The 55,604-nt window shown below is 63.8% G+C and carries 55 protein-coding genes (1 of these 55 running past the window's edge); 25 read left to right on the forward strand and 30 right to left on the reverse strand.

Annotated elements, in window-relative coordinates:
* Nucleotides 1–324 precede the first annotated feature (324 nt).
* Nucleotides 325–747, forward strand: coding sequence for a DOPA 4,5-dioxygenase family protein (locus tag LB538_RS22185; protein WP_224529757.1), 423 nt, complete (start codon nt 325–327; stop codon nt 745–747).
* A gap of 30 nt (nt 748–777) precedes the next feature.
* Here the strand turns inward: LB538_RS22185 and LB538_RS22190 are convergent, their stop codons facing one another.
* Complete coding sequence (locus LB538_RS22190; RefSeq protein ID WP_224529754.1) at nt 778–1,473, reverse strand: hypothetical protein; 696 nt, start codon at nt 1,471–1,473, stop codon at nt 778–780.
* Nucleotides 1,470–4,601, reverse strand: a complete 3,132-nt coding sequence (locus tag LB538_RS22195) for an N-6 DNA methylase (protein ID WP_224529751.1) — start codon at nt 4,599–4,601, stop codon at nt 1,470–1,472. The genes LB538_RS22190 and LB538_RS22195 overlap by 4 nt, the downstream gene beginning before the upstream one ends.
* A gap of 190 nt (nt 4,602–4,791) precedes the next feature.
* Here LB538_RS22195 and LB538_RS22200 point away from each other — a divergent pair, with 190 nt between their 5' ends.
* Nucleotides 4,792–5,631 (forward strand): WYL domain-containing protein, encoded by an 840-nt coding sequence (locus LB538_RS22200; RefSeq protein ID WP_224529749.1) that lies wholly within the window; start codon nt 4,792–4,794, stop codon nt 5,629–5,631.
* A 240-nt stretch (nt 5,632–5,871) separates the two neighbouring features.
* Here the strand turns inward: LB538_RS22200 and LB538_RS22205 are convergent, their stop codons facing one another.
* From LB538_RS22205 to LB538_RS22230, 6 genes are all read right to left on the reverse strand, one after another.
* Nucleotides 5,872–6,060: a hypothetical protein gene (locus tag LB538_RS22205; RefSeq protein ID WP_224529746.1), complete on the reverse strand. Its 189-nt coding sequence runs from the start codon at nt 6,058–6,060 to the stop codon at nt 5,872–5,874.
* A 283-nt stretch (nt 6,061–6,343) separates the two neighbouring features.
* Nucleotides 6,344–6,520 carry a hypothetical protein gene (locus LB538_RS22210; RefSeq protein ID WP_224529744.1) on the reverse strand — a complete coding sequence of 59 codons (177 nt, stop codon included), beginning with the start codon at nt 6,518–6,520 and terminating at the stop codon, nt 6,344–6,346.
* A 972-nt stretch (nt 6,521–7,492) separates the two neighbouring features.
* Entirely contained in the window at nt 7,493–7,738 is a 246-nt protein-coding gene (locus LB538_RS22215; protein ID WP_140726707.1) for a MoaD/ThiS family protein, read from the reverse strand.
* 173 nt (nt 7,739–7,911) lie between these two features.
* On the reverse strand, nt 7,912–10,176 hold the full coding sequence (locus LB538_RS22220; protein WP_224529743.1) for a xanthine dehydrogenase family protein molybdopterin-binding subunit: 2,265 nt from the start codon (nt 10,174–10,176) through the stop codon (nt 7,912–7,914).
* Nucleotides 10,177–10,178: 2 nt separating this feature from the next.
* A complete protein-coding gene (locus tag LB538_RS22225; RefSeq protein ID WP_095768250.1) occupies nt 10,179–10,655 on the reverse strand; it encodes a (2Fe-2S)-binding protein in 477 nt (158 codons plus the stop codon).
* Entirely contained in the window at nt 10,655–11,515 is an 861-nt protein-coding gene (locus tag LB538_RS22230) for an FAD binding domain-containing protein (RefSeq protein ID WP_224529734.1), read from the reverse strand. The genes LB538_RS22225 and LB538_RS22230 overlap by 1 nt, the downstream gene beginning before the upstream one ends.
* Before the next feature lie 301 nt (nt 11,516–11,816).
* Here LB538_RS22230 and LB538_RS22235 point away from each other — a divergent pair, with 301 nt between their 5' ends.
* Nucleotides 11,817–12,797 carry a GlxA family transcriptional regulator gene (locus tag LB538_RS22235; protein ID WP_224529732.1) on the forward strand — a complete coding sequence of 327 codons (981 nt, stop codon included), beginning with the start codon at nt 11,817–11,819 and terminating at the stop codon, nt 12,795–12,797.
* Nucleotides 12,798–12,830: 33 nt separating this feature from the next.
* Here the strand turns inward: LB538_RS22235 and LB538_RS22240 are convergent, their stop codons facing one another.
* Together LB538_RS22240 and LB538_RS22245 are read right to left on the reverse strand one after the other, a co-directional pair.
* Nucleotides 12,831–13,601 (reverse strand): hypothetical protein, encoded by a 771-nt coding sequence (locus LB538_RS22240; protein WP_224529730.1) that lies wholly within the window; start codon nt 13,599–13,601, stop codon nt 12,831–12,833.
* 57 nt (nt 13,602–13,658) lie between these two features.
* Nucleotides 13,659–14,540 carry a hypothetical protein gene (locus LB538_RS22245; protein ID WP_224529728.1) on the reverse strand — a complete coding sequence of 294 codons (882 nt, stop codon included), beginning with the start codon at nt 14,538–14,540 and terminating at the stop codon, nt 13,659–13,661.
* 552 nt (nt 14,541–15,092) lie between these two features.
* On the opposite strand from LB538_RS22245, the gene LB538_RS22250 reads away from it, so the two are divergent.
* The 5 genes from LB538_RS22250 (at nt 15,093) to LB538_RS22270 (ending at nt 20,897) form a co-directional block, all read left to right on the forward strand.
* Nucleotides 15,093–16,412, forward strand: a complete 1,320-nt coding sequence (locus LB538_RS22250; RefSeq protein ID WP_224529726.1) for an aspartate aminotransferase family protein — start codon at nt 15,093–15,095, stop codon at nt 16,410–16,412.
* A gap of 17 nt (nt 16,413–16,429) precedes the next feature.
* Entirely contained in the window at nt 16,430–17,602 is a 1,173-nt protein-coding gene (locus tag LB538_RS22255) for an NAD(P)/FAD-dependent oxidoreductase (RefSeq protein WP_224529723.1), read from the forward strand.
* A 213-nt stretch (nt 17,603–17,815) separates the two neighbouring features.
* Nucleotides 17,816–18,097 (forward strand): hypothetical protein, encoded by a 282-nt coding sequence (locus LB538_RS22260; RefSeq protein WP_224529721.1) that lies wholly within the window; start codon nt 17,816–17,818, stop codon nt 18,095–18,097.
* A gap of 104 nt (nt 18,098–18,201) precedes the next feature.
* Complete coding sequence (locus LB538_RS22265; RefSeq protein WP_224529720.1) at nt 18,202–19,158, forward strand: DMT family transporter; 957 nt, start codon at nt 18,202–18,204, stop codon at nt 19,156–19,158.
* A gap of 203 nt (nt 19,159–19,361) precedes the next feature.
* Complete coding sequence (locus LB538_RS22270) at nt 19,362–20,897, forward strand: alpha/beta hydrolase (RefSeq protein ID WP_224529719.1); 1,536 nt, start codon at nt 19,362–19,364, stop codon at nt 20,895–20,897.
* A gap of 19 nt (nt 20,898–20,916) precedes the next feature.
* Here the strand turns inward: LB538_RS22270 and LB538_RS22275 are convergent, their stop codons facing one another.
* The 5 genes from LB538_RS22275 to LB538_RS22295 all read right to left on the reverse strand — a co-directional run bounded on the left by LB538_RS22275 (nt 20,917) and on the right by LB538_RS22295 (nt 25,003).
* The gene (locus LB538_RS22275) at nt 20,917–21,372 is read right to left on the reverse strand and encodes a MaoC family dehydratase (RefSeq protein ID WP_224529718.1); all 456 of its coding nucleotides are present in this window, start codon (nt 21,370–21,372) and stop codon (nt 20,917–20,919) included.
* Complete coding sequence (locus LB538_RS22280; RefSeq protein WP_224529717.1) at nt 21,369–22,646, reverse strand: NAD(P)/FAD-dependent oxidoreductase; 1,278 nt, start codon at nt 22,644–22,646, stop codon at nt 21,369–21,371. The genes LB538_RS22275 and LB538_RS22280 overlap by 4 nt, the downstream gene beginning before the upstream one ends.
* A gap of 11 nt (nt 22,647–22,657) precedes the next feature.
* Nucleotides 22,658–23,884, reverse strand: coding sequence for a flavin-containing monooxygenase (locus LB538_RS22285; protein WP_224529715.1), 1,227 nt, complete (start codon nt 23,882–23,884; stop codon nt 22,658–22,660).
* A 58-nt stretch (nt 23,885–23,942) separates the two neighbouring features.
* A complete protein-coding gene (locus LB538_RS22290) occupies nt 23,943–24,521 on the reverse strand; it encodes an OsmC family protein (RefSeq protein WP_224529713.1) in 579 nt (192 codons plus the stop codon).
* Between the two features lie 236 nt (nt 24,522–24,757).
* Complete coding sequence (locus tag LB538_RS22295; protein WP_224529712.1) at nt 24,758–25,003, reverse strand: DUF1127 domain-containing protein; 246 nt, start codon at nt 25,001–25,003, stop codon at nt 24,758–24,760.
* Nucleotides 25,004–25,191: 188 nt separating this feature from the next.
* Between LB538_RS22295 and LB538_RS22300 the strand changes: the two genes are divergently transcribed.
* A complete protein-coding gene (locus tag LB538_RS22300; RefSeq protein WP_224529709.1) occupies nt 25,192–25,533 on the forward strand; it encodes a hypothetical protein in 342 nt (113 codons plus the stop codon).
* Between the two features lie 32 nt (nt 25,534–25,565).
* On the opposite strand, the gene LB538_RS22305 is transcribed toward LB538_RS22300, so the two are convergent.
* The 4 genes from LB538_RS22305 to LB538_RS22320 are packed head-to-tail and all read right to left on the reverse strand — an operon-like array spanning nt 25,566 to nt 29,572.
* Entirely contained in the window at nt 25,566–26,723 is a 1,158-nt protein-coding gene (locus LB538_RS22305; RefSeq protein WP_224529706.1) for an ABC transporter ATP-binding protein, read from the reverse strand.
* Nucleotides 26,716–27,858 carry an ABC transporter substrate-binding protein gene (locus tag LB538_RS22310; protein WP_224529705.1) on the reverse strand — a complete coding sequence of 381 codons (1,143 nt, stop codon included), beginning with the start codon at nt 27,856–27,858 and terminating at the stop codon, nt 26,716–26,718. Before LB538_RS22310 ends, LB538_RS22305 begins: the two co-directional genes overlap by 8 nt.
* Nucleotides 27,855–28,697 (reverse strand): ABC transporter permease, encoded by an 843-nt coding sequence (locus tag LB538_RS22315; RefSeq protein WP_224529703.1) that lies wholly within the window; start codon nt 28,695–28,697, stop codon nt 27,855–27,857. The genes LB538_RS22310 and LB538_RS22315 overlap by 4 nt, the downstream gene beginning before the upstream one ends.
* The gene (locus tag LB538_RS22320; RefSeq protein WP_224529692.1) at nt 28,694–29,572 is read right to left on the reverse strand and encodes an ABC transporter permease; all 879 of its coding nucleotides are present in this window, start codon (nt 29,570–29,572) and stop codon (nt 28,694–28,696) included. Before LB538_RS22320 ends, LB538_RS22315 begins: the two co-directional genes overlap by 4 nt.
* 457 nt (nt 29,573–30,029) lie before the next feature.
* Here LB538_RS22320 and LB538_RS22325 point away from each other — a divergent pair, with 457 nt between their 5' ends.
* Genes LB538_RS22325 through LB538_RS22340 form a run of 4 tightly spaced genes read left to right on the forward strand, consistent with a single transcriptional unit; the run spans nt 30,030 to nt 35,087 of the window.
* Nucleotides 30,030–31,184, forward strand: a complete 1,155-nt coding sequence (locus LB538_RS22325) for an acyltransferase family protein (protein ID WP_224529776.1) — start codon at nt 30,030–30,032, stop codon at nt 31,182–31,184.
* A 2-nt stretch (nt 31,185–31,186) separates the two neighbouring features.
* The gene (locus LB538_RS22330) at nt 31,187–32,296 is read left to right on the forward strand and encodes a glycosyltransferase family 2 protein (RefSeq protein ID WP_224529690.1); all 1,110 of its coding nucleotides are present in this window, start codon (nt 31,187–31,189) and stop codon (nt 32,294–32,296) included.
* Nucleotides 32,293–33,312, forward strand: coding sequence for a glycosyltransferase family 2 protein (locus tag LB538_RS22335; RefSeq protein WP_224529682.1), 1,020 nt, complete (start codon nt 32,293–32,295; stop codon nt 33,310–33,312). The genes LB538_RS22330 and LB538_RS22335 overlap by 4 nt, the downstream gene beginning before the upstream one ends.
* Nucleotides 33,309–35,087 carry an ABC transporter ATP-binding protein gene (locus tag LB538_RS22340; protein ID WP_224529679.1) on the forward strand — a complete coding sequence of 593 codons (1,779 nt, stop codon included), beginning with the start codon at nt 33,309–33,311 and terminating at the stop codon, nt 35,085–35,087. The genes LB538_RS22335 and LB538_RS22340 overlap by 4 nt, the downstream gene beginning before the upstream one ends.
* A gap of 116 nt (nt 35,088–35,203) precedes the next feature.
* Here the strand turns inward: LB538_RS22340 and LB538_RS22345 are convergent, their stop codons facing one another.
* Genes LB538_RS22345 through LB538_RS22355 form a run of 3 tightly spaced genes read right to left on the reverse strand, consistent with a single transcriptional unit; the run spans nt 35,204 to nt 39,699 of the window.
* The gene (locus LB538_RS22345; protein ID WP_224529676.1) at nt 35,204–36,520 is read right to left on the reverse strand and encodes an HlyD family type I secretion periplasmic adaptor subunit; all 1,317 of its coding nucleotides are present in this window, start codon (nt 36,518–36,520) and stop codon (nt 35,204–35,206) included.
* On the reverse strand, nt 36,517–38,262 hold the full coding sequence (locus LB538_RS22350) for a type I secretion system permease/ATPase (protein WP_224529673.1): 1,746 nt from the start codon (nt 38,260–38,262) through the stop codon (nt 36,517–36,519). The genes LB538_RS22345 and LB538_RS22350 overlap by 4 nt, the downstream gene beginning before the upstream one ends.
* Nucleotides 38,263–38,274: 12 nt before the next feature.
* Nucleotides 38,275–39,699 (reverse strand): family 16 glycosylhydrolase, encoded by a 1,425-nt coding sequence (locus tag LB538_RS22355; protein ID WP_095768272.1) that lies wholly within the window; start codon nt 39,697–39,699, stop codon nt 38,275–38,277.
* Nucleotides 39,700–40,273: 574 nt separating this feature from the next.
* Here LB538_RS22355 and LB538_RS22360 point away from each other — a divergent pair.
* Nucleotides 40,274–40,717: an SRPBCC family protein gene (locus LB538_RS22360; RefSeq protein WP_224529671.1), complete on the forward strand. Its 444-nt coding sequence runs from the start codon at nt 40,274–40,276 to the stop codon at nt 40,715–40,717.
* 152 nt (nt 40,718–40,869) lie between these two features.
* Nucleotides 40,870–41,100 carry a hypothetical protein gene (locus tag LB538_RS22365; RefSeq protein ID WP_095768274.1) on the forward strand — a complete coding sequence of 77 codons (231 nt, stop codon included), beginning with the start codon at nt 40,870–40,872 and terminating at the stop codon, nt 41,098–41,100.
* A 38-nt stretch (nt 41,101–41,138) separates the two neighbouring features.
* On the opposite strand, the gene LB538_RS22370 is transcribed toward LB538_RS22365, so the two are convergent.
* From LB538_RS22370 to LB538_RS22385, 4 genes are all read right to left on the reverse strand, one after another.
* A complete protein-coding gene (locus tag LB538_RS22370; RefSeq protein ID WP_224529669.1) occupies nt 41,139–41,843 on the reverse strand; it encodes an SDR family oxidoreductase in 705 nt (234 codons plus the stop codon).
* A gap of 161 nt (nt 41,844–42,004) precedes the next feature.
* Entirely contained in the window at nt 42,005–43,243 is a 1,239-nt protein-coding gene (locus LB538_RS22375; RefSeq protein WP_224529665.1) for a patatin-like phospholipase family protein, read from the reverse strand.
* Between the two features lie 224 nt (nt 43,244–43,467).
* Complete coding sequence (dinB, locus tag LB538_RS22380; protein WP_095768472.1) at nt 43,468–44,730, reverse strand: DNA polymerase IV; 1,263 nt, start codon at nt 44,728–44,730, stop codon at nt 43,468–43,470.
* A gap of 270 nt (nt 44,731–45,000) precedes the next feature.
* Nucleotides 45,001–45,381: a cupin domain-containing protein gene (locus LB538_RS22385; RefSeq protein WP_140845412.1), complete on the reverse strand. Its 381-nt coding sequence runs from the start codon at nt 45,379–45,381 to the stop codon at nt 45,001–45,003.
* A 379-nt stretch (nt 45,382–45,760) separates the two neighbouring features.
* On the opposite strand from LB538_RS22385, the gene LB538_RS22390 reads away from it, so the two are divergent.
* Both LB538_RS22390 and LB538_RS22395 read left to right on the forward strand, forming a co-directional pair.
* Nucleotides 45,761–45,994: a polymerase gene (locus tag LB538_RS22390; protein WP_140845413.1), complete on the forward strand. Its 234-nt coding sequence runs from the start codon at nt 45,761–45,763 to the stop codon at nt 45,992–45,994.
* Nucleotides 45,995–46,064: 70 nt separating this feature from the next.
* The gene (locus LB538_RS22395; protein WP_140845461.1) at nt 46,065–46,295 is read left to right on the forward strand and encodes a hypothetical protein; all 231 of its coding nucleotides are present in this window, start codon (nt 46,065–46,067) and stop codon (nt 46,293–46,295) included.
* Nucleotides 46,296–46,334: 39 nt separating this feature from the next.
* On the opposite strand, the gene LB538_RS22400 is transcribed toward LB538_RS22395, so the two are convergent.
* Nucleotides 46,335–47,552 carry a TadE/TadG family type IV pilus assembly protein gene (locus LB538_RS22400; protein WP_224529663.1) on the reverse strand — a complete coding sequence of 406 codons (1,218 nt, stop codon included), beginning with the start codon at nt 47,550–47,552 and terminating at the stop codon, nt 46,335–46,337.
* 280 nt (nt 47,553–47,832) lie between these two features.
* Here LB538_RS22400 and LB538_RS22405 point away from each other — a divergent pair, with 280 nt between their 5' ends.
* The 6 genes from LB538_RS22405 (at nt 47,833) to LB538_RS22430 (ending at nt 51,868) form a co-directional block, all read left to right on the forward strand.
* The gene (locus LB538_RS22405) at nt 47,833–49,083 is read left to right on the forward strand and encodes a pilus assembly protein TadG-related protein (protein ID WP_224529662.1); all 1,251 of its coding nucleotides are present in this window, start codon (nt 47,833–47,835) and stop codon (nt 49,081–49,083) included.
* A complete protein-coding gene (locus LB538_RS22410) occupies nt 49,080–49,529 on the forward strand; it encodes a TadE/TadG family type IV pilus assembly protein (RefSeq protein WP_224529656.1) in 450 nt (149 codons plus the stop codon). Before LB538_RS22405 ends, LB538_RS22410 begins: the two co-directional genes overlap by 4 nt.
* Nucleotides 49,519–49,935, forward strand: a complete 417-nt coding sequence (locus tag LB538_RS22415; protein ID WP_224529651.1) for a TadE/TadG family type IV pilus assembly protein — start codon at nt 49,519–49,521, stop codon at nt 49,933–49,935. The genes LB538_RS22410 and LB538_RS22415 overlap by 11 nt, the downstream gene beginning before the upstream one ends.
* 72 nt (nt 49,936–50,007) lie before the next feature.
* A complete protein-coding gene (locus tag LB538_RS22420) occupies nt 50,008–50,337 on the forward strand; it encodes a hypothetical protein (RefSeq protein WP_224529650.1) in 330 nt (109 codons plus the stop codon).
* Nucleotides 50,338–50,456: 119 nt separating this feature from the next.
* On the forward strand, nt 50,457–50,708 hold the full coding sequence (locus LB538_RS22425; protein ID WP_224529649.1) for a hypothetical protein: 252 nt from the start codon (nt 50,457–50,459) through the stop codon (nt 50,706–50,708).
* 323 nt (nt 50,709–51,031) lie between these two features.
* On the forward strand, nt 51,032–51,868 hold the full coding sequence (locus LB538_RS22430) for a hypothetical protein (RefSeq protein WP_224529648.1): 837 nt from the start codon (nt 51,032–51,034) through the stop codon (nt 51,866–51,868).
* A 635-nt stretch (nt 51,869–52,503) separates the two neighbouring features.
* On the opposite strand, the gene LB538_RS22435 is transcribed toward LB538_RS22430, so the two are convergent.
* A complete protein-coding gene (locus tag LB538_RS22435; RefSeq protein ID WP_224529647.1) occupies nt 52,504–53,046 on the reverse strand; it encodes a J domain-containing protein in 543 nt (180 codons plus the stop codon).
* Between the two features lie 243 nt (nt 53,047–53,289).
* Here LB538_RS22435 and LB538_RS22440 point away from each other — a divergent pair, with 243 nt between their 5' ends.
* Both LB538_RS22440 and LB538_RS22445 read left to right on the forward strand, forming a co-directional pair.
* Nucleotides 53,290–53,784, forward strand: coding sequence for a cytochrome b (locus LB538_RS22440; protein WP_224529639.1), 495 nt, complete (start codon nt 53,290–53,292; stop codon nt 53,782–53,784).
* A gap of 345 nt (nt 53,785–54,129) precedes the next feature.
* Nucleotides 54,130–54,537, forward strand: coding sequence for a hypothetical protein (locus LB538_RS22445; RefSeq protein ID WP_224529623.1), 408 nt, complete (start codon nt 54,130–54,132; stop codon nt 54,535–54,537).
* 297 nt (nt 54,538–54,834) lie between these two features.
* Here LB538_RS22445 and LB538_RS22450 read toward each other — a convergent pair whose 3' ends face one another.
* Together LB538_RS22450 and LB538_RS22455 are read right to left on the reverse strand one after the other, a co-directional pair.
* Complete coding sequence (locus LB538_RS22450; RefSeq protein WP_224529620.1) at nt 54,835–55,182, reverse strand: exopolysaccharide production repressor protein; 348 nt, start codon at nt 55,180–55,182, stop codon at nt 54,835–54,837.
* 285 nt (nt 55,183–55,467) lie between these two features.
* A protein-coding gene (locus LB538_RS22455) for a DUF1236 domain-containing protein (RefSeq protein ID WP_318011895.1) crosses the window boundary here: on the reverse strand, nt 55,468–55,604 show its 3' portion. The gene runs 733 nt beyond the window's last position; 137 of the gene's 870 nt are visible here — the last part of the coding sequence; its start codon lies beyond the right edge, outside the window; the stop codon is at nt 55,468–55,470.

The following is a 55,604-nucleotide window of genomic DNA, read 5'->3' on the forward strand; positions in this document are numbered from 1 at the left end:
GCCTTTCCTCTCCCCCGTCGATCGGGGGAGAGGTGGCTCGGCGAAGCCGAGACGGAGTGGGGGTCGACCAGCGCTGCATAAGACAATACATGCGCCAAGCTTCCATGCACGCCATCGCCAAAGGCCAACCGCTTGGAAATGTGCATGCCGTACACGAAGTGGGGAGGAGAGGCTCGGCGCGCAGCGCCGAGACGGGGCGAGGCCGTCTGCGATTACGGCCAAACACACTGAACAGTCTGTAGAGCGGCTTGCCGTTTCCATGAACCGAAGAACCGCCTAGAGTTCCTCGAGACAGACTGGAACCACCGGGAGGGGACCATCGCAATGAACGAAACCAGACTGCACGATCCGAGACCGCTTTCGGAAATCGCCAGCTATCACGCCCATATCTATTACGGCGATGAGGCGCAGCGCCGGCAGGCCGAATGGCTGCGCCAGCGCATCGGCGAGCGTTTCCGCGTGCGCCTCGGCAACTGGCGCGACGAGCCGGTCGGCCCGCATGAGCAGGCCATGTACCAGGTCTCCTTCGCCACCGAAATCTTCGCCACGCTGGTCCCCTGGCTGATGCTGAACCACGGCGGCCTCAGCATCCTCATCCACCCCAACACCACCAACCCCAAGCGCGACCACCTGGTCGACCCGATCTGGATCGGCCATGCGCTGCCGGTGAAGGGCGAGGTGCTGGGCGACGAGGACGAGGCGGAGGAGGCGCTGGAGGTGAATACTGAGCCGACGCTGGGGGTTTAGCGACTCCAGGTGACCGGAGCCTGGTGAAGGTCAGATCGTCTCGGATGGCGAAATTGGATGTGGTGAGATCGACACGAAGATGTGCGCCAACCGGATTGCGGGTGAGGACGGAGCGCGCAGATGCAGTGAATCGAAGCTGGCGGTTGCCGGCGCGAGGGTCGACGGTGCGATCCGATGCATCCCGTCCTCGATCTGGCACCTGAGAGGCTCCACGTGACTGTCGATTATCGCTTCGACGTGCATGACGGTTTCGGCGGAGCCCGGACGCAAGAAAGCCCACATCGCGCCCTCGGCAGACCGCGGCGCGTATCTGCCATCCACGAATCGGATCATGCCGTCGGTCACATAGGCTTTTGCTGGCCGTCCATTGCCAATCACTTTGCACTCGATGATGAAATTCGGCGATCCCGACAGCCGCCATTCGATATCGGAGCGGCCGATGATCGCGCGCTTGCCGTCGGGACGCAGGTCATATCGCTTGAGCTCGGCGAAAAACTCGCCGTGAAAGGGCTGCTTGCCCTCCTGATGTTGCGCATCGAGATAGGCGACGAGGCCTTCGGTGAGCGCCGGTTCGTCGCGGCTCGCGAAAGGTTCGCCAATGCCGGAATATAATGCTTCATATTCCTGCCATTTCGCGACGAGATAAGTTAAAATCTCAGATGCAGGCGGGCGCCGAACCAGATAGGTCCAATCCGAGTTGGCCTTCAGCCCCGACAATTGCATCACGCGCGCGCGCGCTCTTTTGACACGCCCTGCAGCTGCAACGCCAAGCGGTTGGCGTCCTCGATGGCACAGCGACGCATCCAGAATCGCGACACCAGTGGTTTGACCAGGAAAATGCGATTGCCGTCTACGACTGCCATATCCGGTATCGTCAGCAAATTCTCGACTGGACGATCGGTCACCCGCTTAAGCGCGCTTGCAAGTATCTCAATTATGCTGTCATCCCCGAACCGATCAGCAGTGGCGCTCTCGCCAAGCGTCAGAACCGCCGCACCCAGGGGAACGCTGCGGCCAGTCCAGGTCGCGACGCGGATTTCGCCCGTGCCCCCGGTGGCATTGCGCCATTCACAAAGTGTCTGGCACAGTGCCTCCGCATAACCCTGCATCAGCTGGATCGACGGCGCTTGGCGCAACGGTTTCATCAGCGACTGATGTCGGAGGCTGGTCGGCTGCAGTGCGGCGCCGGCAAGCGTGGACAGCTCTTCGATCATAGCGATCTCGTCGGTCGTCAGCCGGAAGTAGGCATAGACCAGCTTATTGACCCGATATTGAATATCGCTCCAGCGATGCGGCTGAAGAAGCTCTTCCTCCGCTTCCACCGTCGCAAGTAGCTCATCGACTTCGGCCAAGATCGAATTGGCTTCGTCGGGTGCGGGATGTCGGTCGATCGGCCAGAACGGCCAATCCAGTGCTTCGCGCACATGAAGCTTCGGCCGTTCGGACGCGACACTGCTGCTCAGGAGAAGGAGGAGCCACAAGCCCATAGGGGAGCGCAGATATGCGGTCAGGAATCGCGTTGTGAGTCGGCCTTGTTCGGTATCCGGTGCGGACAGAACCGCGAGCGAATGCTGAAACGAAAACGGTGCTTCTGTATAGACTGCCTTCACGCCGTCCGCAGGGTGGGCGCCGTCGGTCCACAGCACTCGCGGCCCCCTAAACAGCCGCTCCTCGGGAGCGCGTGCGATCTGATCGAGCGGGAAGGGGCGCAGACTCTTCTGCGGCACAAACGGAAGGTCCTTGGGCAGCGCGGTTGCAGGCAGAAACCTTTCTCGCGCCATCCAATCCGGCACTTCTTGATACCAGGATTCCTGCGGCCTGCGGACGTCCTCGTCCTTCGCATGAAAGCCCTTGGCGTCAAGCCAGCCCGCTGCGGTCAGATCGCGGATGCTGCCCCGGCGTCTGAGCCGCTGCAATAGCGCGATATCGGCATCGGAGCCCCAATAACGAACGGCAAGCTGCGCATCGTCGCTAAGAAGTGCATTTGCCGACAAATCGGCGCGGTCTCCGCCATGAACGGCGAGCCGCCCGAAGGCGAGCGATATGTCGGTTTTGGGGGTCCAATATTCAAAGCTCTCCTGTTCTACGCTCGTGAACCGTTCGTCGCGGGCACGGGCCGAGGCGATCAATACCACGAACGGATGCACGGCGTCGGCGAAGATCAGACGTCGCATGTCCGAAAAATTAACAATTTTCTCGATCCGGTAGCGGCCCAGCAGGTGCGCGCGAAAATCGCGCTGTGTTGGGTCCCCCGATACGAACGGTGTGACCGGAAGGACCAACGCAACGCGCCCTCCAGGCTTCAACGTGTCGGCGGCGCCCAGCGCAAAGGCAGCCGCGATCTGCCGCTTGGGCACATGCGGAGTCGGCGCAACTTGGCGCTGCTGCCATGCCTTCACCGACTTGGTGGCGGCCTCGCTTGTGCGGAGCTCGCGCCATGGCGGATTGGATAGGAAGATCCCGTAGCGCGCGCGGTTTGCTGCCTCGCTCGCCCTGCTGAAAAAGTCGCCCTGGTCTCCGCGGCGGATATTGCCAGCAAGCGTCGGCAGCTTGTGGCCGCCCCTACGGAGCTCGGCTAGATCGCGAGGGTTGAGGTCGGAGAGCAGTGCTAGGTAGAGGCTGAACGCCGTAAGTTGGCAGGCATCTTCATCGATATCGCCGCCGAAGATATGGTCGAGGAGAAGCTTTCGCCGCGTCGCGAAGTCAGCCTCGGCTGGCTGGCCCTCTCGGGCCTTGCGGGCCTCCAGGGCTCGGATGAGCCTGCGGAAGGCCGCCGTCAGCAACATTCCTGAGCCGCACGCGCCGTCGAAAATTCTTTCTTTGAGAATGTCGCGGTCCGCGATCGCCAGATCAACGACCCAGTCAGCGAGCAGCCGGGGAGTATAATAAGCGCCCTGCTTCCGCTTCGCTTTGTCAGCTCCGGCTTCCTCCGTGCCGGAGTCCTTGGAAGCAAGGAAAGTTTCGTAGATGCTAGCAATTAGCTCGATCGGAATCTGGCTGAAGTCATAGCGCCAGAAGCTTGCTTGGCCCGTCCGCAACGTCGTACGGTCCAAGAACTGCAAGATCCAGCTAAAGGCCTCATCCGACAGATTCTCCCATCCCGTTTCGCTGTCCGCGCTGGTCAGGAAGTCGCCGTTGAAGTCGGTTCGCAGTTTCTGGATCAGCTTGCGCAAGCCTGTACGATCGCCCTCGCTTATTAGGTCGTAAAGGGGACGCACCTCGCGCAATGTACGATAGGTTTCGCCGACGATCTCTCGGTCTTCGAGATAGGTGATGAAGATCAGCCGTGCGACCAAGCGCCGTGCCGCCGGTGCATTCAGGCCGCATCCAATGAGTTTTTCGACCAGCACTAGGATGTTGTCGAGTAGCACCTTGTCGACCCGCTTGTGCGGATCGAACCAGTTGTCGCGATTGCGTAGCGCCTCGCCGCCTAAAAGTCCGCTCACCGACCAAGCGCGCCGGACTTCCTCGCGCTCCGCAATCGAATAGCGCTGCGGCGGTGCATCGGGATTGTCGACCGACCAAGCCTCGATCCATACCGCGTCGGCGACGAGCACAACTCGTGCGAGGTTCTGATTCCAGAGCCGTTCGCAAAAGGCACGCATTTCATCGCGGCGCTCTCCCGCATGCGAACTCAGTCGGCGCTGGTCGAGCAGGCAGACTGTCGGGACCCGATCTATACAGAATACTGCAGCGCCAGCGGGGCCACGCTCCGAGTTGAAGATCGCACGCAACTCGGGCGCGAAGGGATGGCCGTCGATTGCAGCGCTGTCGCCGACGACGAACGCGCCCGCCACCCGGTCATAGCCGAGATCGTCGACCCACGGGCCAGCCAGATCGGTGCGTTCACTCATCTTGTCCACTCTGACGGATATGCATCCATCCAGCTAGTCCTGAATAAAAAAATGATAGACTTTTATATTTAGATTGTCATTTTAAATTATGACACGTGCATCCCTCTCGGAATTCGATCGGACGACCGGCAAACGCGGACGGCCTAGGAAGGCGCCCGGGGCGGAGCCGTCGGCCGATCAGATGCGTAGATTGAGATTCATTGATCGGGCGGCTCTGTGGACGGGGCAGGTCGGGAGGCGTGCGGTCGCGGCGACGTTCGACGTCAGCGTCAGCCACGTCACCTCCGATTTTCACCGCTATCGGGAAATGGCACCGAGCAATCTGCGCTATGACGTGGCGGAAAAGTGCTTCCGGCCAACAGATTCCTTCAAGCCCCTGTTCGGGGCTGAAGACACGTCGAGCATTCTGAGCACCATCGCCGCCTCGGTGACCCTGCCGAGTCAGGACCGCGGCCGATTGCTCGGCTTCACACCACCGGTGGATGTGGTCCAGGCACTTCCAGTGGCGATCGATCAGCCGCTGCTCGTGACAGTCTGCCGAGCCATCACTGCCGGCGCAGCACTCGACATCACTTACCAATCGATGGCGACACCCGATGCGGTTCGACGTTTATTTATGCCACGTGCGATGATCTTCACCGGGCAGCGATGGCTCGTCCGGGGATGGGATGGACGACATCAGGCGTATCGCGACTTGGCCTTGGCGAGGATTCTGAGCGCCGCAGCCTCTCGCGAAGCCGGTGAAGATTTACCCCGTGACGATCAATGGCATGATTGCGCGGCGCTGGAGATCAGCCTGATCGAAGGTCTGTCACCTGGGCAGGTGGAGGTAACTGCCCGTGAGTTCGGGATGCGCCGCATGCCCGACGGAGGCTTCGCGGTGCGGATCGAGCCGCGCCAAGCAATGATCCCTTATGTGCTCGATCATTTGCGACTGCGTCCGGCAGACCATACCGGCCAAGCGACCCCAATCTGGCTGCGCAATTACGGCGAAATCCGGGAATTTGATCGCCCTGGCTCGGCGGACTGAGCTTGGCCAAAATGGCGTTTTTGTCGAGCGGTTCAATCAAAGCTCCCGGCCTGCAACCGGCCGATCCACGACGATCGAAACGCTGGTATGGGCCAATGGCGGCGACCTCGCCGCTCACCTGCGGAACAGCTCCCTTACGTCCCTTGGCCTCGATGTCGAGCTTACCCTTGCCTCCGGCGACAGCGCCGAACGAGCCCCAGAGGATGACTTCCCCAGCTTGGACCGGCCCCGCCTAACCCCTCAACCTTCCTCCGGCAGGACAAACGAAAGCGCGATCAGGTCGTCGACGTCGATGCCGCCGTGGCCGTTGTCCAGCACGTCCGCGACCTTTTGAAAGGCCAGCATGTCATCCATGCTGAGCTTGGCTTCCCTCAGCCTGTCTTGCAAGCCCGCCACCTTGGTTTCCAGGATCCTGGACGTCTCGATCATGCTTGCCTCCGTTATTGTCCAACGCCGCGTTCCACACGCTCAGCATCAGGCACGTGAACACGACCGGCCCGATGAAAAGGCCGATCGCCACGGCCGCCGCAATGCCCATCCGCTCTGCTTTCGCGGCGACCCTTGCTAGACCGTCATCGGCCGGGACGAGATTGGAAACATCGCGGTGATGGAGCGCGCTGTTGTCGTTTACGGCCGTCGGGGGCATCTCCCACCGCTCTCGGAAAGCAAGCTGCTGCTCGCCAAAAGGTTCGCGGGCACTCATGCGCATAGGTCACGCCCCCGAAAACGCCGCCTTGCCGTGGCGTTCGAAAAGCGCCAGCTTGGCCGAATAGCCAAGCCTGAGCTTGGTCTTGCAGGCATCGCACCGGAAGGTGCTCACCGACTTGAACCATGAACCGTTCCTGATGATCGGCCGGCGGCAATTCGGGCATTCATAGCGGAGACTCACGTCCCGCAACTCCTCGGAAATCGACATTGTCCACCTCTGTCCCCAGCCCCTGTTCTTTCTTCGGATGCCCACCACCTGGGAGCAGGTGGCGGGCGATCCAGCCAACTGACGATGAAGGGACTGATTGCTCGTCAGCGCAGCCCTAATGAGATCGCAGGGATTATGTTTCGCGCGATGGACCAATGCGCTGGCGAATGGGACCTCAGTCGGAGAGAGGGCCCATCTGTGGAACCCAACATTCTTCGGCGCCTATCATGGGCAGGCGGGACTTCTCAGATCCATTCCGAACCATAGGAACATTAGCGCGCCCTAAGGGTTCTCTCAGCAAGGATTGCAGGTGGAACCATGGCCGAGTTGGCATTCGCTTTTGTGTACTATTCGGGGCTGACCGGACCCGACATGCTGGGTGCGGTCGTGTCTTTGACCGCGGGGCTTCTTCTCTACAACGTTGTGCGGGAAGACCGGCCAAACCGATAACCAGCCCGATAATCATGAGCGGCTCGAAAGCGGGTGGTGCCCGCGAGCCTGACCGAGGGGGGCACGGACTGGAGACAGGGCGCCTGCCGAACGAAGGACGCTTGGAGCAGCCGCCCGCCGGGAACATTAGCGCATGCTAATTATTAATCCTCCATAGGAGGATGTGCCATGCACAGCATTATCTATCTCATCGGCCTCGTCGTCGTCATTCTCGCGATCTTGAGCTTTTTCGGGCTTAGACGGTAAGCGCCACCCCAAGCGGCCGGCACGGTCGCCGGACATGCCGGTTTCAATTCGACAGTGCCGATATCATGGCGCCAGCCAAGGAAACCCGCGGCTGGAGGTGGCTGCGGATATCTTCGCCGGTGTCTGGGGCGCCTGCGTGCTGCAGCGGTTCTGTCGATTCGTCGCCGCCCGAAATCAAACAGCAGCGGGAACTGCGTGAGCGGCTCGACAGCCAATGGTAGGCGTCGTGACGGCCAGCCGCCGGTTCACTCACCCCCCGGCCAGCCGCGGCAGCAAGAAAATCTCCGCCCCCTCCGGCAGTTCCTTGCTCCACGTATCCCGGTAAATCGTCCCGTCGATCGCCACGGCAATTCCCCGATCGATCCACGGCTCGATCCCGGGATACTGTTCCGCCAGCTTGCGGAACAGCTCCCTTATGTCCTTGGCCTCGATCTCGTGCTTGGCCTTGCCGCCGGCGACGGCGCTGAGCGAGCCCCAGAGGGTGACGGCGACCATTAGCGCCTCAAGGTGTGTCGATATTTCAGGTGAGGCCGGCCTGCGAATGAAGGCTTCCTGCGCTTCCGGTGCTCACGTACGTCAAGTACGCTCCGCTCCGGTTCTCGGAAGCCATCATTCTCGGCTCGGCCTGACCTGAATCTCACCACACCTTGCCCTAGCTTGGATACCTCTCAGCCTTCCCGTTCCGCGTCGAGCGCCGCGAGAATGCGCGGCGGCGACATCGGGATGTGGGTCATGCGCACGCCGACCGCGTTCGACACCGCGTTGGCGATTGCCGCCAGCGGCGGCACGATCGAGGTTTCGCCCACGCCGCGCACGCCGTAGGGGTGGTTGGGGTTGGGGATTTCCAGGATCTGCGTGTCGATCATCGGCAGGTCGGAGCAGACCGGGATGCGGTAGTCGAGGAAGCCGGCGTTCTGCAGCCGCCCGTCCTTGCCGTAGATATACTCCTCGTTGAGCGCCCAGCCGATGCCTTGCGCGGCGCCGCCCTGGTACTGGCCCTCGACATAGGTCGGGTGCACCGCTTTCCCGGCGTCCTGCACCACCGTGTAGCGGATCACCCTGGTCGAGCCCGTCTCGGGGTCGACCTCGACGTCGCAGATATGCGTGGCGAAGGACACGCCGGCGCCGTCGGCGACGAGCTCGCTATGGCCGGCGATCGGCCCGCCGGTCGTGCCCGACTTGGCCGCGATGTCCTTCAGTGACAGCGGCGAGAGGTTGCCGTATTTCTCGCCCTTGGCGATGGCGTGGCCCTTTTCCCAGGTCACGTCCTCCACCGGGATGTCCCACATCTGCGCGGCGCGATCCTTGAGGATCTTGATCGCGTTGCGCGCGGCCGAGATCGTCGCCATCGAAGAGGAGAAGGTGCCGCGGCTGCCGTCGGTCATGTCGTTGTAGCCCAGCGAGGACGTGTCGGCGACGATCGCCTTGACGTTGGAGTAGTCGATGCCGAGCTCCTCCGCCGCCACCAGCGACAGCGAGGCGCGGGAGCCGCCGACATCGACGGTGCCGACGGCCAGCGACACCGTGCCGTCCATGCCGATGTTCAGATCCGTGCAGGTCTGGCCGCCGAAGTTGAACCAGAAGCCGCAGGCCATGCCGCGTCCCTGGTTGGCTTTCAGCGGCGCCTTCATGTGCGGATGGCTCTTCACCGCCTCCAGCGTCGGCCCGATGCCGATCGGTCCGTAGACCGGGCCGTAGGACGAGCGCGTGCCTTCCTGCGCGGCGTTCTTGATGCGGAAGTCCACCGCATCCATGCCGAGCTCCTTGGCGAGCTCGTCCACCGCGCTTTCCACGGCAAAGGCGGCCATCGGCGCGGAGGGCGCGCGATAGGCCGCGGTCTTCGGCCGGTTGACCAGCACTTCGTAGCCGACGGTCTTGACGTTCTCGAGCTTGTAGCAGGCGAAGGCCGTCATGGCGCCGATCTCGGCCCAGGAGCCGGCATAGGGGCCGCAGCTATAGCGCAGCGTCGCTTCCGCCGCGGTGATCGTGCCGTCCTTCCTGGCGCCGATCTTGACGTCGATCGAGGTGGCGCTGGTCGGGCCCGAGGCGCGAAAAACCTCGTCGCGGGTCATCACCAGTTTTACAGGACGGCCGGCCTTGCGCGACAGCGCCAGCGCCACCGGCTCGGCCCAGACATGGGTCTTGCCGCCGAAACCGCCGCCGATCTCCGACGAGGTGACGCGCAGCTTCGAGGCTTCGAGCCCAAGCAGCTGGGCGCAATGCTGGCGGTAGACGAAATGGCCCTGCGTGCAGACCCAAAGCTCCGCCGTGCCGTCCGGGTTGACGCTTGCCACGCAGGCATGCGGCTCGATATAGCCCTGATGCGTCTGCTCGGTCTTGAACGAGCGCTCGACGATGAAATCGGCCTCGGCGAAACCCTTGTGGACATCGCCATGGCCGAACTGGGTGCGCTTGGTGACGTTGGAGGGCTTGGCCGGCTTTTCCTCCAGGCCCTCGGTATAGACTTGATCGTTGATCAGCGGTGCGTGATGCTGCGCCGCCTCGTCGACATCGGTGACATGCGGCAGCACCTCATAGTCGACCTCGATCAGCTTCAGCGCCTGGCGGGCGGTGCGGGCGTCGATCGCCGCCACCGCCGCGACCGCATGGCCGTCATAGAGGGCCTTCTTGCGCGCCATGCAGTTGTCGAGGATGTCGTACATGGCGGCATCGCCATCGGTGAGGTCGGGCAGGTCCTTGGCCGTGATCACCGCCTTCACGCCGGCGAGCTTTTCCGCCTTCGAAGTATCGATGCTTTTGATCACCGCATGCGCGTGTGGGCTGCGCAGCACGCGGCCAACCAGCTGGCCAGCCATGTTGAAGTCGGCGCCATAGCGGGCGCGTCCCGTCACCTTGTCGACGCCGTCGGGGCGGACCGGCCGGGTGCCGACCGAGGAGAAATTGCGTCCGGAGTAGCGCGGATCGAAGTTCATGATCAGGCTCCCTTCATCACGTTTGCCGCATCCTGGACGGCGCGCACGATCTTGTCATAGCCGGTGCAGCGGCAAAGATTGCCGGCCAGCCCAAAGCGGATTTCCTCCTCGGTGGGCGAGGGGTTCTTCTCCAGCAGGTCCTTGGCCGCGATCAGGAAGCCCGGCGTGCAGATGCCGCATTGCAAGGCCGCGTGCTCCAAAAACTTCTGCTGCAGCGGATGCAGCTGGTCGCCATGCGCCATACCCTCGATGGTCTCGACCTTGCGGCCCTCGGCTTCCGCACCCAGCACCAGGCAGGAGCAGACCAGCCTGCCGTCGACGATGACGCTGCAGGCGCCGCAGTCGCCGGTGCCGCAGCCTTCCTTGGCGCCGGTCAGCCCCAGCCGGTCGCGCAGCACGTCCAGCAGCGTCTCATCGGGCTGGCACAGATACTCGACGGCGTCGCCGTTGATCGTGGTTGATACAGCTATACCGGCCATTATTTGCCTCCCGCACGCTTGTAGGCGGTCGTTGCGGCTCTCTGCGCCAGCACGCCCGCGACTTTCCGTCTGAATTCGATGGTGCCGCGCTTGTCGTCGATCGGGCGGCAGGCGCCGGCGCAGATCTTCGCCAGCCGCTCCAGCGTCTCTTCGTCGAGCTTCGAGCCGACCAGCACTTGCCCGGCTTCTTCGACCAGAAGCACCGTGGGTGCGGCGGCGCCGAGCGCCACGCGGGCGGTCTTGATCGCGCCCTTCTCGTCCAGCGTCAGGTTGACGCCGGCGCTCACCACCGCGATGTCCATCTCGGTGCGCGGAATGAAGCGCAGATAGGCGTCGCCCGCGTGCTCAGGCCGCTTGTCGAGCAGGATAGCTTCGATCATCTCGCCCTTGGCCAGAGATGTGCGGCCGGGTCCGGTCGGCACGGCTTCCACGGCAATCGTGCGCTTGCCCGAAGGCCCGGCGACGACTGCTTGTGCCGCGGCCGCCACCAGCGCCGGCACGCTGTCGGCGGCGGGCGAGGCGTTGCACAGATTGCCGGTGATGGTGCAGCGTCCCTGCACCTGCTTGGAACCGATCAGGTTGGCCGCCTCGACCACGCCGGGCCATGCCTTGCGGAGCGCCTTGTTCTCGCCCAGCACCGCGCAGGGCACCGCGGCGCCGATCCGAAAACCGTCGGCCGTCTCGGCAATGTCGGCCAGGCCGCCGATGGCCTTGATGTCGACGATCAGCTCGGGCTCGATGAAGCCGCCCTTCATCCTCACCAAAAGGTCGCTGCCCCCGGCCAGGATCGCGGCCGGGCCTACTGCCTTGGCGAGCTCGCCAACGGCATCTTCGATTGAAAGCGGACGTATGTAACGCATCGTCTCCCCTTGGTGGTCATAATCGGATCGCCCGTTATAAAGCGTCTGGTTATAATGGCCATCCCGTTCGTGCATGTCCGGGTTGGGCCAGAGCCCTATTCCAGATGCGCCCAGATGGCGGGCCAGGGGCAGGCAGCGCGACAGAGCCGGATGCGGCAATCGCCCGGCGGAGCCATTCATGCGATTAACGCCATGCGCGTCGCCTATTGCCTGCGTGGCGGCGTTGGCGAAGCAGCGCCGACCGTGCGGAATGGTCGAAGATGGCTTTGAGACAAGGCAGGGGGCGTCGGCTCGCAAAAGCATGGCCAAGAAGTTCGCATTTCTTTTGGTGCGCGATTTCACTTTGTCGCCGCTGTCGCTGTTCATCGACACGCTGAGACTCGCCGGCGACGAGGGCGACCGCAGCCGCAGGATCGAGTTCGACTGGGAGATCGTCGGCGAGCGCGGCCTGCCGATCCGCGCCAGCTGCGGCGTCGAATTGCTGCCAACGAGAGCGATGGGCAATCCGGAGGATTTCGACAATGTCGTGGTGGTCGGCGGCCTGCTCGACACCAGCCGCAAGCTGAGTTCGGAAAAGGAGGCGTTCCTGTTGCGCGCCGCGCAGAAGGGCGTGCCGCTCACCGCGCTCTGCACCGGCAGCTTCGTGCTGGCGCGCTACGGCCTGCTCGACGGCTACAGCGCCGCGGTCAGCTGGTTCCACATCAAGGATTTTCGCGCCGAGTTCCCCGATGTGAACGCCCATGCCGACAGCCTCTATTCCGTCGACCGCGGCCGCGCCACCTGCGCCGGCGGCACGGGCGCGGCCGACCTTGCCGGCTATTTCGTCTCGCAATTCATCGGCCGGAAGGCGGCGGAGAAGGCGGCCAAGATCCTCGTGCTCGACCGCATCCGCTCCAGCCGCGACGTGCAGCCGGTCGGCGACCTTTTTCCAGCGGCCGCGAGCCGCGCGGTGAAGCGGGCGCTGCTCCTGATGGAAAGCAATCTGCAGGAGCCGATCCCGGTCGCCGAGATCGCCGCCAGGCAGAACTGCTCGCGCCGCCAGCTCGAGCGCCTGTTCGGCGCCGAGCTCGGCATCGGCCCGATGGCCGCCTATCTGGCGCTGCGGGTTCACTATGCCAGATCGCTGCTGGAAGGCAGCGACCTCGCGATCGGCGAGATCGCCTATCGCTGCGGCTTTGCCAATGCCGGCCATTTCAGCCGTGTCTTTCGCCAACAGGCCGGCATCACGCCGACCAATCTCAGGCACCCGAATCGGGTTTTGGTGAATGACGTTGCCAAGTAGCGGTCCCTGTGGACGACCTCGGCAAGCTGGTCTCTATGTCACGGCGATGACTTTCCCCGTCGCACCAAGGCGACACAGGACCTTCGCTTGTCGCACTTGGATGCCGCCTGGAAGCGCATAGTTTATTCGCACCTCGATCGGCGCCGCCAGACCGGCTTTGCGTTGGCGCATCGGACCGGCGCTGACCGCGTATACGCGCACAGCACCAAGCGGCGTCGTGGCCGACATGATCGCCGCGCGGCAAGCGCTCACGACTTTGGGCGGCGTGCCTGGCTTCGCTTTCAGCGATACAAGGGGCGCAAAAGGATACCCCGCTCCAAACCGCCCGAACTCCCCGCCACGTGCGCTGGAAGGTTTGAGGACGGATGGCAGGCTGATTGCGGCTGTTGCGCTTTTTGCAGAGAAAACGGTGGGGTTGTCGGGGGGCGCGGTATCCCCGGTGCCTGACGTTGCCGTGCCGGCACCCGTCGACACGCCCGCGCTTGCGCTGCCTGCAGCGTCACCCGTCGAAACGCTGGCGCCGATGGACCCGGTACCAGCATTCGCGGACGCGCCAAGGCTCGCCCCTCCTGCACCTGCCGACGCGCCAAGGCTGACACCGCCTGAGCTCACCGACGCGCCAACGCTTGCGCCGCCCAAGCCGCCGACATTTGACCCCAAGCCAGCGGAGACACCTTGTGATCCGGCGCTCACGCCAGCGCCGACGCCAATGCCGCCGACCTTGCCGCCACCGCCGATATCAAGGGCGGCCGCCGGTCCGGTAGCGGCTGCGATCATCAAGGCGACCGCCACGTATTTGCCCATTTCAGGACCCCTCCTGGGCATGCGTTCGTGCCAATCCAAATGTACTGCTGACCATCATCATCGAGGCGGGGTCGGAAGCAACGCGTCGGGGAGAGTGATCGTCGTCGCCACCAGAACCCGTTTCGGTGATCTTGGGATCTTCGCTCTGTTCTTATCCTGCAAGCCTTTTCGGCGGACAGCTTGGTCATCCTGGCTGGCAAGTGGAACCGCGGCGGAACGCGTCCCGGGCGCGCGCTCCGTCTGCGCTGTGCGGCGCGCACTTTGCGCCTTGACCAGGTCGATCGCCTTTCGCGCAGCGGTGAGAGCGACGGACATGTCGGTCAGCTTTTGACGCTCCTGCTCCAGCGCTGCGCTCAAGTCGGCAGATGCCTGCTTCGCAGCGTCTCTTTCCCGACGGGCGTCATCGGCATCGCTTGCGGCCGAAACCGCGCGCGCGTGTTCCAGATCCAATGCCTGGTTGACATGCTTTGCGGCAGTAACCGCGAGCTGGAGGTCCTTTAGGGCGGTGGCCCGCTCGGCCGCAGCCAGATTTGCGCGTTTCTGATCGGCCTCGCCGGCCTGGCGAGCCATGGCGAGTTCGTGCTCGAATTGTTCGACCTTATGGCGCTCTTCGGCAACCGATTGATTTGCCTCGGCCAGGGACGCTTCCACAGCGTTGCGTGCTTCGTTTGCAGAAATCAACTGTGCCTTCAAGTCTTTGATGACGCGCTGCGCCGCTTCCAGATCGAGTTTGAGGGTTCCGTTGCTTTGGTTCGCCTCTCTCAGGGCCTTTGTCTGCTCTGCGGAGGTGCTGGCCAACAGCCTTGCCTGGGCGCTTGCTGTGCGCTCGGCATCCTGACTCAGGCCCAGTTGCGCTTTTGTCGACGCCAGTTCGCCTCGCGCTGCCGCGATCTGTTGCTGGATTTCGGCGCTGTTGTCTGGGGGAGATACCGCTGCCAAGAGGAGGATGCATCCGGGAATGGCGCTCCACCTCCAGTGGCGCATGCTGAAGCGAACCCACGCCGGGCGCGGGTCGTCTTCGAACTCCTCGTAAGATCCATGTATGGACGTCACTGGCCACGGTCCTCTGTCTGCCGGTATTCTTCGCGATGCTCAAGAAACACGTCATAGCGGCTGTGCGTGCGCAAAATTAAGATTTTCGGTCTTGGCGGTTCGCTCCGTGTTGAACTCCATCTACAGCTTGGACAACTTGTATTTTGCGCAGTTGACGGGCTGCTTATACCAGGTACGCCTTTAGGGGCAGGATGCATCATCCAAATGGACTAGATGTCATGATTGATCGTCTCGAAGCAGAACTTCTCGATGGCGAGCTGATCAATGTCGGGCAGTCTAAGCGCGCGGTTGCTGCTGCGCAAAATGATGAGGGTCCGCGGTGACCCTGGTCGGGTCGCATGACCGGTCTGGCCGATTGCGCCGGCGCGCAAACGAGCCGTAGCTTCGTGACGAGCGGCGCGCCGCTGTTTCAACAGTCGAATTCGCCTTCGGAACGCCATGCCGCATTATCCCGACGCCATGCCTGGATCGAAAACCCTGTTCGAGCGCGCCAGGAAGGTGATGCCGGGCGGCAATACGCGCACCACGGTCTTCGTCGATCCGTTTCCGATCTACGCCGCGCGCGGCGAGGGGTGCAGGGTCTGGGACGTCGACGGCAATGCCTATTACGACTGCATCAACAATTTCACCGCGATGATCCATGGCTATGCGCATCCCGATGTCACCGCGGCCGTCGTCGAGCAGCTGCCCTTCGGCACCGCTTTCGGCGCCCCGACGCTGAGCGAGATCGAGCTTGCCGAGCTGCTGGTCGAGCGGCTGCCCTCCGTCGACCAGATCCGCTTCACCAACTCCGGCACCGAGGGCGTGATGATGGCGATCAAGGCCGCGCGCGCCTTCACCGCGCGGCCGAAGATCGTCAAGATCGAAGGCGCCTATCACGGATCCTACGATTTCGCCGAAGTCAGCCTGGACTCATCGCCCGCCAATTGGGGCGATCTGCCGAGATCCACGCCCTATGCCAGGGGCACGCCGCGCGGCGTGCTGGAGGACGTGATCGCCGTGCCCTTCAACGACAGCGAGGCACTGCGCGCCGTCTTCGCCACCGACGGCGACAACATCGCGGCGGTGCTGATCGACCCGATGCCCAACCGTGCCGGCCTCATACCGGCGCGCCGCGACTACCTCCACGCCATGGTCGAGATCGCCCATGCCGCAGGTGCGCTCGTCATCTTCGACGAGGTGATCTCGTTTCGGCTGGGATGGTCTGGCGCGCAAGGCTTGTGGGGCATCGAGCCCGACCTGACGGCGCTGGGCAAGATCATCGGCGGCGGCTTTCCGGTCGGCTCCGTCGGCGGGCGCGCCGATATCATGACGGTGTTCGATCCAACCGCAGGCAAGCCCGCACTGCCGCATGGCGGCACCTTCACCGCCAATCCGGTGACCATGCGCGCCGGCCTTGCCTCGATGCGGGCGCTGACGAAAGAAAGTTTTGCCCATCTTGATCGGCTTGGCGCATCGTTGCGCGAAGGGATTACCGCCTCATTCGAAAAGCATGGGCTTGCAGGCCAATGCGTCGGCCTCGGCTCGCTGTTCAAGGTTCATTTCACGTCGCATCCCGTCACGGATTACCGCTCGATCTACCCAGGGCCGGCCGAGCACAGGAAGTTCGACACCTTCCACAAGGGTTTGCTTGGCCGCGGCGTTCTGTCCGCCAGCTACGGCCTGTTCGCGCTGTCGACGCCGATGACCGAGGAAGATGCCAGCGCCATTCTTCAAGCGATCGACGAGACCTTGGGCGACGTCGCCGCGCAGTCGTGAAAGCAGGCGGACCACAGATGACAGCTTCTCCTCATGTCGTGGTGATCGGAGCCGGCACGCTGGGCATGTGCACGGCGCTCAACCTCGTCGAGCAGGGCGCGCGCGTGACCGTGCTCGAAGCGCACTCGATTGCCTCGGGGTCGAGCGGCCGGTCCGTCGGCGTCGTCGGATCGCAATTCACCGACCCGTTCGAGATCATGCTGCGCGTCCATTCGCTGCGCCGGTTCCGCGAATGGGAAGGCGAGGGGCTTCGGTTCAACCATATCGGCTATCTGCGGCTGGCGCGTACGACCAGTCAGATGGAGCTCTTCGCGAGATCGGTCGAAATCCAGGCCGAGGCGGGGCTGAGGTCGCGTCTCGTCCGCGCGAACGAGCTCAGGGATCTTGTTCCGCACATCAATCCTGACGGGCTCGAAGGCGGATTGTTCGGGCCCGACAACGGTTTTCTCGATCCACATGAGATGTGCAATTTCCTTGCGGGCATCGTCCGCGCCAAGGGCGGCGAAATCCGTCAGTACCGCAAGCTGGTCGGGGTGCAACGGCGCCCGGGCGGCTACACGCTGGAAACCGACGGCGGCCCGGTCGATCGCGAGCGACGACTGATCGATTGCGATGTCGTGGTCAATGCGGGCGGCGCCTGGGCGCCGCAGGTCGCCGCGCTTTTCGGCCAGCGCCTCCACATCTGGCCCGAGCGCCACGAGGCCGTCGTCATCCATCTTGACGAGCCGCTCGGCTACACGATGCCGATGGTGATGGACCTCGTGAACGGCGAAGGCAGCGGGCTCAACTTCCGCCACGAAAAACCAGGCGAGCTGATCGCCGAAATCCACAAAGTGAATTCGATCGCGCCGGAGGACCCCGACAATTACAACGACCAGTGCGAGGAGCAGTCGAAGGTCGATCTGGCCGAGCTGCTTTTGGAACGCGTGCCCGACCTGCCGGGCGCGCGACTCGGCCGGGGGTGGGCGGGCCTTTATCCCGTCACCGCCGACCATCGCCCCTTCGTCGGACCATTCGATGCCTCGGAGCCGACGCTGATCACCGCTGCCGGCGCCGGCGGCTACGGCATCCAGCTCGCCCCTGTGATCGGCCAGATCGCGGCCGACTGGGTGCTTCAGGGTGCGCCGGTTTCGGTGCCCGGTTCGCAGAGCCTGGCGCCGTCGGCCGAGCGCAACATCCTCGGTCACTGACCGATGCATCAAGCTGGCCCCTGACGCGTAAGATGCGAGCGTCCCCGTTAACCATCGATTAACTATCCGGTCGCCTTTAATAGGGTTCTGGAGGATACTGATTTCGGCCGCGAGCGAAGAGTTCACGACCGGCCGAAATGAGAAAAGAAGCGACTGATACCGTCGCCATTCTGCCGGGGAGGCGCCCAGCATCTTTTGATGAGGAGCGCCGGAATGAATATCGAGGAAGCAGTCACTGCAGCGACGGCAGGGTCAGGCGCGCTCCTGTCCTGTCTTGGCCAGCCGGTCGTGGCATATCACGTCACGGCCATCATGCGCGAAACCGACGCAAGACATGCGCGGCAGATGCAGCTCGCCTTGCTGCGGCGGAGCATCGAGGCCCTTGTCGAGGACGGCCTCGAGGACATCGAGGCCGAACGCTTCGCATCGCAGTTCCACGGTCGCGTCGGCTCGGCCTGGGATCGTTTGCATTTTGCCGGCGACACGTCGCATTGATCCCTGCCGCGTGCGCTTTTGCCGGGCCGGCTATGTAACACTCCCGTCATGAGATAGACTGTCGGCCGCGACTGGACTGACCTTCATGGAGTGGGGGACATGCGATGCAGGCGATACCGATAGCGCATCCGGCGGAAGCGCCGGTCGCCCGAGCGATACCGTCGCTGGCTGGTTATCCCGCCGCCGTGTTGTGCTGGCTGCTTTCGGCCGGCGTCTATATCGCGGCAAAGTGGGTGGCGCCGGAAATGCCGCCCTGGGGGCTATGCTTCTGGCGGCTGGCGCTCGCCTGCCTCATTCTTTTGCCGATCGTGCACCGCCATCACGGCGCGATGTTGGCGCTGCTCAAATCGCGGCCGCTGGAGATCGTCGCCGTCGGCGCCATCGGCCTGACGCTCTGCCAAGGGATGATCTACCATGGTCTGAACGACACCGACGCCACCACGGCCGGCATCATCATGGCGATGTCGCCGATCATGACCATGGTGCTGGCGCGTCTCGTGCTGGGCGAGCCGCTCGGGCTCTGGAAGTCGCTCGGCGCGGTTGCAGCACTTGCCGGCATGCTGGTGATCGTCGCGCATGGCAAGCTGGACGCGCTGGTGCAACTGCGCTTCAACATCGGCGAATTGTGGATCGTCGGCAGCGCCTTCTGCTGGGCGCTCTATACGGTGCTGCTGCGCCGCTCGAAATTCGGCCTCGAGCTCCTGCCGCTGGTGGTCCTTCTGCTTGGCGCCGGCGCGCTGGTGGCGCTGCCGTTCCACCTTTGGGAAATCTTCAACGACGAGCGCTCCGCCTTGAATGCCGACGGTATTCTCGCGCTTGCCTATCTGGCGGGTCCCGGCGGCGCGCTGATGTACTATCTCTATAACCAAAGCGTGGAGACGCTCGGCGCTAGCCGGGCAAGCATGTTGCTCTATCTGCAGACCCTGTTCGTCGCCGTGCTCGCCTATCTGCTGCTCGGCGAGAGCCTGCACGATTACGATCTGCTCGGCGCGGCCTTCATTGTGGTCGGGGTCGTGCTGGCGACGGCGATCAAGTCGAGGCCGGTTCCGGCAAAGGCGTGAACGAGCGGCCACGTCGCCTTGATTGACATATGCGGCTGCCCGAGCCGCCAAGTCGATCTGGTTCCTCGGGCGGTGAGCCGCCCGGACCAAGCTTTCCTAAATTAGCCAATTTTGCTATTGGCTGCCCCTTCGCAGCGTCGGCCAAGGCCGAAGGGGATCATGGCGATCGACAAGCGCGTGGACGCATGAACGGCGGTCAGCACATGCTGGAACTACGCGTGCTTGGCGATTTTCAGGTCACGCGCGACGGCGAGCCGCTTCACCTGCCGCCATCTCGCAAGACGCGGGCGCTGTTCGCCTACCTCGCCGTCACCGCCAGGCAGCACCAGCGCGAGCGGCTGTGCGAGATATTCTGGGACATCCCGGACGATCCGCGCGGCGCCTTGCGCTGGAGCCTGTCCAAGATCCGCCAGGTGCTGGGCGCCGACGAATCCGTTCTTGCCGCCGATCGCAATGCTGTCGCGCTCAATGTCGAGACGGACTATGCGCGGCTGGCTCCGCTGGTGAAGACCGATCTTTCATCACGCCCGACCGAGGAGCTCGAAGCCGTCCTGGCCTCGATCCGCGGCGGTTTTCTCGCCGATCTCTCGCTGGAGCGCTGCTTCGACTATGAAGCCTGGCGGCAGGCCATCGCCAGCGAGGTGGAGATCGTCGAGCTTGGTATCCTGCGCGAGCTGGTCGAGCGCCTGGGGAATGAGCCGCGACGCGCGCTGCCGTTCGCCCAGCGCCTGCGCCGCCTGGCGCCCGACGACGCCAGCCTCGCCGCCGAGATCGAGGCGCTGGAGGACAAGGTCCGGTCGGTCACCGCTCAAGCCACGGGACGCACGTCGCAGTCCGCTCCCCGCGCGCCACCGCAGGCGCCGTCCAAGCCTGCCGCGTCGCCGCAGGATCCCGGCCGCGCGGTGCAGTTCTGTCGGGCTCTCGACGGCACCAGGCTCGCCCATGCCAGCACCGGAAGTGGCCCGGCGATTTTGCGCGCCGCGCACTGGATGTCGCATCTCACCTTCGACTGGGACAGCCCGATCTGGCGGCATTGGATGCGGGAGCTGTCACGTCACAACCGGCTGGTGCGCTATGACGAGCGCTGCAATGGCCTGTCGCAAAGGCATGTCGTCGATATCTCGTTCGAAACCATGGTGTCGGACCTCGATTGCGTTGTCGAGGCGACAGGGCTCGACCGCTTCACTTTGCTCGGCCTGTCGCAGAGCTGCGCGGTTTCGATCGCCTATGCCATCCGCCGCCCCGAGAAAGTGTCGGGCATGATCCTCTACGGCGGCTACGTCAAAGGCTGGCGGGCGCGCGGCGACGCCGGCGAGATCGCGACGCGCGAGGCCGTGGCGACGCTGATGCGCGAGAGCTGGGGCAAGTCGAACCCGATGTTTCGCCAGGCCTTCTGTTCCATGTTCATCCCCGGCGCCACGCACGAGCATTTCGCCTGGATGGACGATTTGATGCGGCGCACCGTCTCACCCGACGATGCCTGGCGTCTTCAGAACTCCTTTTCGGTGATCGATGTCAGCGACTTGCTGGAAAAGGTGCGTGTGCCAACCTTGGTGCTGCACGCGCGCGGCGACAACGTAGCGCCGGTGGAGTCGGGCCGCACCATGGCCGCCGGCATTCCCGGCGCGCGCTTCATCGAGCTCGATAGCCAGAACCATATCCTGCTCGAAGGCGAACCTGCCTTCGAAGAGTTCATAGACCACGTCCGCGCCTTCATCGCCGAGACGACGGGCGGATAACCAGGTACTTGCGGAGCCCTCAGCCGCTGATGAGCGGCACGGTGAACACCGTCGCGGTGCCGGTGAGGCAAAGCTCGCCCGCTTCGTTGCGCACAGATGTCTCCAGCTTGGTGATCGGCTTGTCGGCGCGCACGTCCTTGACCTCGACGCGGCCGATGATCAGTTCGCCGACGCCAACCGCCTTGACGAATTTCCACGACACTTCGAGGAACACCGAGCCGGGGCCGGGAAGGTCTTCCGCTACCACCGCGTTCAGGATGCCTGACGTGACGCCGCCCTGCACGATGAGCTTGCCGAATATCGAAGCCTCAGCGAGCGCCTTGTCGTAATGCAGTGGGTTGCGGTCGCCGGTCATCTCGGCAAAGGCATCGATATCCTGCGGCTGCGTGCGCCGCGAGCGTTCAGCAAAGGCGCCCACCTTTGGCCGGCCCTTGACGACACCGACCCACCCGTCCTTCATCACATGCACAGTCATGGTCTTGCTCCGGTTCGATTGCGGGAAAGCTCGGCCGGCGGCTCGTCCTCGTTGGCCGGCGCTCGATAGGTCGAGAGCTTCGATGCGGTAGCGCGGCGGGCCGGAATGGGCTGCCCGGCCAGCGCCTGCACCTCGGCCTTCAGGACGGCGCTGAAGCGGCGATGCCGCTCGCCGAGATCGTCAAGCGTCCAATCGAAGCCGGCGATGGCGTCCGTGGTGTCGAGGATCTGGTTGGCGATCATGTCACGCTGCTGCTGCCAGACCGAGAATGCCGCCTCGGACCCATTGAAGATCGCCCGCGCGAGGCTCTCGGCGTCGCGCAGCGCGTCGGAAATGCCATGCGAGGTGATCGGATCGCGGAAGAAGCCGGCGTCGCCCACCAGCGCCCAGCCCGGGCCGTGCGGCTGGCGGATATAGCCCGGCACGCCGCGGAACGCCTGCAGGCGCGCATCCTTCGGTGCCCGGGCCGCCTGTGCTGCCAGTGCCGGGGAAAGCGCCTCGAGCACATCCATGCGGGCGCGGGCGTGGCCGAGGCGGAAGCGCTGGTCGAACAGGCCCGTCGGCACCGAGGCGACGATGCAGGCGAGGCCGTCATTGGTCGGGATGAACGAGCCGGCGATCCCGTCGCGGAAGTACCAGTGATAGCCGGCGCCCGGCTCGACTGGCGCATAGCCATAGACATGGGCAGCCGACACCGCGCCGCGCCGCAAGGTCTGGGCGTCGACGCATTTTGCCACCAGCGAGCCGATGCCGTCGGCGCCGACGACGATATCGGCGCTGACCCGCACGGCCGCGCGCCCGGCGGCGCGGATCTCGATGCCCCGCACCCGCCCGCGCGTGTCGGCAAAGAGATCGCCGACCGCGACTTCGTGCAGGATCTCCGCGCCGGCCTTGCGCGCCGCATCGACCAGGATGCGGTCGAGCACGGTGCGCCGCGGCGCGATGAGGCCGGGGAGGTCCGAGCTAGCGGCGAGGGGGATGGTGATCTCCTCGTCGCCATAATGGAAGGTCGTCGTCTCGATGAGCGGCGTGCCGGCCTTGAGCAGCGGCTCGAGCAGACCCCAGCGCCAAAGCTGCAACACGGCCGGTCGCATCAGCGCATGCGTCGACAGCGTGTCGGATCCATAAGGCTTGCGGTCGATCGCAAGCACCTTGAGGCCGGCGCGCGCGAGCAGCATCGCGGTCGCCGCGCCCGCGCAGCGCGCGCCGACGATGATCGCATCGTAATGGCCACGCTTAGGCTGAGCCATGAGGGAGATGAGGTTGCTTGCCATGTTCAATGTCCTCAGGCCGCCTTGCGGCCGTTGCAATCGAGATAACGGGAGATTTCGGCGGCGATCACCTCGGCATCCGCGCCGACGCCGCCGATGAAATTGGAATCGCGTTTGCGCAGGAAGCGGAAGCCGAGCGCGTAGAGACCGGGCACGCTGGTGGCGCCGCCCCGCTGCGCCAGCTCGCCATCGGCGCCGAGCGCCAGAGGCTCCAGCCAGCCGAACGAGCGCGCATAGCCGGTTGCCCAGACGATGCTGCGGATCGATCCGTCCGCCAGCGACAGCCGTTCTGGGCAAGCTGCGGGCATCGCCACCGGCTCGGGCCGGTATGGTGTCGTCACACCCGCGAAGCGATCGATCTGGTCGAGTAGGCGCGCCTGCTTCGCTTCGGCTGCCGCGATGTGCTGGCCAAGATCGCCGGCGAAGCCGATCTCGCGGTCGCCGACGCCATGCACCCGCCCGGTGAGTTCCACGCCGAGCGCCTGCAGCGTGGCGAGGTCGACATCGGCCCTGTCCGGCCGGCCGGCGAGCTGCAGCGAAGGCTGGCGCCGGGCGCCTTCCGGATCGGCGAGGTCTTCCTGGCGCTGTGCCATCAAGCCCATTTCGCAAAGCCAGAAGAAGATATCCTGGCCGCGCCATGTTCTGGGCAGGCGTGTATGCTTGCCGACCGAAAGCACCACGCGCCGCCCGGCGCGGACGAGCTCGTCGGCGATCTGCACGCCGGAGGACGAGGCGCCGACAACCAGCACACCGCCGCCCGGCAGCTCGCCAGGCGAGCGATATTGCGAAGCGTGGATGCTGAGCGGTCCGCGAAGCATCTCAGCCGAAAAAGGGATGACCGCCCGGTCGCAATGTCCCGTCGCGACGACGACCGCGGTTGCCGACCAGTCGCCGGCGCTGGTGCGCAAGGCGAAGCCGTCGCCGGTTCGCTTGGCGGCGAGGACCTCGACATTGGTCTCTACGGTTGCATTCCATTGCCAGGCGTAGCGTTCCAGGCTTTCCACGAAAGCCTCCTTGGTCATGAAGCCGTCGGGATCGCCGCCCTCATAGGGCGAGCCGGGCAGGGCGTTCAGCCAGTTCGGCGTGAGCAGCCTGAGCGAGCGCCAGCCCTGCGAACGCCAGCGCTCGCCGATGCGGCCGCGCTCCAGCACGGCATGGTCGATGCCGGCCTGGCCGAGGCAATGGCTGAGCGCAAGCCCGGCCTGGCCCGCGCCGATGATGACGACGTCCGAGCGTCTCATGGTTCATTCCGTCGATAGGAGGGAGGCGGCCCGGATCGGCTCCAGGCCGCCTGCGGGCTTACTGGATGGTCTTGATGCCGACAGTAACCGGCACGCCCTTGGTCAGCACGTCGAACACGGCCGAGCGGGCGCGCGACTGCTCGACCAGCTGCTGGAGCTTCTCGGCCGGCGCGTCGCCTTCGATCTCGAACGACACCTGGATGTTCTGGAAACCATTGCGGACCTCGTCGGAGATGCCGAGAATACCGCGCAGGTCGATGTCGCCGTCGACCGAGCATTTCACCTTGGTGAGCTTGATGCCGCGCGCGGCGGCGATGTTGGCGACGCCCGCCATCAGGCAGCCCGCCAGCCCGTGCAGCAGCCACTCGACCGGGGTCGGCGCGTTGTCGGCGCCGCACAAGATCGCCGGATGATCGGCATCGGCATAATGCGGCTTCTCGTGCTTCTGCTCCTGGCCGGCGCCGAAGAAGCCGTTCATGACGGTCTTGCTGTGCGTGCCCTCGATCCACTCATTGTGAGCACGGAACTGGAACTTGGCCAGCTCCGGCTGCCCGGCAACGAAATTGATCGTCGCCAAAAGGTTCGGCGTGTCGACGCCATTGAGCGGAAGCCGTGCAGGTTTGGTGTTGGGTTGCATCTTCATCTCCAAGGTTCGTTTGCGGCTTGGTTGCCGTGGCGGCCTCTGTTTGCCGATGGAGCGTTTGAACGAGAGTGGATGCGATCGTGGAATTTTTCATACGCCTACCGTGGAAATTGCGTTGGGCGTATCGTTTGAAACGAAGTGCCTTGATCCGAATGCGCCGGAACGAAAAAGCCCCGGGCGTGGGGAAGCCCGGGGCCTGTCGACGGCATGGCGACGATCGCCATGGGCGGTCAGTGGGCGTTGCGGATGTCCATCCCGCCGGCGTCGGAGGCGTAGCGCATCGAGGTGTAATGATCGATTTCAGAACGGGCGATACCCAAGTCCTTGAGTAGATAATCGGGCATAGCCTGCATGGCGGCGCGGTCGCTGCGCATCCTCATTGCACGGTAGACAAGGCGCAGCGCACGGCCGGCAAAATTGATCGGGCCGAGACCCGATCGGCTGGTTTCATGGGGGGTGTGTTCCAAAGTCGTCATCGTCGTCTCCATCTTTTGCGGCGCGACCGTTCGCGTCGTCGATTGCCGGACTTGTGGCTTACGACCGGGGGAACGAGCGTTGGAGCGGGCGTCGAAATTGCCGTGGAAATAGAGATTTTGTAGGCTTGCAGGAACATCGAGCTAGGCGCGGCTGGGACGCGCGGGTCGTATAGAAGAGAGCGCGAGGAATGAGGCGGCATCGCCTGCTTGAGCCGTTTGTTGCCGCGTTGGAGCAACTTGATGGCCGATCTTATGACGATCTCAGAGTACTGTTCGCAGCCGTGGCCAACCGCCGCCCCGAGTTGCTCGAACGGTCTTTATTCGCCGAGCGCAGCCGCCGCACGTCCGAGATCGAGAAGATTTTGCGAAAATCCATGGCCGAACTCGGACGAATGGAACAAGCCGGCGCGCTTCCCGAGGGGATGTCGGTGCCTTATTTGTATCACTTGAGGCTGAACCACGCGACCGGTCGCCTGCATGTTGGTCATGGCGACCGATCTATTGTGTTGTTCCCTGAAAATTCAAACTGAGGCACTTTGCGGGGCAGCAGCAGTCGCGGCCTTCAGGAAATCCGCAGCCCGGTCTCGTCCAGCAAGACGCAGTCGTCGGCGTCGAAGCCGAGCTCGATCGCTTCGCCTTCGCGCAGCACCCGGCCGTCGATCGGGGCGTTGGCGCGGATGTTCGCCTTGCCGCCTATGTCGACCTCGTAGATAGCGCTGCCGCCGAGATAGGAGGCCGACACGATCCGGCCGGGCAACCGATTGGCGCTCGCTCGACCGACCGACAGTTTCTGTGGCCGCACCACGACGGTGACTACGCTTCCCTGCGGCAGCGCCTTGGGTGAAAGCACATTGACCGTCTGGCCGCCGGCGAGCGTGACAATGGTCGGCCCGTCGGACCTGCTCACCGTGCCTGACAGCATGTTGGCCTTGCCGAGGAAGTCGGCGACGAAGGCGGTGGCCGGCCGCTCGTAGACCTCTTCCGGCGTGCCGATCTGCTCGGCCGAGCCGGCATTCATCACCACGATGCGGTCCGACATCGACAGCGCTTCTTCCTGGTCGTGTGTGACGAAGATGGCGGTGATGCCTGTTTCCTTCTGGATCTTCTTGATCTCGACGCGCATCTCCTCGCGCATGTTGGCGTCGAGGGCCGAGAGCGGCTCGTCGAGCAGAAGCACCTGCGGCTCGAAGACGATGGCGCGCGCCAGCGCAATGCGCTGCTGCTGGCCGCCCGACAATTGCGAGGGCAGTTTCTTCTCGCTGCCCGGCAGCCGCACCATCTCGAGCGCCAGGCCGACCTTGCGCTTGATCTCGGGCTTGGCGACGTTGCGGTATTTCAGCCCGAAGGCGACATTGTCGAACACGCTCTTGTGCGGAAACAGCGCATAGCTCTGGAACACCAGCCCGATATTGCGCTTGTAGATCGGCACGTCGTCGACCCGCCGGCCGCCGATCATGATCTGGCCGGCAGAAATATCGACCAGCCCCGCGATGGAGCGCAGGATCGTCGTCTTACCGCAGCCCGAAGGGCCGAGCAGCGTGACGAAGCTGCCCTTACCGATCGACAGCGAGAAATCGCGCACCGCGACGAACTTGCCGTAGGCTATCTCGATGTTGCGGAACTCGACCGCCGGGTTGTTCGCCCCGGCGGCCGCGCTCGCGCCTTCCGCCCCGGCCGAGGCCGGCCGGGGATTGAGTGTCGTGACCTGGCTGTCAGGCACCTTTCGAGATCCTGTTCCACTGCTTGGTCCAGGCGTCCTCGTTGGTCGCCCAATAGACCGGATCGGCGAAGGTCAACGCCTTCATCGTGCCGGTCGGATCGAAAGCCGGCAGCTTCGCGATCTTGTCGGTCAGCTTGACCTTGTTCGGGTCGAGCGACGGCGGATAGCTCTGGCCTTCGGCCACCGCGATCGAGGTCGCCGGATCGAGCATGAAGTTGATCAGCTCCTCGCATTCGGCCATCGGCGAGCCTTTCAGGATCAGCATGTCCTCCATCCAGGCGTAGGAGCCGGCCGGATCGAGATAGCCGATCGGGTGGCCCTGGTCCTGCAGCGCCGCGACGCGGCCCGACCAGGCATCGGTCACCACGATCTCGCCCTTGGAGAGCAGGTCCATCAACTCCGCGCCGGAGCTCCAGAACTTCTTGGCGAGATCGCGCGTCTCGCGCACCTTGGCCCAGATCGCGTCCATGTCCTTGAGATTGTTGGGATCTTGTCCGGTGGCGAGAGCCGCGTACCAGACGCGCGTGGTCATGTCGGAATAGCCGCCGACCTTGCCGGCATATTTCTTGTCGAGCAGAAGTCCGGCGCCCTTTTCCTTGGCTTCTTCCGGCGAGATCACCTTGGTGTTGTAGGCGATGCCGGTGGTGCCGTAATCGTAAGGCACCGCCGACAGCTTCGGCGTCAGCTTGCGGAACGGCTCGATCATCGGCTGCAGCACATTCGCCATGTTGGGAATGTTGGCCTCGTTGATCTCCGAGTTCATCCCCGCATTGATATATTTGATGTAGTAGTTGACGCCGGACGAATGGACGATCTGGAAGTCGCCGGGCTTGGCCGTCTTGATCTTGGTGATGATCTCGTTCTCGTCGCCGAACGTGCCCTGCACCACCTTGATCTTGGTCTTGGCCGTGTAGGGCTGGAAGGCGTATTTGTCGATCGCGTCCTGCACCGTTCCGCCCCAGCCGTCGAAGCGCACCTGCTCGACCGCGGCAAGCGCCCGGCTCATCCACGGCATGGAGAGGCCGGCGGAGGCCGCGGCAGCCGCGGTCAGGCTCAGGAACGTCCGTCGGCTGAGATCGCCGTTGACATAGCGGTCGTGCAGCCGCTCCAGCCGCTTGGTGGTGGTTAGTTTCATCGTGCTTCCTCCTTGGGTTCGCCGCGTCTTCTCAGTTTTGTCAGGCTTTGCATCAGCAGGCCGCCGATCAGCGGGATGCCGACGGTCACCACAATCATCACGGTGCCGAGCGCGTTGATCTCCGGGCTGATCGAGATTTTCAGCATCGAAAGGATTTGCGTCGGCATGGTCTCGACACCTGCCGGCCGCCAGAACAGGCTGGCCGACGTGTTGTCGAACGAAATGGTGAAGGCGAGCAGCGCGCCGCCGACGACCGCCGGGATGAGCAGCGGCAGCGTGATCTCGCGGAAGGACGAGAAGCGCGAGGCGCCGAGCGAGAGCGCCGCCTCCTCATAGACGCGCCTTATGCCGACCATGCGCGCCTGCGCGATCAGCACCACATAGGGCACCGCAAGCAGGATGTGGCCGAGCACCAGGAGCAGCATGGTGCGCGGCTGGTCGATCGCCTTGATCAGCACCAGAAGACCGACGCCGAGAATGGTTTCCGGCACCAGCGCCGGCAGGATCACCAGCGTGCTCAGCGCCTGCTTGCCGCGGAAGTCCAAGCGCGCCAGCGCGAAGGCCGTGACGACGCCTATTGCCGTGGTGACGGCGGCGGTGACCAGCGCGATCCACAGCGAGGTGCGGAAGGCCGTCAGCACCGCGTCATTGTTCATCAGCTTGGCGTACCATTGCAGCGAAAAGCCGGTCATCGGGAAGCCGCCGAACATCGAGGCGTTGAACGACAGGATGACGGTCGCCACGATCGGCGCGAACATGAAGACGTAGACGCAGAGCGTGACGAAGCCGGTCAGCCGCCAGGCCCATTTGCCTTCCTTGTTCGGTCGCGCAGCTTTCATCCGCCCAACCCCTTCACGATCTGCGACATGCCCATGTAGCGGGTGTAGATCGCGGCGAAGAAGCCGAGCACGAGGAACAGCACGATCGACAGCGTTGCGCCCATCGGCCAGTTCAATTCGCTCATGATGGTGTCATAGATCAAATTGCCGAACAGAGCGTCGCGGCCCGAACCCAAGAGCTGCGGCGTCACATAGCTGCCGGCCGCCAGCACGAAGCAGAGCAGCAGGCCCGCCGCGAGACCCGGCAGGGAAAGGGGAAGTGTGACCTCGCGGAATGCCTGCGCGCTGGTGCAGCCCATCGAGCGCGCCGCCGAGATCAGCGTTCGGTCGATGCCCTCGAGGCTGACATAGACGTTGAGGATCATGTAGGGCAGGAGGAAATGCAGCAGCCCCAGGATCACCGCGCCTTCGTTGTAGAGCATCGGCAGCGGTGCATTGATGATGCCCATTTTGAGCAGCGCGACATTGACCACGCCCTGTTCGCCAAGGATGTTGATCCAGGAAAAAGTGCGGATGGTGAAGCTGATCCAGAACGGCACGATGAGCAGGAGCAAGAGCAGCCATTTGTGCCTGAAGCTCGTCGCCCAGATGAAATAGGCCGGGAAGTAGCCGAGCACGCCGCACAGCAGCGCGGTGATCGCGCCGACCCTCAACGTCTTCAGCAGGAAGCCGGAATAATAACTGTCGCTGAAGAATTCCTGCCAGTTGGCGGTGGTCAGCGCGCTGGTTTCGACGCCGGCAGTGACGAAGGTGAAGAACGTATAGGCCGCCATCACCGCGATCGGCAGCACCAGGAAGAAGATCAGCAGCAGAAGCACCGGTGCAACGAGCATCCAGGCCAGGCGTGGATCGTACAAGGTCCATCGATTTTTCATGCGCACCCGAAGGTCCGCGCTTTCTTCGAAGCGCTTTTGTTCCCGCAGTGAAGATTGTTTCATTGCCGCCGCGATGTCTACAGGCGGTGATTGAGCCAGAGAGATGGAAGCGAGGAGGGTAATCCCTTTTGGTATGTCGCCGGGCTACATTGTGGCGTTGTCTGAGCGGTTTTCCAGCAGCTTCGAAGAGCTTGATGCATCCGTATTGGTTGGAGCCTGCCGCTTCGTCAAAAAAGGCAGAATAGCGGCATAGACGTGTCATTTCCTGGAACGAACGGTCACGTTTTCATTCAGGCTGATAACTATTCTGTGTTGCACCGCACCATTTTGTGCCGCAGTCCTTTAGCGTAGGCGAATATAGGGTTTAGGAGTCGGCACGCTTGCGTTTTCCGTTGACCGGCACGGATGTTGCGGCCGCCGGCCCGGGCCATGTCGTCAGCACCAGCGGCTGCGAATGATGCCCGGCGGTCGCGACCTCCAGCTTGACGCGCTCCGGGCTGCTGCCGTCACGCTTGTGCTTTATTCGCATTTCTTCGCGCCCGGCGGCACGTCCTTCCTTGGTCATCTCGGAGTGCGGCTGTTCTTCGTGCTTTCCGGCTTCCTGATCACCAGGCTTTTGCTGGAGGCACGCGACGCCGATCAATTCGCGGCTGGATCGGCGCTGCGCTCCTTCTATGCCAGGCGCGCGATCCGAATATTCCCGCCCTATTTCGCGGTACTGGCCTTCGTCTGGTTTACCGATCTTGAACAGGCTGGATCGTCGCTCGTCTGGCACGCGCTCTATCTATCGAACTTCTGGTACGCGCATCGCAACGACTGGACGCCCTGGCTGCTTTGCCATTTCTGGAGCCTCAGCATCGAGGAGCAGTTCTACATCGCCTGGCCGCTGATCGTCCTCCTGGCGCCGCGCAGGCGCATCGAGGCGATCACCATTGGCCTCATCTGCTTTTCGCTCGCCTACCGCTTCTACTGGCCGATCGCCGCCAACCCGGCGCTGGCCCGAGACCTGTTGCCGCCGGCCTCGATGGATGCGCTTGCCTGCGGCGCGCTGCTTGCCGTACGTCGCGCCAGGGGCGCCGGCGTGCCGCGTTGGATGCGGTTCGGCTGGCCGGCCTTCGTGGCGCTCTTCCTACTCGTCGTCTTGTCCGATCCGGGGCCGGCGAACTCGACATGGGAATGGCCGCGCTGGCTCCTGGTGCAGGTGCTGCCGCTGGTGCCGTTGGTGGCGATCGTCTCGATGTGCTCGAACGGCCTTCCCGGCACGCTCGGCTGGCTGGCCGAACTGCCTCCGCTGCTTTTCCTCGGCCGCATCAGCTACGGCGTCTATCTCTATCACGCGATCCTCCTCGCTTACACCGTAAAGGCGCAGCCGTGGATCCCGCTCAACGTCTCGGAGGAGGGGCCGGGGCGCTTCCTGGTCGCGGGCGCCGCCACGCTGATTGTCGCCTCGCTGTCCTGGGTGCTGTTCGAAAAGCCGCTCAACAGCTTCAAGCGCTATTTTCCCTATATCGCGCGGCCACGCGCTCGTGCGCCGAGCGAGACCCGGCGGTTCGGCGCCACATATCCCGGCGCAGAAGCGGCGCTCGATCTGCAGCCGACGGACCGGAGCTAACAATGATACGCCCGCTCATCTCCGTCGTGCTGCCGATCTACAATGCCGAGCTCTATGTCGGCGCTGCAATCCAATCGATCCTGCGGCAGGACTACGACCGGCTCGAAATCATTGCCATCAATGACGGATCGACCGACAGGTCGCTGGAAATCCTGGAGCGCTTCCGCAAGGCGGACGGCCGCGTATCCATAATCTCGCGCGAGAATCGCGGCCTCGTCGCCAGCCTCAACGAGGGGCTATCAATAGCCCGGGGCGAGTTGGTGGCGCGGATGGATGCCGACGACTTTGCCTATCCCTGGCGCCTGTCGCGCCAGGCGGCGCTGTTTGCCGCGCGGCCCGAACTCGGCTTCTGCGGCTCGCTTGTCGACACGCTGCTGCACGGCCGCGTCGCACGGGGCAGGGTGGATCCGGTGTTCCGCCTCGGTCTCCTCCCGGTGCTGTCGAAGTTCTTCACGATCTTCATGCACCCGACGGTGGTCTACAACCGCCGGGTCATCGGCGAGGCAGACCTGTATTACGATGGCCGCTACCGGCATGCCGAGGATTTCGATCTCTTCCGGCGGCTGGCCGACCGCTATCCGGCGGCGCTGATGCCGGAAAGCCTGCTCGTCTACCGCCTGCATCCCGGCAGCGTGACCAGCTTGCATACAAGCGAGATGCGGCGCACGCACCTCCGGATTGTCGGCGAAAATCTCGAGCGCGAGGGGCTGGCGGACGAAACGCAGGATCTGCGCGCCATTGGCGACAATGTTTCGTTCGATACGGTGCGCCGCGCGGCCGTGTTCATCCGCAGCCTGGAGGAGCGGATCGCCGAGTTGCCGGCCGCATCGCGGCCGAGCTTCGAGGCCGGCGCGCTGAACCTGTTCTATTTCCTCTACCAGCTCGTCAACGACCAGCAGCGGCCGGCGTTGGCGCATGAGTTGCTGACGCTGACGGCGAAGTGGGACGTCATCCGCCGCCGCGAGAAATACGCGCTGCGCGCCGGCGCCTGGGCGCCCTGGTTGAGCCAGGCTTCGATCTGGGCTGGCAAACGCGCGGACAGGATCGCCTATCGCTTCAAATCCGCGCCGGCGGCGTCCGTGCTTGCGCCTTATCGGATGGGGGCGGCATGAACGCCGATCGCCATCCGCTGCTGCAGCATCTACGCTCGCCCCCCGGCCCGAACCAGCGGCTTGAGGTCTCCTTCATCGTCTGCACGCGTGATCGCGCGGCGGTGCTGAAGTCCTGCATCGATTCGATCCGCGCCGCCTGCCGGACGCATCCTGCCTTCGCCGCCGAGCTGGTGGTGGTCGACAATGGCTCGCGCGACGGTACGGCCGACTATCTCTCGCGGATCGCCACGGCGTCCGATATAGCGCTGACGGCTATCTGTGAGCCACGGCCCGGACTGGCGGCGGCGCGCAATGCCGGGATGGCGCGGGCGCGCGGGCGCGTGCTGGTCTTCGTCGACGACGATTGCAGGCTCGACCGCGACTATCTCGTCGACCTCGAGCGGCATTATGCGAGTGGCGAGAAATGGCTGATCCGCGGCGGCCGCGTCGAGATCGGCGACGCCGGGGACCTGCCCTTCACCATCAATCGCTGCGAAAAGCGCAAGCGGCTGACGCGCGCCGTCCATCCGGGCGGCTTCGTGCTCGGCTGCAACATGACCATGCATCGCGATGTTGCCGCCTTGATCGGTCCCTTCGACGAACGCTTCGGCGCCGGCGGAGCGCTGCGCTCGGCCGAGGATACGGATTACCTGGTGCGCGCCATGCTGGCCGGTATGGCGGTGGAGTATGTGCCGGATATGACGATCTTCCACCATCATGGAAGGCGCGACCGCGGGGCGATCGAACGGCTGCACCGCGACTATCATTTCGGCAACGGTGCGCTCTGCCTGAAACATATGCGCCGCGCCCCGTGGCTGCTTCGTCACTTTTACTGGGCAACGCGGGCGGCCACGCGCGAGCTCTTCGGCGGTCCGCGCTTCGACCAGGAGCTCAGCCTGTCGCACTGGCCGATCGTGCTGATGAACCTGGCGGGCGCGGCGAAGTTCATGGCCCTGGTGCTGGCCGGGCGGCCTGACCGGCAGGAGCGGCCCGCCCAGGAAACCACCGAGGCCAGGGCCGAGGCCGGCGCGCGATGATCGAACCCAAAGCCCCTATCTTGTCGATATTGCAGCGCGCGCTCGGACGGCGTCAGCTCGGCCTGATGCCCGTCGTCGTCGTGCTCGGACTTGCAAGTGCCGCGCTCGAAGGGCTCGGCATCGGGCTGATCATCCCGCTGCTTGGCATCATCATGGGTCATGGCGAGACGACCGGCATGGCCGGCCTCTCCGCCCTCCTGCAGAAGGTCGGCGCCGGGCTAGGCGAGCGTGAGCGGCTGATTGCGATTTCGGCCGCGATCCTCGGCTCGATCCTGCTCAAGAACCTCCTCGCTTTCGCCAATTCGGTGCTGACCGCTCATATCTACGGCAAGGCGAGCCAAGCGATACGCGGCGCCCTGGCCGAGCGGCTGCTCAATGTCGGCTATCCCTTCTTTCTCAGGCAAAGCCCGGGCCGCTTGCTTAACATCATCTCCAGCGAATCCTGGCGGGCATCGGATGCCATCCAGGGTATGCTCAGCGCGATCGTCAGCGCCTCGGCGGCGCTCATCCTGCTCGCCTTTCTGTTGCTGCTCTCGTGGCCGATGACGCTCCTGGTGATGCTGGGGCTGGCGCTGGTGCAAGCGGCGCATATGGCGCTGTCGGCGCATCTCAGGGCACCCAGCCGCAATGTTTCGGCGCGCAACAGCGCCTTGGCCTCGCAAATGCTGCATCTCGTCCATGCTGGCCGGCTGATCCGCATCTTCGGCCAGGAGGCGCGTGAGAAGGCGGCGTTCGAAAAGGCATCCGACGGCGTGCGGCGCGCGGCCTTCCTGCTCTCAAACCGCCAGGGCGCGCTGGGGCCGCTGACCGAAGTTCTGCACGCCATGCTGTTCCTGGCGGTGGTGATCGGCGCCTGGCTTGCGGGCTTGAGTTTCCCGCTGGTCGCCGCCTTCCTCATCCTGCTCTACCGCCTGCAGCCGCATATCAGAGCCTTGCAGATGACCTGGAGCCAGTTGCAGGGTCTTTCCGGCTCGCTGGAAGAGGTGACCTGGCTGCTCGATCCCGATGGCAAGCCCGCGCCGCCCGAGGGCAGCCGGCAGTTCGCCACCTTAACGAAAAAAATCGCCTTCGAGGGCGTGAGTTTCAGCTATGCCAATGAGGAGCAGCGCGCGGCGGTGCTGCACGCGGCGAGCTTCGACATCGTGAGCGGGCACTCGACGGCGTTGATCGGCCGCTCCGGCGCCGGCAAAACGACGATCGTCAACCTGCTCTGTCGCTTCGTCGAGCCGGATGCAGGCAAGATCCTCGTCGACGGCGCGCCGCTCGGCGAGATCGACCCGGCCGACTGGCGCCGCCACATCGCTCTGGCCAGCCAGGAGCTGGAGCTGGTCGACGGTACGATTCTCGACAATATCACCTATGGCAAGGACACGGCGACGTTCGAGGAGGCCCGCCGCGCCGCCGAGCTTGCCGAGGCGCACGGCTTCATCGAAACGCTACCGCAAGGCTACCAGACGGTGGTCGGCTATCGCGGGGTGAACCTTTCGGCCGGGCAAAGGCAGCGCATCGCGCTCGCCCGCGCTCTTGTACGCGACCCCGACATATTGATCCTCGACGAGGCCACCAACGCGGTGGATGGGCTTTCGGAAGCGGCGATCGTCGAGACGCTGAAGTCGCGCGCCGGCCGCCGCACCACGATCGTCATCAGCCACCACCGCAGCACGATCTCGTTCTGCGACGACCTGGTGATCCTGGAGCATGGTAGAGTGAAGAAACAGGCGCCGTTCACTGAGATGGCGAAGCTTAGTATGGATGAGTTGTATCGGCCGGAGTGAGGAGCCCGAGCAGGGGCTCGCCCGCATCTTCTTCGTCATCACTTCCTCCTCCTATGTGCCGAAGCGAGGACGGTTCTGGCGCAAAGCGGCGTTCCGAGGCGGCCGGAAGGGCTGCCCTACCTTTCCCTGAACGCCCGTGCGAACGAGTCCATCATCGGGCGTACCAGATATTCGAAGAAGGTCCGGTTGCCGGTGCTGATGAAGGTGTCGACCGGGGTGCCGGGATAGAGCTGGTCCGCCTTCACGCCGGGGGGCAGGGCATCAGCGATTTTCAGCCTGGCACGGAAATAGGGTTCGTGGGTGGCCTCGTCGATCAACCGGTCGGCAGAGATCTCGCTCACCGTGGCCGGGACTTCCGGCGTCAGGCGCGCGTTGAGCGCCGACAGCCGGAGCTTTGCCTGCTGGCCGACATGCACCTGGTCGATGTCCTTCGGCCGCAGCCTGGCGTCGACCACCAGGCCCGAGGTCGTGGGCAGGATCTCCATGATCTTTTCGCCGGGCGCGACCACGCTGCCTTGCGAATTATAGGTCGAGGAGACGACGATGCCCGCCGCCGGCGCGGTGATTGTCGTGCGCTTCAGCACCGATTGCGCGGCGCGCATCCGCTCCTCGATGTCGGCGAGGTTGATGCGCACATCGTCGAGCTTCGTCAGCGCCTCCTCGACGCGCTGCGTGGTCGCGCGTTCGGTCTGCGCCTCCGCTTCCACGATCTGCGTGCTGGCCGAGGCGAGGTCCGCCTCGAGCGCGCCGGCTTGGCCGACGAGGTCGGCCTCCGAGCGCAAAAGCTGCGAATATTCCCTGCGGTCGGTAAGGCCCCGGTTCAGAAGGTCGGTCTTGATGCCGAGCTCCTTCTTCACCACCTCGGCCTGCTGCTCGATTGCCGCCTTCTGCGCGTTCAGCCCTTTGACCGACTCGCGATGCATGGCGACGCGCTGCGCCAGGATCGACTGCTCCGACCGGAATCGCGCAAGCCTGGCGTCGAATTCCTTCTGCTGCTCGCGGATGAGGTTTTCGAATTCCTGCTGGAACGGCGCCGGCGCGGGGTCGGCGATCGGCGCCAGCGTGGCTAGGCCGTCGCGCTCGGCCTCCAGCCGCGCCGCGCTTGCCTTGAGCGCGATCCATTGTCTTGTCAGCCGGTTGAGATCGGCTTCCGCGGCGGTCCGGTCGAGCAGGATGAGGTCCTGGCCCCCCCGCACGCGGTCGCCTTCATGCACCAGCAACTGCCTGATGATACCGCCCTCGCGATGCTGGATGAGGATGTTGCCGCTGGTCGCCGCGATCGTGCCTTGCGTGATCACCGCACCTGCCAGCGGCGCACTCGCCGCCCAATAACCGAAGCCGCCCACCATCAGCGCGGTCGCCGCATAGCCGGCGAAGGCCGTGCGCCGGAAGTCGGTGCGCGGGCGGCCTTCGAGGATGAGGCTCTGCGTCATCGTCCAGGGCCCGTGGCGATGCCGTGTGAGGCGCGGATGGTCGGCGCGAACGATCCTGTGACCACCGTGTTCCGCTGCTTGCCCGGCTGGCGCAGCACCTCGGCGCTCGGTCCGAACGCCTCGATCGCGCCGCCGCGCAAGACCATCACACGGTCGCAAGCCGTGGCAATCGAGGGGCGATGCGTGATCACGATCGTGGTCACGCCCGCGGCGCGGGCCGCCGCGAGCACCGTTTCCAGTGCCGTCTCTCCGGCGCCGTCGAGATGCGTGCTCGGCTCATCCAGCACCAGGATGCGCGGATTGCCGTAGAAAGCGCGCGCCAGTCCGATCCGCTGCCGTTCGCCGCCCGACAGCGTCCCGGCGATCGTCGTCTGATAGCCGTCACGCAGCGAAAGGATCAGCTCATGCGCCTCAGCGCGCTTTGCCGCCTCCACGATCGCGGCGTCATCGGCCTGCGCGTCGAAGCGGGCGATGTTGTCGGCGATCGAGCCGGGGAAAAGCTCGACCTCCTGCGCCAGATAGCCGATATGCCGGCCGAGCTGGTTTTCGTCCCACGTCCTGAGCTCCGCGCCGTCGATCCTGATCGTACCGCCGCTCGGCTGGGCGGCCCCGACGAGCAGGCGCGCCAGCGTCGACTTTCCGGCACCGCTCGGGCCGACGATCGCCACCGCTTCGCCGGCCTGAATCGCGAAACTCAATCGCTTGAGAATCGGTTCGACGCCAAAGGCGGCATTTGGCGCAATGAAGAAAAGATCCTGCGCCGAAATCGCACCGGTCGGGTCGGGCAAGACGAGCTTGCGCGTCTCTGCCGGTTGCGCCGCGAGCGCGGTCCCCAGCCGCGTCCAGGCACGCCTCGCCTCACCGAGCTGCCGCCAGGAGCCGATCAATTGGTCGAGCGGCTGCAGCGCGCGCGACGACACGAGCGAGGAGGCGAAGATCATGCCGGCCGTCATCTCGCCCTTGAGCACCAGCCAGGCGCCGGTGCCGAGGATCGCCAGCTGGAGCATCATGCGCAGCGCTCTCGAAGCGCCGCTGAAGACGGCGTTGGCGCCGGCCGAACGGTCATGCAGGACAAGCGCTTCCGCCACATGCCGGCCCCAGGCGCGCGCGGCGTTTTCCACCATGCCCATGGCGCGCAGCGTGTCGGCGTTGCGGGCAAAGACCTGCTCGGCCCGGCTGGCCAAGGCCGAACGCTCCGCCGAGAGCGCATCGTTCCTGCCGATGGCAAGCTGGTTGGCGAAGACCAGCACGACGAGCAGCGCCTCGCCGCCGAGCGTGACCCAGAACAACAGCGGATGGATCAGGTAGAGCAGGGCGAGGAAGACCGGCGCAAAGGGCAGGTCGAACAGCACCGAGACACCGCGCGAGCGGATGAAGGCACAGACCGAGGCAAGGTCGGTGAGGGGCGACGGCGCATTGCCGGAACCGAGCGAAGCGGCGAACGCTCTGGCGCCAAGCCTGTCATTGACCGTCGCCGCGACGCGCTGCGTGTAGACGGCTCGGACGGCGTCGAGAAAGCCGAGGAAACCGAGCGCCGCGACCGCGATGACCGACAGATAAACGAGCGTCTCGACGCTGGAGGAGGGCAGCACCCGGTCATAGACCTGGAGCAGGTAGAGCGGGATGACCAGGAGCAGAAGGTTGATGAGCAGCGAGAACAGCCCGACATCGATTACGGCGCGCAGGAACATCGGCCGCACGCCGGCCTGCCTGATCGCACCCGGAGCGCTCTCCTGTGACATTGGCTCGACCGCCTAGGCTGTGTGTTCGCCCGTGACGTTCAAATGGCTCTGCTGCAGCTCATCCAGCGTATAGGCGTGGATATAGTCGATCTTCATCTGGGCCGGCGTGGCGAGATGGTCGGGCGGCGCGCCGGCTTGTCCGCCGATCGCGAGATCGACCAGCATGTACATCGGCTTGTTCATGTCCGACGGAGTCGCCGCTTGCGCGACCTGCACGCCGTCATAGGTCCACACCAGCTTGTCCGGGGTCCACAGCAGGCCATAGGTATGGAAGCCGGCGGTGTCCATGACGTTCACGGTGGATCCGACCGTGGTGTGCTGGCCCGTCTGATTGGTGTGCGCGGTCATCAGCAGCGAATTCGGTTTCTGCCCGTACATCTCCATCACGTCCAGCTCCGGCGGCCAGGAGCCGTCTTCCGGCAGCAGCCAGAAGGCCGGCCAGGCGCCGGCGTGTTCCGGCAAGTCGGCCCTCATTTCGAAATAGCCATAGGTCTGCGAGAAGGAGTCATGCGTGGTCAGGATGCCGGAGGTGTATTCGTAATTGTTGATCAGCGGCTTGATGTCGGCCGGCGCCTGCGCCGCGGTAATGGTGAGGACCCCGTCCTGCACGCTGAACGGATGCACCGAGCTGGTCGGGGCGTAATTGGCGTCGATATACCACTGCAGCTCGCCATTGCGCGTTAACGTGCTGCCGTTCGGCGCCCCCCACCAGAAGTTGGTATCCCAGGTGCCGCCCTGGCTGTTGTGCAGGTTCAGCGTGTTGAACTCGTCGCTGAAGGACAGCGTCATGCCGGATTTGTCGATCGGCAACTGGAACTGGTTGGGCTGGAATTTGTCGATCGTGGTGTTCTTGAATTCGAGAATTTCGCCCGATCCGAGGTTCAGCACCACATTGGGCCCCGCCTGGATCATGGCGTTGTGGACGGCGGCGAACGAAGTGAATCCGTAACCATCGAGCCGCACAGCATCGTTCGAGGCGAAATTGACGATCGAGTCGCTGCCGTTGCCCTTCGCGATGATGAAAACATCCGCGCCGCCGCCGCCATCGATCAGCACATCGTTGCCCGCCCCGCCGTCGATCGTCTGGCCGCCCGCCTTGGCGGTGATGATGTTGTCCAGCGCATTGCCGAAGGCATAGTTGTGGGCGTTGGTGACGACGAGGTTCTCGACATTGTCCGGCAGCGTATAGCTCATCCATGTGTTGATCGTGTCGATGCCCTGTCCGGCGTACTCGACCACCTTGTTGCCCGCCGAATAGAGGTAATAGATGTCGTCGCCTTGGCCGCCATACATGGTGACGTTGACGCCGCTGGAGGCCCAGATTGAGTCGTTGCCGCTGCTGCCGTTGAATGTCGGTCCGGACGTTGCCGAAAACCAATGGTTGGAAGCGCCGCTATAATAAAGAGGAACGCCTACCGCGTTGACGACGAAACTCATCGGACACTCCTTTCTTGGTGGCGGCTGATTTTCAGGCCAACCTGCAAGCCGGCCTATGGTTCCAAGGATTCGCGTCACAGTACAGATAAAAAATTACCGCTGATCGATAATGATTAGAAATAGACATAACAAGGGGTTTCTAATACAATTTATGCGCGATAATTACACCCCGAATTACTCAATTTTACTCAATATTGCGAGGCTCATGCTGAAATATGGGCAAGATGCCGCGCGTGACCGCCATCGACCAGCGCGGCTGCGCGCGGTGAGCAAGGGCTGAGTCGCTATATGTTCGACGTTGGATATTCGAGCCGGAATCCGATTTCGGTTTGCTCGACAAAAGCGATCGACGGAACGAACAGCGATGGCCAACGACGTCGCACATCGCGTCACATTGCGCCCAGCCAGCCCGCGCCACCGACGATGCCCAGCCTGATCGAAGCGCTCACGTCCGCAGCCTCCGCCGCAAGGGTGGCAGGGTAGCCGCGGGCCACAAAATTTGACAGCCTCTGTCGGATCGGCTGAGGGCTGCCCGTCCTTGGGGCTTCGATCAACGAAGAGAGGATATCGAGACATGCCGAGCACCATTCAACTGCACCGCGTCCTGGCGACTAAGCCGGAGAAGGTTTACCGCGCGTTCGTTGAGGCCGATGCGCTGGCGAAATGGCTGCCGCCAAACGGTTTTACTTGCGCGGTCCACGAGTTCGAGGGCAAGGTCGGCGGCGCCTACAAGATGTCCTTCCGCAACTTCACCACCGGCGACAGCCATTCCTTCGGCGGCGAATTTGTCGAGCTGGTTCCGAGCGAGCGCCTGCGCTACACGGACCGCTTCGACGATCCCAACCTGCCGGGCCAGATAGAGGTGACCGTGATCCTTAAGAAGGTTTCGGTAGGCACCGAGGTCAACATCACCCAGGCCGGCATCCCGGACGCCATCCCCGCCGAGGCCTGCTATCTCGGCTGGCAGGAATCGCTGCGCAACCTGGCCAAGCTCGTTGAGCCCGAGATCAACCAGTAAGTCGGAGCAATTCCAGGAAAAGTGTGTAGGTTCCGGCGCCTTCGCCGTAACTTCTGGTGCGTCAAGATGAGAGCGGGCGGCGGTCGGTCTTCCGGCCGCCGCCTTACCCAAGGTAAGCAAAATTTCACCAAGTGCTGTTAAAAGCCGCTTCCATGGATCGCAACAAGAACAACGACCTGTTTGTCCTGATGGCGGCGCTCGCCGCCATCGCGATCTACAACATTGCCTGCGGCATCAAGACAGGCGAAGTCCGCGGCAAGTTGCATTGGGTCGCTCTGGCGGACGATCCGACACGTTTTTGGAACATCGTGGTCGGCAATTCGATCGTCCTGGTCGCCTCGATAGTCTTTCTGTGGGTTCTCAATTCCCGCAGGCCCGGATGATCTAGGGGCGGCGTCCTCTTTGCCTCACACCGCTCCTTTCACACTGCTCTTGTGATGCCGCCATCGACGCGGATGTTCTGTCCGGTGATGTAGGCGGCTCCGTCCGAAGCCAGGAACGAGATCGTCGCTGCGATCTCATCCGAAGTGCCGTAGCGCTTCATCGGCACGCTGTCGCGGCGCTCATTCGTCGCCGGCAAGCTGTCGATCCAGCCCGGCAGCACATTGTTCATGCGGATGTTGTCGGGGGCATAAGTGTCGGCGAAGATCTTGGTGTAGGCGGCAAGCCCGGCGCGCGCCACGGCCGACGTTGGGAACATCGCGCTCGGCTCAAACGTCCACGCGGTCGAGATATTGATGATAACGCCACCCTTCTGCTTCTGCATCACCGGCGTCACCAGCCGGGTCGGGCGCACGGCGTTGAGGAAATACGTGTCGATGCCCTTGTGCCAGTCCTCGTCGCTGATCTCGATGATCTGCGCACGCGGCCCGTGGCCGGCGCTGTTGACCAGCACGTCGATGCGGCCCCAGCGTTCCACCGCGCCATCGGTAAGGCGCTTCAGATCCTCATTCGACTGGTTGGAGCCGGTGACGCCGAAGCCGCCGAGCTCGTTGCCCAGCGCTTCGCCTTTGCCGGAGGAGGACAGCACGCCGACCTTGAATCCGTCCGCCGCCAGGCGCCTGGCCGCCGCTGCGCCCATGCCGCTGCCGCCCGCCGTCACCAAAGCTACTTTGTCTATCGCCATGTCGCTGTCCATCCCGGGTGCTTGGGTTGAAAGCGACCCTGTTAGCATGCGCAGGGCAGGGGATGAACCGGATTGGATTGCGCCAAGGCGATTGATAATTGGCGAAGGCGGCGGAACTGCCAATCTCCCCCACAAGGGGGAAATTGGCAGTTCGAGCACCCTCAAACCTTGAACATACTCATCAGCGTCTTCGACACCACAGCGCAGCGGCCGGGCTTCACGTCGCCCGCTTTCAGCGGCACGCCCTTGCCCGCAGCCACTGCCGGCTCGTACCAGCCCCGCAGCGCCTGGTCGGCGGCGCAATAGCCCCAGTTCACCAAATCGACCGTCTCTTCGCTGCCCAGGAAATGCAGCGAGGTGCCGATATCGGCAGGTGCGGTGGCGGCGGTCTGCACGAAGGTCGGCTCGGCCGTGTCGGGCTTGCTTGCGATCGACCAGAAGACGCCGCGCGTCGCCGCATAGCCGGGCCGGGTCGCGTCATTGGCCAGGCCACGATCGTCGGCGTCCTTGGCCGCCTGGAAGCGCGCCACCAGATCCCGGCGCCTGAGCGAGCGCACCTGGTTGTCGGTGGTGTCGAGCACGCGTTTCAACTGCGAGAACCAGTTCCGATAGCCGGCGCTCGAAGCCTGCCACGGCGCGCCGGCGTCGCTGACCAGCAGCCAGCGGCAGCGTTTCAGCGCCGGCTCGATGCCGTGATTGTCGTAGACGCCGCCATCGGTGAGCACGGCGCGCGAAGGCGGCACCGGCGGGCCGACAGAGGGGTCGAGCTTGTCGTTCTTCCACGCGAAGGGCGTGAGGTCGAGCCGCAGCGGCGACAGGAAAGGCGGGAAGGCCGAGGAGGCGGCAACCGCGAGAGCCACCGGCAGGTCGGCCTGGTAGGCGACGCCGATGCGATAGTCGGCGATATAGCGCCGCGACAGCCGGAACAGCGAGCCGGTGCCGAGATTGCTGGAGCAGAACACGAACCAGGGTTTTTCCGGCAGGCTCTTCAGCATCGGCCTTGAGCCGTCGAACAAATGTCTCTCGTAGCAGGCGGCGACTTCGCGCGCCGCGCTCGAAAGCGGGTTGAGCAGGCCTTTGAAGATCGCCGGCGCGTCGAGGAAGACTTGCGAGAACTCCAGTATCCTGTTCAGATAGATATCGAAATTGGCGGCGACACCGTTGACGAAGGCGAAACGCGGCCAAAGTACCGCCAGCAGCCCGGCGGCTATCGAGCCGCCCGAGACCGAGCTTACCATGTCGAGTTTCTGGAGCAGCCCGGCCTCGTTGAGGCGGCATATCGCGCCAGCATGAAACAGCATGGCGCGGTAGCCGCCGCCCGACAGGCAGAGGCCGAGATCATAGCGCTCGGGCGCGCCGCCATCCGCGTCCGGTGGTGATCCAGCCGCAATCGGCTCCATCGCGGCCCCCTTTGCCTGTCCGTCCGGCGTCCTTAAGCCTGGCTATGCGCAATCGAGCCCAGCACCGACATTCTTGCAAGTGGGGGAACGCGTAACTTCACAGATTGGAAATCGGCCCGCGCCGACGGACGGGGAGATTACCCGAAGCGGTTGGTACGCAGCGCACGGACGGCGCGTAGGCTTTCGTCAATCTCCAATGGCGCCAGAGGAGATGCCTCAGCCACTCACAGCTCCTTCTCGGCCAATTCCCTAAACCCGTCCGGCACCGAGCGCGGACCTTCCAGCGCTACCGTGCCGTAGCCGACCGCCTCCTTGCCGAAGCGCTGGCGGATCTTGTCCACCGCCCGGTCGGCGCCGAAGCGCGCCAGGCCTTTGCGGCTGCCGGGCCTCAGCTTCTCGTCCGCCAGCCCGAGCGGCAGTTCGAGCTGCAGCTCGGCATGCTCCTCCAGATGCGAGACAGAGATGGCGAGCAGCGAGATGTCCCTCTCGCCCGGATGGGCGGCAAGCACGCCGCGCACCAGTTCCTCGGCGATCTCCGCCAGCATCGCGGTCGCCTGGATCGGCTGGTCGAGCGTGATCGAGCGGCTCACAGCGCGCAGATCGGCGAAGCGAACCCGCACCGTCACTGTGCGCCCGGGCCGGTCCTTGGCGCGCAACCGGCTGGCCACGCGGTCGGCCAGATGCAGGAGCGTCGGCACGAAGACGCGCGGCACTGCCGGCTTCCTGCCGAGCGCCGATTGCGCGCCGGCAGAATGCGCGCGGCGGTGTGCCTCGAGTTTTCGCGGGTCGCGGTTCCAGGCGAGCGCGGCAAGCTTCTGGCCGGCGGCATGGCCGATCAGCCGCTCCAGCGCGCCGCTATGGGTGCGCGCCAATTGCCCGATCGTCTCGACGCCGATCTCGGCCAGCCTGGCCTTGGTCGCCGGGCCGACACCCCACATCAGCGTGACAGGCAGGTCGTGCAGGAAGGCGAGCTCGATGCCGGGCTCGACCACTACCAGCCCGTCGGGCTTGGCTACCTGCGAGGCGATCTTGGCCAGATGCTTGGTCCGCGCCACACCGATCGAGATCGGCAGGCCGAGCTCGGCCTTCACCCGCTCGCGGATTTTTCGCGCGATCTCTTGCGGTGATCCGAACAGATGCGTGCAGCCGGCGACGTCGGCAAAAGCCTCGTCGATCGAGATGCGCTCGACCGCCGGCGTGAAATCGTCGAGCACCTTAATCGCGGCGTCGCCGAGGCGCTGGTATTCAGAAAAATGACCGCCGACGAAGATGAGCTGAGGGCAGAGCTCGCGCGCTTTGCGGCCCGGCATGCCGCCGCGCACGCCAAAGATTTTCGCCTCATAGGAGGCCGCCAGCACCACGCCTCCGCCGACGGCGATCGGCTTGCCACGCAATGACGGATCTAGCAGTTGCTCGACCGAGGCGTAGAAGGCGTCGAGGTCGGCATGCAGGATGGTGGCGGCCGCGGCGGTGTTCGTGGCGGCCATCGCGCGCTCCCATGGCCATTTGTGTGGCATTGCAGCATTAGCTGCGTCTTTTGTAAGGGGAATTAACGGAACATAAAGAGAACAAAAGAAGCTCTCTGTCAAGCCACCACGCTTGGCCGTGCAGGTTTCCACAACTGGGGGCGCAGCCACAGATAGAGCGCCGGTTGTGCGCATGACCTTTGCGCGGGACACGCCGCCGCAGGCTGAGGAGGGATCGCCTCGCGAGGCGATTCCTCCTTCGCTTCTGAACGTAAATTGCGACTGTCTGCGTTATGCCGGCTTGGCGTATTCTTCGGCGCTCAGCACCTCGATGCATTGGAACGGCTGGTTGCCTTCCACCCAGGCGTCGTGGCCGGGCGGGATGGTGTAGGAAGTGCCGGCCTCGATGGTCTTTTGCGTGCCGTCGGTCATCCGTACGGTGATCGAGCCGGACACGGCATAGCCGACATGCGAGACCTGGCAGCTGTCGGTCTTGACCACCGGCTTCACACATTCGGACCATTTCCAGCCCGGCTGCATGTTCATTCGCCCGAGCGTATAGCCCGGCAGCCGCACGATCTCGACACGCGTCTTGGCGGGCGCGCGGACCTCGTCGGGATTGTTGTGCGATTTGGATTCGAGTTTCGTCACCTTCATTGCAACTTCGGCCATGGTATCCCTCCCATGTGTGAAGCGGCGCCTGACGTTGCGATCGTCGGCGACCGCGAGTGTATTCATAAGCCTTATTATGAGCGATTGCTAATTAATAGAGGTGACCGCGAGCTCAGCCGAACGCTTGGCGCATTGTCGTGGAAGGTGGATATTCCAGGCCCTCGGGCGACGGTCCCGGGCCATCTTCGGACCGAAGTCCCATCGCACGAACGCAGAGGCCCGACACGCCTATTTTCAGGAAACAACGACGGCACCAAAATCATTGGCTAGCAAGCCGCCGGACAAAGTCCCTTCATCGGCGGTTGACCACGGCGTGCCCGCTATTCCTGCGATATGGCGGGCACGCCTTTCCCTGAAACCGCTCCTGGAGTTGAGGGCCGTGCAACCCGGTAAGATGATCGCCAATCTGTTTGCCGCACTGCTTCTGGCCGGCCTGGTCGGCGGCGTCTTCTTCGTCTTCGGCAGGCCGCTCTGGCCCGAGCGCCAGGCCCGTATGGTGATCCTTCTCCCGGTCGATACGATTGCGACCGGATCGCTGCGCCGAGCCTGCCTCGAGCCATGCCTGCCGGCCCGCTTCGACCTCAAGCTCGCGCCCGCCAGGCCGCGCGGATGAAGCCGCGCGGGAACCAGTCCGCGCCCCGGGCCGTTGACGGAGCGAAGGGATGGCGCTGGCGGAGGCCGCCATGGACAATTTCGAACTCATCGATCTTCTGTGCGTCATCGACGCCTGCGTGAGCGACCGTTCGGCCGGCCGTATCGTGCCGATGTCGAGGGCCGTCGAGGAGTTGCGCGTCCTGACCGGCGATTTCGTCTCGTCGGATGAGGATGCGGCCAACGCCTTGACGCAGGTCGCGCTCAAGCGCGGCTGCGCCGTGCTCTTCGACGAGCGAGCGGGCGCGGATATTGTCGGCTAGGGGCAATCTCGTCCTCCTCCTGGCGGAGGAGGTTGGTGCTCATTTCGCCAGGGTGATCATCCGGCCCGCATACGCCGCCCGGCCTCCGAGTTCGGCCGTGCAATCCGACTTCACGGCCGAGTTCCCCGTCATCGAGATCGTATCGCCGACCAGCCGCAGGCAACTGCCCTGGGCGTTCATGTCCGAATTTCCGGCATAGGTGATGACGGCGTCCGGGGCGTAGATAAAGCCGCTGACCACGGAGCCCGATCCGCCGTTCAGCGTCAGCGCCTGGGTGTTGCCGTGAGCCTGGTAGACGGTGATTCCGGCGTAGGGGCCGCTGGTGGGCGGCGACAGGTTCACCTGTTCGTTGGCGTTGATATAGAGCTGTGAGTTCTCCATCAGGAAGATCGTCACGCCCTGGCCGCTCAGGCTGCCGTTGCCGCCCGGCTTTATGGTGACATTGCGCATGATGTAGGTGCCCGGATTGAGGGTGATCTTTCCCGACAAGGTCTTGTCGCAATAGGTACCCGGCGAGAGCGTCACCGTTTTGCCATTGGGCACCGGCAGGCACAGCGTATAGGCGGGAGGAACGACGTCGGCCAGCGGATCGAACGAAGCATACTGGTTCTCATGCGGCGCGCCGCAGGAAAGCGTGGCGTTTGGCGGCGTCAGCCCTTGCGTGCCGCCGACTGTCGAGACGCAGCCGGCGCTGACGATCGCCGAGCCGCCGCGATTGACGGCGTCGGGCGCGTCTGAATTGGCCGCGATCACGCAGCCGTTCATCGCCACATTGGTCGAGCCCTGCAGGTTGACCGCGCCGTCGGCGTGCTGATTGAGCGCGAGCACGCAGGCTTGCGCGCCGGGTTTGAGCTTGACCGAGGCGGTGCGCGTCGCCTGCCAGGCCGGCATGCCGCTGATGAAGGCCGGCCGGCTGATGCTCGACGACAGCGAAATGAAATAGGCGCCCGGATCGCCGCTCGCGCTGGCCTGGAAGGCGGCGAGGCTGCCCGATAGTTCCTGTGCGTCGGCTGCGCTCATATTGGCGGCGAAGAAGGTCTGGCCGAGTTGCTGCACGTCGCTTGCCGACATGCCTGGCAGGTATTTCGTGCCGATCGCCAAGCCGGCCGCGTCCAGCGAGTTCTGCAACTGCGCGGCGTCGTCGCTCGTGCCTATCAGGTCGATGGATGCCGCCACGCCAAGCATAAGCGGCACCATGGCGACCGCGGCTGCGATCGCAAAGTTGCCGCGCCTCGATGCCAAAAAACGTCCCAACATGGAGCTCGCCCTCGTCATATGTCCGAGAGTGATATGCGCGCCGTCTCTACGGTCGATTTCCAAAATAGATAAAATGCAGAGAGAGCTAAAATGCACGGTTTTACCGACGCTTAAACCTTAAGTCCGAGGCTTTATAGGCCTTAAGTCTTAGTGTGTGCGGCGCAAGGCGGGGGCAGCGGAGCGCTAGGGTCCCACCGGCAAAAATCGAGCGAAATAATTAGGCATTCGTTCATACGGCAATGATGACGTAACGGCTGGGATAGCTTGGGTGCGCTCGGCCATGGCCTTTTCAGGTCGGTTCATCAGAAATCTTTTTTCTCGACGCAGCTCTCGACGCTTTTGCGAAGGCAAGAGCGGCAATGTCGCCACCATTTTCGCGCTCACCCTGCCGGTCGTCGTCGGCGGCGCCGGGCTCGGCGTCGAGACCTCCTACTGGTACTATTCGAGCCTGAAGCTGCAGGCGATCGCCGACGCGGCCGCCTATGCCGGCGCGTTGGAAAAGATCGCCGGATCCAACACGGATGCCATCACCGCCGCCGCCGCGTCATCGGCCGCCTCGAATGGCCTTGGTGCGGGCACCATTGTCGTCAACACCCCGCCGGCGTCGGGACCGAACACGGCCAAGAAGGCGGTCGAGGTCATCCTCAACCAGGATCTCGACCGGATCTTCACGTCCATCTTCACTCAGACAAAAGTACCGGAGCGGGCGAGGGCGGTGGCGCTGATCACCGACGCCTCCAAAGCTTGCATCGAAGCGCTCAATCCGTCGGCCTCCCAGGCAGCACTTTTCTCCGGCAGCACCAGCGTCAAACTGGCCGGCTGCGTCATCATGGCGAATTCGATCGCCAACGATGCCATCAAGGTGCAGGGGTCGGCGGGGCTTCAGGCCGATTGCCTGATTTCGGCCGGCGGCGTCGTGCTGAACAATCCGGTGCCGATGGTCTGCAAGGCCCCGATCACCCAGGCGCTGCCGGCGGCCGATCCGTTCGCCAGCTTGCCGGCTCCCGCGACCACGAGCCCATGCCAAAAGATCAACGGCAACAAGACGACGCAAACGATCCAGCCCGGGACCTACTGCAGCGGCATGAGCCTCAACGGCAACATCACGCTTTCCCCCGGTGTCTATGTCCTCCAGGGCGACTTGAAGATCAATGCGGGTGCCGTCATCCAAGGCAGCGACGTTACGATCTTCATGGCCGGCAGCAACACTGTCAGCATGAACGGCAACGCCACCGTGACGCTGGCCGCCCCGACTACGGGCACCTATTCCGGCGTGCTGTTCTATGGCGACCGGACGGGGACCGCCGCGCAGAGCACCTTCAACGGCACCGCGACTTCGCTTTTGACCGGCGCGATCTACTTCCCCAGGCAACAGGTCAATTATCTCGGCAATTTCTCGGGCGTGAATGGCTGCACCCAGGTCGTTGCCGATACCATCCAGTGGTCGGGCAACTCGACCATCAACCAGGACTGCTCGAGTCTCGGGATGAAGGACATCCCGGCCGCTCAGGCGGTTGCGGTGGTAGAGTGAAATCCGCTGCCCGTCGACTGGTGCCGGCCATTCGCGATGAATCGGGCATCGCCGCGGTGGAACTCGCGTTTGTCTTGCCCGTCTTGTGCGCGGCTTTGCTCGGTATCATGGACGGCTGGTCCTATGTCGCGGGCTCGCTGTCGATGCGCGCCGGTGTGAAAACGGCGGCCAACCTCGTGATGGCTGGCTCCGCTGACGACAGCGCGACCCAGACTGTCGCGCTGGCGAGCTGGGAGAACAAGCCTTCCGACGCGCAGGTTACGATCAGTCGCATCTACAAGTGCGGGACCACCGTGGTCGATGCGTCGACCTTGTGCAGTGGACCGAAAGCGCCGTCCGTCTACGTCCAGATTCAGGCATCCGGCACCTGGATCCCGCCCTTCACCTTTGGGCCATACCCGGACAATACCGCGATCGGCCATGTGCAGGTGGTCCGTGTGCGCTAAACAAAGGCTCCGGCTTTCGGCATTTGCGGCTAATGAGGCGGGCGGCGCCGGTCTCGAGTTCGCCCTGGTCGCGCCTTTTCTCATCATGCTCCTGTTCGGCATCTTCGCCTTCGGCTGGTCGATGAACAGCGTATCCAGCGTGCGCTACGCGCTCGAAGCCTCGGCGCGCTCACTGCAGCTCAACAACACGCTGACGCAGGCCGACATCCAGGCCATCGCCACACAGAAGCTTCAGGCGCTTGGCCTGCGGAATGTGAACGTCACCATCACCACCGATCCGGCGAGCGGCGGGTTCCGCATGGCACACGTCAACGCCAGCTATGCCTTTGTCATCAGCTTTCCCTATTTCAGCAATTACCCGATCAGCTACACCACCTCGGTAGCCGTGCCCCTGGTCAGCAGCTAGAGGGACGAACGGATGTATCTTAGGATTCTCTAAAAAGCTGCAAGGCTGGCGCCAGCCAGGAATGCTAGGGCTTTGCTGTCATCCACTATCAGGAGCGCAGCCATGACCTCTCTTGTTGGAAGCCAGCTGGGCCCAGGCGCCATGCATCAAGCGAGCAGACCCCAGGCGTCGGAAACTTTCCCGGGCAAGCGCGCCGAAAGCGTCGGCCACCTCGCGAAAGCCTCGGTCTTCGAGACGGACATCGGCGAGCCGAATGCCCAAGGAAAATCCGCGTCCCGGATCGCCCGAATGGACCTGACCGTGCTTTCCCCGACCGGTTCGGGCGAAGGTCAGGAGCCGGAGACGGCAACCGGCACGCCGACCGAGACTGATGGCACGGAAGATCCAAATCCTTCCGCTTGATGGCCGGCAAAAAGCCAGGCCCGCTTGTGCCTGGTGGCTAGCAGCCTTCCGTTGTGGTTTTCATCTGGCCGGGAGCGTTGGATTTGGCGCTCGTATCCTGTTGGCCAGGGGCCGCCTGCTTGGCACTGCCGGTCTGTTGCCCAGGCGCGCAGTCCTTCGCTGAATTCGAATTGGTCGAGTTCGTCGTGGTCGTGTCTGTGCCCTGGCTGCTGGGCATCGTCATTGTGGTGGATGACGATGTCGATGAGCTACCCGATGTCGTGCCCGACTGCGCCGTCGCCAGACCACCGGACAAAGCAACAAAGGCGGCAACGAGAAGAATTCGTTTCATGGTGACTGTCCTTTTAGGCAATATCCCTTCGCTTGTTTAACCCCGACCTTTCGGCAGGGTTCCAAAGGCGCAGGTGATCCGATTGCAGGGGATTGTCGCGGCGGCAATTGCCTCTTGGGACCATGGTCTGGCGAGACAAGGGCCTTCTTTGTTCCAAACGGCCCACAGATGCTAAGCCCTTTGTATTTACGTTAAATTTCAACGGGTTAACCTGGTGTTTTGGGAAAATTGCGGAGAGGCCGCGGCTATGCTCTCATTTCGCGACCGCAGTTGCTTAAAGTTTATCCGACGCCATTAGGAAATTCTCATAAGAGGCTGCCTAGCGGTTGGGCCATAGTGACGATTCATCTGCGGAGAAGCACAATGACATTGCGAAAGACACTTCTGGCATCCCTGGCCATTCTCGCGCTTGCGACCGCCCCCGCGCTTGCCGGCGCCGGCGGTAACGGCGGCGGCCACGGCAATGGCGGCAGCCATGGCGGCGGCAACGGAAACGGCGGCGGTAACGGTGGCGGTCATGGAAATGGCGGGGGCAGCGGCAAGAGCGGCGCCTCGCACGGCAACTCGGCCTCGGCTCCGGGCCACAACAAGAGCGCCGATGCCAGCGCGTCGGATGACAACTCGACCGATGACGCGACGACTGACGATACGACCACGTCTGCCACGCCCAAGGACAAGAACATTCACGCCAAGCTCGGCCGGCTGAACTCGCTGCAGCGCAACATCAACGCTTATATGAATTCCAAGAGCAAGAAGTTCGCCGGCGTCCAGGCTTACGTGACGCAGGCCGCGGCAGCCAAGAACGCCCAGGCCAACCTCGACGCGGCAAACGCCCAACTGGCCGCCGACCAGAGCAAGCTGGCCGACCTCACTCAGCAACTCGCCGACCTCAACGCGACCGACACAACCGGCTTCACGCCCGAACAGCAGGCGGCTCTCGATGCGCAGATCGCCGACGTTCAGGGACAGATTGACGCCCAGAACGCCACGATCAGCACCACTGATGCCCAGGCGATCGCCGATGCGCAGGCCGCGGTTGACAACGCGCCGCCTCCCACCGATGCGTCGCTGGACGCTGCCCTTGCCGACATGGCCAACAAGCCAGTCGACGCCGACGTCACCGCCTGGGCCAAGGATACTTTGGCGGGCAAGATCGACGCGCAAGCCGCGGCCACGGCGACAACCACAACAACCCCATAAGGCCGGACGAACCGACCGGAGGGCGAGCGAAAGCCGCCGGGCCTCGCCCGGCGGTTTTTTGTTGACAGGGCGACGGGCGCGCCGTCTCCGGCAGAAAAATGGCTCGCCTCAGTCGAGACGAGCCAAAGCGGGAGCCCTATTGCCGGGTGCTGATCCCGCACCAGGTTGCCACCTGTTTTCCGGGTGGCCGGCGGTCGAAACCGAGACGCCGGCTTGCGGACGCTCTACTGCGCGCCGCGGGATAATATATCGTGCTACGACATGTTTATCGCCGGCACGGCGGGCAGGCAATCCCTTTGATCTCGCACCGGCCAGGAACGGACTGCATCACACAAGAGCAAGCTCCAGCGGTGCCTTCATTCGCGACTGCCTTTGCCGTCGCAAGCCGTGCCAATTGCGGCAGTGCGCCAGACCTCAGTCGCCTTGTATTCGATGGCGCACAGCGCCTAAGTCACCGATGCTGTTCTGCCCTCCAAGGCGCATGGCATGCTCCGCGGCCCCAGTGAACCGCCCAGATACGGGAGGTGGGGAGAGGACGGTCGATTCCTGCGGGATGTAGCTGTTCCTTCGTTGTGCCCGCCGCTGGTTCAGGCCAGCAGGCGGACCTTTGACGATCAGGGCGACGCAAACCGGGCTCATTCGGCGTGATCGAGCAGGCGGGTGGCGTCAGGGCGATTCCGGCCCTGCTTGACCCCGGCGTGATCTATGCCTTCCACGGTAATCGCGAACGTGCCGTTCTCCGTCCTGCCGATGAAGCCCTTCGACTTGAGGTACCACAGGTGGAACTCCAGGTGCTCGCGGGGGCAACCGGACAGGCGCTCGAGTTCGTCGTCGCCGATGCCCGGATTGTTGACGTCCCGCCGGCGCCTCACATAGAGAAGCGACAGCAGATTGGCCTGGATGACGGAATCCCGCTCCATGCCGCCGCCGTCGCGCGCTCCCTCGGTGAGTTCATGACGAAGACCCAGATGCTCGCGGTAAAGGATATCGTATTGAGCCCGCTTGACGGGGTCGCGGAGTGTATTGTTGGCTTCAACGATCTCGCTGAAGCGCGATTCATTGCCGGTTTCCCGATTGTCGGGGTGATAGCGCATGGCAAAGTAGCGGAAGATCCGCTCGATGGTCTCGGAATTGGCGTTCGGGCTTATTTCCAGAACTTCGTAGTAGTCGATGAACATGTAATCGCGCTTCCGAAATTACGGAAACCATTCCCCCAGGCGCAAGCATTGCCCAAATGCTGCGCGCTTGCAAGGTGCCGGTCCCAGTCTCGAACCGCCAAGGCCGGCGCGAATGCTCGCCATACGAAAATGTAAGATTGTGGCCACAATTGCGGGAGCTTTCGAGCCAAATTCGGCCATCGTCCTCGCGACTATTCAACAACGTTAAGGCGTAGGACGCCTTGTATTCAGGGAACGGTCGCGATGGAAACCAGACGTGGATATTCAATTTTTCAGATCGCGCTGCATTGGCTGATTGCAGCGCTGGTTTTATTTCAGCTCTTCTTCGGTGAGAGCATGACGGTCGTCGTGGACGCCGCCGAAGACGGCCAGCCGGTATCGGCCACCGACCAGGCGCTGGGCTCAGCTCATTACTGGGTCGGCCTGTCCGTTCTTGCGCTTGTGCTTGTTCGACTGGTCCTCAGGCTGGTATCCGGCGCGCCGGCCCCCGCCGGTCATGGATCGAGATGGATGCGGGTCGCCGCGCATGTATCGCACGGCCTGTTCTATGTGCTGTTGCTGGCGACGCCGGCAATCGGGCTTCTGGCGTTCTATCTGGGCGACCCTTGGGGTGACATTCATTCGCTTGCCAAGCCGGCATTCATCGTGCTGATCGCTGTCCACGTCGTGGCGGCGCTCTACCATCAGTTCTGGCTGAGGGACGGGACGCTGAAGCGCATGCTTTCGCCCGCCGGCTGATTGGGGAGATATGCTGGCCGGCGGCGTCTTCTGTGCGATGGCCGATCGGCAAAGGCTAGCGGCCGCGTGTCGGAAAAACCTTTGCCCCGTTGCGGTGGAATAAATTCCGGGCTTTGTTACGCTAGCTCTGCTTGGAATTCAGGTGGCAACCTGGATGGAGCCGACCTCAAGCCCGGCTCCCTTTTCGGCTCGCTTCGAAAGAGGCGAGCCATTTTTTTGCAAAACCGCCAAACCTCGCGGCTTTCGCCCGAAGGCCGCACCGACTTAGGTGCGTCATGGCTAATATCGCTCGCACGATGTAGACTGCGCAGAGTCGGGTTTACAAAGGCATTGGGAGGACAACAAATGCCACGGGTATCGGAACTCTTCTTCAAGACGGCCATCGTCTTTCTCGTCCTGGGCGTCGCCGCCGGACTACAGATGGCGATTTCGGGCGATCACGGTGCCTTTCCGGCGCATGCTCACATCAACCTTCTTGGCTGGGTCACCAGCGCCATCTTCGGCGGCTACTATGCGCTCAACCCGGCCAAGGCCGAGCGCCGCATCGCCATGATCCATTACGGCCTCTATACGGTCGGCATCGTGATCATGCTGCCGGCGCTCTACTGGATGCTGGCGGGAGGCCACCCGGAGATCGAGCCGGTCGTGGCAATCGGCTCGCTGATCGTGGCCGCCGCGGTGCTGGTCTTCGGCTTCGTCGTCTTCTTGTCGACGGAAACGGTGCGCTCGGCCTCACCGGCCACCGCGCGCTAGCTGGGCGAACCGAGCAGGGATTTCAGGCGCGCCGGCTACAGCCTCCGATCAAGGAGAGCTGCAGCCGGCGTTTGGTTGCGCCGCATCGATTTTGTTGATGGCGGCCCATCGCCGATGCAAAGCTAGTGGCGGTCTATCGGCTCCGATGCAACGGATGGCGCCTCGGGCCCTGGCGCCGAGGTGTAGCATGGCCTTTGCGGTCGAATTGAAGAGGCAACGTGCCGGGCTATTGCGGCGTGGATGCCTGTCGAGAAGGAATAGAATGATCCGTCCGCGGCCGGAATCGACGCAAAGCGATCAGGGAAGCAGTTTCGGGAACAGCCGCAAGATGAGGGCGTGGATGATGCCATCGCGCTCGAACGGTCCGGGCATCTTGGCGGGTGCCGCGCTTACGTCCGCTTTGCCTTCGTCGGTTACGCGGGTCTCACTGTGCACGAGCCAGAGCACGGCCACGAAATAGCCGGCCTGCAGAGCCACGGCCGCCAGGAATGTCCAACCGATCGCCATCCAGACAGATCCCGTGGACATGAAGGTCCAGCCGAGGATCACTAGAAGCGTGCCAACCATTCCCACAAGAAACTGCGGAAAATACATTTGCCCAACCGAGCGCCGCGACCATATTCGGCCATCAGCGATCTCGCCCATATCTCTACCCATTTTGACCCATGCACCTTTTCCGGGTGGACCGCAAGCTTGAACGGTTTGCCGGCGGCCCCATTGCCCTTTCGTCCGGCCCCGACAGGGACCACGGACGCAGGACTTCCGCTGTGACAACTGGCAATTGCGCCGGATCGTTCCCGAGCCGGCGACATTCAAGTCATGCCTAATGGACCGCAGCGCATGCGGGCGACTGCCTGCCTGGTTTAAGATGCCTCTCCACGCAGAAAGGCCCGCCACCCGGGCGGGCCCTTATCCGCTATGCTGACCGGATCAGCTCAGGATCACTACGATCTTGTAGGTGTCCGGGTCGACGATGACGATGCGTCCATCGGCCAAGACGAAATACTCATAGTTTTCATAAGCCGGAACGATCTTGACGATCCGGGCCGGCAGACGGTGCAGACGCA

Origin of the sequence: Mesorhizobium sp. Ca11 (genome assembly GCF_020165275.1) — a bacterium.
In the GTDB taxonomy this organism is placed as follows: Bacteria; Pseudomonadota; Alphaproteobacteria; order Rhizobiales; family Rhizobiaceae; genus Mesorhizobium.

Excerpts from the sequence above, each read along its gene's own strand:
- LB538_RS22185 (WP_224529757.1), top strand. The coding sequence starts at position 325 with ATGAACGAAACCAGACTGCACGATCCGAGACCGCTTTCGGAAATCGCC.
- LB538_RS22195 (WP_224529751.1), bottom strand. The coding sequence starts at position 4,601 with ATGAGTGAACGCACCGATCTGGCTGGCCCGTGGGTCGACGATCTCGGC.
- LB538_RS22205 (WP_224529746.1), bottom strand. The coding sequence starts at position 6,060 with ATGATCGAGACGTCCAGGATCCTGGAAACCAAGGTGGCGGGCTTGCAA.
- LB538_RS22215 (WP_140726707.1), bottom strand. The coding sequence starts at position 7,738 with ATGGTCGCCGTCACCCTCTGGGGCTCGCTCAGCGCCGTCGCCGGCGGC.
- LB538_RS22220 (WP_224529743.1), bottom strand. The coding sequence starts at position 10,176 with ATGAACTTCGATCCGCGCTACTCCGGACGCAATTTCTCCTCGGTCGGC.
- LB538_RS22225 (WP_095768250.1), bottom strand. The coding sequence starts at position 10,655 with ATGGCCGGTATAGCTGTATCAACCACGATCAACGGCGACGCCGTCGAG.
- LB538_RS22230 (WP_224529734.1), bottom strand. The coding sequence starts at position 11,515 with ATGCGTTACATACGTCCGCTTTCAATCGAAGATGCCGTTGGCGAGCTC.
- LB538_RS22235 (WP_224529732.1), top strand. The coding sequence starts at position 11,817 with ATGGCCAAGAAGTTCGCATTTCTTTTGGTGCGCGATTTCACTTTGTCG.
- LB538_RS22240 (WP_224529730.1), bottom strand. The coding sequence starts at position 13,601 with ATGGGCAAATACGTGGCGGTCGCCTTGATGATCGCAGCCGCTACCGGA.
- LB538_RS22250 (WP_224529726.1), top strand. The coding sequence starts at position 15,093 with ATGCCGCATTATCCCGACGCCATGCCTGGATCGAAAACCCTGTTCGAG.
- LB538_RS22255 (WP_224529723.1), top strand. The coding sequence starts at position 16,430 with ATGACAGCTTCTCCTCATGTCGTGGTGATCGGAGCCGGCACGCTGGGC.
- LB538_RS22260 (WP_224529721.1), top strand. The coding sequence starts at position 17,816 with ATGAATATCGAGGAAGCAGTCACTGCAGCGACGGCAGGGTCAGGCGCG.
- LB538_RS22265 (WP_224529720.1), top strand. The coding sequence starts at position 18,202 with ATGCAGGCGATACCGATAGCGCATCCGGCGGAAGCGCCGGTCGCCCGA.
- LB538_RS22270 (WP_224529719.1), top strand. The coding sequence starts at position 19,362 with ATGCTGGAACTACGCGTGCTTGGCGATTTTCAGGTCACGCGCGACGGC.
- LB538_RS22275 (WP_224529718.1), bottom strand. The coding sequence starts at position 21,372 with ATGACTGTGCATGTGATGAAGGACGGGTGGGTCGGTGTCGTCAAGGGC.
- LB538_RS22280 (WP_224529717.1), bottom strand. The coding sequence starts at position 22,646 with ATGGCAAGCAACCTCATCTCCCTCATGGCTCAGCCTAAGCGTGGCCAT.
- LB538_RS22285 (WP_224529715.1), bottom strand. The coding sequence starts at position 23,884 with ATGAGACGCTCGGACGTCGTCATCATCGGCGCGGGCCAGGCCGGGCTT.
- LB538_RS22290 (WP_224529713.1), bottom strand. The coding sequence starts at position 24,521 with ATGCAACCCAACACCAAACCTGCACGGCTTCCGCTCAATGGCGTCGAC.
- LB538_RS22295 (WP_224529712.1), bottom strand. The coding sequence starts at position 25,003 with ATGACGACTTTGGAACACACCCCCCATGAAACCAGCCGATCGGGTCTC.
- LB538_RS22300 (WP_224529709.1), top strand. The coding sequence starts at position 25,192 with ATGAGGCGGCATCGCCTGCTTGAGCCGTTTGTTGCCGCGTTGGAGCAA.
- LB538_RS22310 (WP_224529705.1), bottom strand. The coding sequence starts at position 27,858 with ATGAAACTAACCACCACCAAGCGGCTGGAGCGGCTGCACGACCGCTAT.
- LB538_RS22315 (WP_224529703.1), bottom strand. The coding sequence starts at position 28,697 with ATGAAAGCTGCGCGACCGAACAAGGAAGGCAAATGGGCCTGGCGGCTG.
- LB538_RS22320 (WP_224529692.1), bottom strand. The coding sequence starts at position 29,572 with ATGAAAAATCGATGGACCTTGTACGATCCACGCCTGGCCTGGATGCTC.
- LB538_RS22325 (WP_224529776.1), top strand. The coding sequence starts at position 30,030 with ATGCCCGGCGGTCGCGACCTCCAGCTTGACGCGCTCCGGGCTGCTGCC.
- LB538_RS22330 (WP_224529690.1), top strand. The coding sequence starts at position 31,187 with ATGATACGCCCGCTCATCTCCGTCGTGCTGCCGATCTACAATGCCGAG.
- LB538_RS22335 (WP_224529682.1), top strand. The coding sequence starts at position 32,293 with ATGAACGCCGATCGCCATCCGCTGCTGCAGCATCTACGCTCGCCCCCC.
- LB538_RS22340 (WP_224529679.1), top strand. The coding sequence starts at position 33,309 with ATGATCGAACCCAAAGCCCCTATCTTGTCGATATTGCAGCGCGCGCTC.
- LB538_RS22345 (WP_224529676.1), bottom strand. The coding sequence starts at position 36,520 with ATGACGCAGAGCCTCATCCTCGAAGGCCGCCCGCGCACCGACTTCCGG.
- LB538_RS22350 (WP_224529673.1), bottom strand. The coding sequence starts at position 38,262 with ATGTCACAGGAGAGCGCTCCGGGTGCGATCAGGCAGGCCGGCGTGCGG.
- LB538_RS22355 (WP_095768272.1), bottom strand. The coding sequence starts at position 39,699 with ATGAGTTTCGTCGTCAACGCGGTAGGCGTTCCTCTTTATTATAGCGGC.
- LB538_RS22360 (WP_224529671.1), top strand. The coding sequence starts at position 40,274 with ATGCCGAGCACCATTCAACTGCACCGCGTCCTGGCGACTAAGCCGGAG.
- LB538_RS22365 (WP_095768274.1), top strand. The coding sequence starts at position 40,870 with ATGGATCGCAACAAGAACAACGACCTGTTTGTCCTGATGGCGGCGCTC.
- LB538_RS22370 (WP_224529669.1), bottom strand. The coding sequence starts at position 41,843 with ATGGCGATAGACAAAGTAGCTTTGGTGACGGCGGGCGGCAGCGGCATG.
- LB538_RS22375 (WP_224529665.1), bottom strand. The coding sequence starts at position 43,243 with ATGGAGCCGATTGCGGCTGGATCACCACCGGACGCGGATGGCGGCGCG.
- dinB (WP_095768472.1), bottom strand. The coding sequence starts at position 44,730 with ATGGCCGCCACGAACACCGCCGCGGCCGCCACCATCCTGCATGCCGAC.
- LB538_RS22385 (WP_140845412.1), bottom strand. The coding sequence starts at position 45,381 with ATGGCCGAAGTTGCAATGAAGGTGACGAAACTCGAATCCAAATCGCAC.
- LB538_RS22395 (WP_140845461.1), top strand. The coding sequence starts at position 46,065 with ATGGACAATTTCGAACTCATCGATCTTCTGTGCGTCATCGACGCCTGC.
- LB538_RS22400 (WP_224529663.1), bottom strand. The coding sequence starts at position 47,552 with ATGTTGGGACGTTTTTTGGCATCGAGGCGCGGCAACTTTGCGATCGCA.
- LB538_RS22405 (WP_224529662.1), top strand. The coding sequence starts at position 47,833 with ATGGCCTTTTCAGGTCGGTTCATCAGAAATCTTTTTTCTCGACGCAGC.
- LB538_RS22430 (WP_224529648.1), top strand. The coding sequence starts at position 51,032 with ATGACATTGCGAAAGACACTTCTGGCATCCCTGGCCATTCTCGCGCTT.
- LB538_RS22435 (WP_224529647.1), bottom strand. The coding sequence starts at position 53,046 with ATGTTCATCGACTACTACGAAGTTCTGGAAATAAGCCCGAACGCCAAT.
- LB538_RS22440 (WP_224529639.1), top strand. The coding sequence starts at position 53,290 with ATGGAAACCAGACGTGGATATTCAATTTTTCAGATCGCGCTGCATTGG.
- LB538_RS22445 (WP_224529623.1), top strand. The coding sequence starts at position 54,130 with ATGCCACGGGTATCGGAACTCTTCTTCAAGACGGCCATCGTCTTTCTC.
- LB538_RS22450 (WP_224529620.1), bottom strand. The coding sequence starts at position 55,182 with ATGGGCGAGATCGCTGATGGCCGAATATGGTCGCGGCGCTCGGTTGGG.